Source organism: Cupriavidus sp. 207A1 (assembly GCF_057798955.1).
The window spans coordinates 111,984-167,443 of sequence record NZ_JBYOJO010000007.1 but is presented as its reverse complement, the minus strand read 5'-3'; the positions used below and the strand labels follow the sequence as shown (position 1 = coordinate 167,443).

Sequence of the window (55,460 nt, the reverse complement as noted above, 5' to 3'; positions counted from 1 at the left end):
CCCCGAGGTCCACACGATCTCGCGCGGGTCGGCGCCGACCAGTGCGGCCACCTGCTCGCGCGCCTCTTCCACCGCGCGCTCCGCGTCCCAGCCGTACGCATGGCTGCGCGAGGCGGGATTGCCGAACTGCTCGCGCAGGTACGGAATCATCTTGTCCGCCACGCGCGGGTCCACCGGCGTGGTGGCCGAGTAATCCATGTAGATGGGGAAATGTGGGGTGCTCATCGTTATGACTGCCTTGTAAGGGACCGCTGATCGCTGTGTTGCTGTCTTGCCGGCGCGCTCAGGACTGCGCCAGGCTGAAAACTGAATTCACCATTCTGGCCCGGACCGGCTTTTCCTGCTTGTCGGCCTTGCCGCGCGCTGCGGCGACCGGCTGCGCGGCGTCTTCGCGCATGTCGTGCAGCACGGCGGGCTGGCGCTCGCGCTGCTGGTCCACCAGGTTCTTGAGGGAAACGGAATCGAGGTACTCGACCATCTTCTGGTTCAGCGTGGCCCACAGTTCGTGGGTCATGCAGCGCCCCGAGCCGTCATCTCCGTTACAATTGCCCTTGCCGCCGCACTGGGTGGCATCCAGCGGCTCGTCCACGGCGATGATGATGTCCGCCACGGTGACGTCCTCGGCCTTGCGCGCCAGGCTGTAGCCGCCGCCCGGGCCGCGCACGCTTTCGACGATCTCGTGCCGGCGCAGCTTGCCGAACAGCTGCTCCAGGTACGACAGCGAGATCTTCTGCCGCTGGCTGATGCCGGCGAGCGTGACCGGTCCCTGGTCCTGGCGCATGGCCAGGTCGATCATCGCAGTGACCGCGAAGCGGCCTTTGGTGGTCAGTCTCATGGTGCAGGGCTCTGGGGTGAAGCGTGGGGGTGAAGCGAATACTTGATCGTTTCCGTCAAGTATAAAGGTACCCGACTAATTCAGTCAACTACCCCTGCCGCACCGCACCACCGCCCTCCTCAGGCCTGGCGCCCGCCTGCGGCCGCGTGCGCGGGTGCCGCGCGCGGCGGCACCAGCAGCGACAACGGCTGCTTCAGGATGCGCCGCCGCACGGCCGCGCTCAGCTCGGCGCGATCGATGCGCCGCAAATTGCGTGACCGCAGCGCCATATTGAATGCGAGCGCAAAGCTGACCGCCACGTTCAGCATGCCCATCAGCGCAATGCCCGCCACCGCCAGCCACAGCGCGGGCATGCGCAGCGCATCCCACCCCAGCACGCCGATCGCCGCGCCCACCGACCCGGTCGACAGCGTCACATGGCGCACTTCCATATGCGGGCCGAAGAAACTCAGGATCTCCGGCCCCAGCCCCAGCAGCAGCCCCAGCGACACGTTGGCGACGATGCCCGACAGGTTGCGTTTCCAGAAGTCCGCCACCCGGGTGGCGCCGCGTGCGCCCAGCACATACTGCAAGCGCCGGTGGTAAGCCATCACGTCGTGCACGCGGTGCAGCGCGAACCAGTTGTCCGCCCAGCCCGCGAACAGGCTCGACAGCCACAGCAGCACGCCGGTGAAGGCCGCATACAGCGGCGTCGGTCCCAGGATCGAAAAGGACTCGATGGTGGCGATCGCCTTGGCCGGCGTGATCAGGTTGGCACCCAGCAACCTGTGCGCCAGCCACTGCACGCCCAGCGCCACCGGGAACACCACCGCCAGGTTGCCGGCAATGGCCGCCGCGTTGGAGCGGATCATGGCGACGGTGTCGTCGACAAAGATCTCGCGCCCCTCCGGCCGCCCCGCGTTATCGAGCCGGTGCGCCAGCGCGGGCCCGGTCATGGCCGGCTGCTTGGTCGCCAGCGTGAAGTGGGCGAAATGGATGGCGAGGAAGCTGCCGGCATAGTTGAGCGAGGCCAGCACGCCTTCGCTGAACTTGTCCAGGTGCAGCCCGTAGATCAGGAACTTGAGGTACACCGTGGCCACCGAAACCAGGCCGCCGCCCGCCGCGGCGCGCACCAGCTCGGCATATTCGCGGCGGTCGCGCGTGATGTAGTGTTCGCCGGTCTCGGCCGAGCGCTCCACCACCTTGCGCGCCAGCTGCGCGAACGAGGTCCCCGCCAGATGCGCAATGCTGCGCCGCGCCTGGGTCGAGCGGATCAGCTCGGCCACCAGGTGCGCCGGCATGCCGGGACGGCCGGGCTCGACCCACGCCGCCAGCAGCAGCTCGATGCGGCTGAGCTGCACCTTCATGCGCTCGATCTGGAACACCACCTCGACCGACACGCCGTTTTCCTCCAGGTCCTCGTACACCTGGCGCGCGGCGGCGTGGCAGCCGTCGAGCAGCGCGCGGAAGTAGTTCAGGCGATGGCCGAAGCTGTTGTCGTCGCGGCGCAGGCCGTCCTCGCGCAAGGCCTGGATGGCCTCGTCCAGGCGAAAAAACGGGGTGTCCTCGACACGCCCCGCCAGCCGCGAGCGTATCGCCTGGCTCAGCCCGGTGGCGCGCACCTGGCTGACCAGCACCGCGATGCTGGTGGCCAGGGTCTGGCCCAACGCCTCGCGATAGCGCGCCAGGCCCGCTTCCTCGCCGTCGGCGCGGCCGCTTTCGAGCACGCGCGCCAGCCGCGCCATCAGCGCATCGTCGATGGCCTCGACCCAGTCTGCGTCCTCGTCGCCGACGAACACCAGCGCAAACAGCGCCGCCATGTCGCTGCGGTTCGGCGGCGGCGGCAAGAAGCGGCTCTGGAGCCGGCTCACCATTTCGCTGACGAAGCCGGGATGCTGTGCCACGCCGGTATCGCAGAACAGGCCGGTGGGGTCGTTCTCGCGCAGCAGGCTGCGCACCGTCCGCGCAAAGCGCGCGGCCCAGTCCGGGTGCCGCTCCAGCACCTGCAGCAGGTAGCGCAGGCGCACGTGCTCCGGATGGCGGCGCGGCGCGCCGTCTTCCTGGCTGTCGGCATCGGCGCCAAGGCCGCCGTCGCGACGGATCCAGAAGGCCAGTTCGATCAGCCAGCCGTTGCGCTCGGCCAGCGGCGCCTGCGGATCGGCCGCACTCAGGATGGCGTCGAGCTGCAGGCTGGCATTGCGCGACTCGCGCCATTTGCGGAACAGTTTGCGAAGCATGGATTCTCGTCGGGAGCGGGCCGCCGGCCGCGGGCGCAGGACGCCGCGGCGGGGCCGGGAAAGACTGCGCAGCGGCCCGGCTCAGCCGGCCGGCTGCAGACGCTGGCGCAGCTCGGCCACCAGGCCGTCGCAGGCATCTTCGATATAGTCGAGCACGCGCTCGAAGCCATCGCCTTCGCCGTAATACGGGTCCGGCACCTCGTCGGCATCGTGGCGGGTGGCGAAGCTCATCAGCAGCCGCACCTTGTCGCCGGCATCCGGGCGCAGCCGCAGCAGGCCGGCCAGGTTCTCGCGGTCCATCGCCAGGATCAGGTCGAAGCGGTCGAAGTCCGGCACGCCGACCTTGCGCGCGCGCAGCGCCGACAGGTCATAGCCGCGCTGCAGCGCATGGCGCTGGGTGCGTGGATCGGGGGCGCGGCCGAGGTGGTATTCATGCGTGCCCGCCGAATCCAGCTCCACCAGCGGCGCGAGCCCGGCGGCGTCGAGCTTGGCGCGCAGCACGCCCTCCGCCGTGGGGGAACGGCAGATATTCCCCATGCAACACATCAGGATGGCATATGGCTTCATCGGATCAAGGCTTGGCAAGATGGCATGGAGGCGCGATTCTACCTGCCGCCCTTGCCGCCGGCCCGGCGTGTCGCAGCGCTGGGCGGCGCGCGGCGCTAGGCGAGCTGCTTGGCCAGCCGTTCGCCGTGCGCAAACCCGGCCACTTGCGCGGCCTCGGCCGACTTGTAGTGGTCGGTGATGCGCGAGCTGTCGGTCAGCGTGCCGGCGGCCCGGATGTTGGTGCCGGGGCGGCAGACGCGCACCGTGTACGACCATTCGCTCTGTGAACGCTGCCTGACCTGCACTTGCACTTCGTGGGTCTCATAGACCTTCTTCTTCCATTCGCCGATGTCGGTCATTGTGGTTTCTCCACGGGAAATGGGGGTACCCGCCGGCGCGCTAGCTGACCTCGCCCGCGTCGATCGCACGCATGGCGCCGGCCTCCGCCATGGCGATGGCGGCCTCAGGGGTGGGCGCGTCGCCGGCGATTGCCTCGAAGCTCGGGCCGGTCGGTTCGCCGAACGCGTCGGCGATGCGCATCTGCGCGGCAAAGCCGCCGGCGGCATTCGGGACCGCCGTGACCACCACCGCGTAGCCGCCGTATTCAAACTGGCGTTCCATCGTGCCTCCTTCGCAGCGGTCAGTGGCCCTGCCCCGCGCTGGCGCCGCCGAGGATTTCACTATAGGCGACGCGCGCCCGGCGTTGCGGCGTATCAGGCAGGCGGCAGCGCGCCCTCGCCGCTCGCGCCGAACACCTGCGCCTTGAGCTTGGCCAGCTGGTCGCGCACCTGCGCCGCCTGTTCGAACTCCAGGTTGCGCGCATGCTCGAGCATGAGCTTCTCCAGCCGCTTGATCTCCTTGGAGACCTGTTTTTCGCTCATCTCCTCATAGCGCGCCTGCTCCTGCGCCGCCTGCAGCTCGGCCCGGGCGTCGCTGACGTTGTAGACGCCGTCGATAATGTCCTTGATGCGCTTGACCACGCCGCGCGGCGTGATGCCGTTGGCTTCGTTGAAGGCGATCTGCTTGGCACGGCGGCGCTCGGTCTCGTCGATGGCCTTCTTCATCGAGTCGGTCATGCGGTCCGCGTACAGGATGGCGGTGCCGTTGACGTTGCGCGCAGCGCGGCCGATGGTCTGGATCAGCGAGCGCTCGGCGCGCAGGAAGCCTTCCTTGTCCGCGTCGAGGATCGCCACCAGCGAGACCTCGGGGATGTCCAGCCCCTCGCGCAGCAGGTTGATGCCGACCAGCACGTCGAAGGTGCCCAGGCGCAGGTCGCGGATGATCTCGACGCGCTCGACGGTGTCGATATCCGAGTGCAGGTAGCGCACCTTGACGCCGTTCTCGGTCAGGAACTCGGTCAGCTGCTCGGCCATGCGCTTGGTCAGCGTGGTCACCAGCACGCGTTCGCCGGCGCCGACGCGTGCGTGGATCTCGGACAGCAGGTCATCCACCTGCGTGGTCGCGGGGCGCACCATGATGACCGGGTCGACCAGGCCGGTCGGGCGAACCACCTGCTCCACCACCTGGCCGGCGTGCTCCCGCTCGAACTGCGCCGGCGTGGCCGTGACGAACATCACCTGGCGCATCTTGCGCTCGAACTCGTCGAACTTGAGCGGCCGGTTGTCCAGCGCCGACGGCAGCCGGAAGCCGTACTCCACCAGCGTGGTCTTGCGCGCGCGGTCGCCGTTGTACATGCCGTTGAGCTGGCCGATCAGCACGTGCGATTCGTCCAGGAACATCAGGGCGTCGGGCGGCAGGTAGTCGACCAGCGTCGGCGGCGGGTCGCCGGGACGCGCGCCGGAGAGGTGCCGCGAATAGTTCTCGATGCCCTTGCAGAAGCCCAGCTCGGACAGCATCTCGAGGTCGAAGCGGGTGCGCTGCTCGAGCCGCTGCGCTTCCACCAGGCGGTTTTCCTTGTGGAAGAACTCGAGCCGCTCGCGCAGTTCGTCCTTGATCGCCTCGATCGCGCGCAGCACGGTCTCGCGCGGGGTCACGTAGTGGCTCGACGGGTAGACCGTGAAGCGCGGGATCTTCTGCCGCACCCGCCCCGTCAGCGGATCGAAGAAATGCAGCGACTCGACTTCGTCGTCGAACATCTCCAGCCGCACCGCCATTTCGGCATGCTCCGCCGGGAAGATGTCGATGGTGTCGCCGCGCACGCGGAAGGTGCCGCGCTGGAAGTCGGTCTCGTTGCGGGTGTACTGCATCGCGATCAGGCGCGCGATCACGTCGCGCTGGCTGATCTTGTCGCCGGCCCGCAGCGTCAGGATCATCTGGTGGTATTCGGTCGGGTTGCCGATCCCGTAGATCGCCGACACGGTCGCGACGATGACGGTGTCGCGGCGCTCCAGCAGGCTCTTGGTCGCCGACAGCCGCATCTGCTCGATATGCTCGTTGATCGACGAGTCCTTCTCGATAAACAGGTCGCGCTGCGGGACGTAGGCCTCGGGCTGGTAGTAGTCGTAGTAGCTGACGAAGTACTCGACGGCATTGCGCGGGAAGAACTCGCGGAATTCCGCGTAGAGCTGCGCCGCCAGCGTCTTGTTGGGCGCGAACACGATGGCCGGCCGTCCCATGCGCGCGATCACGTTCGCCATGGTGAAGGTCTTGCCCGAACCGGTGACGCCCAGCAGGGTCTGGAACGACAGGCCGTCTTCCACCCCCTCCACCAGCTGCCGGATTGCCTCGGGCTGGTCGCCGGCGGGCGGGAACGGCTGGTACAGCTGGAACGGGGAACCGGGAAATGTGACGAATTTGTCTTCGTCCAGGGCCGGCGCGGCTTCGGCAAGGTTCGTCATAGGGGCGTGACTAGGGAAATACCTGAGGAAAACGGGCGGATTACGCTAGAATCTTGGGGTTGTCAGCCCCCGCTTCAAGCCAAGAAGAGCGCGGCCGGGCCTGCCAGCCTCCAGCGCAGTACGGAGCATTCTACGCCTTCCGTTTTTCACATAGCCGACCACGAGATTCCAAATGAGTTTGTTTTCTGCCGTCGAGATGGCCCCGCGCGACCCGATCCTGGGCCTCAACGAAGCCTTCAATGCCGACACCCGCGCGACCAAGGTCAACCTGGGCGTTGGCGTGTACTTCACCGACGAAGGGAAAATCCCCCTGCTGCGCGCCGTCCAGGAGGCAGAAAAAGCCCGTCTGACCACCGCCACCCCGCGCGGCTACCTGCCGATCGAAGGCATCGCGGCCTATGACCAGGCGGTGCAGACGCTGCTGTTCGGCAAGGAATCGCCGCTGATCACGGAAGGCCGCGTGGTGACGGCCCAGGCACTTGGCGGCACCGGCGCGCTGAAGATCGGCGCCGACTTCCTGAAACGCCTGTACCCGGACGCCAAGGTCGCCATCAGCGACCCGAGCTGGGAAAACCACCGCGCGCTGTTCGAATCCGCCGGCTTCCCGGTGGTCAACTATGCCTACTACGACGCCCCGAGCCACGGCCTGAACTTCGCCGGCATGGTGGAATCGCTGAAGTCGTTCCCCGCCAACACCATCGTCGTGCTGCACGCCTGCTGCCACAACCCGACCGGCGTCGACCTGTCGCCCGAGCAGTGGCAGCAGGTGGTGGAACTGGTCAAGGAACGCAACCTGATCCCCTTCCTGGACATGGCCTACCAGGGCTTTGCCGACGGCATCGATGCCGACGGTGCCGCGGTGCGCCTGTTTGCCGATTCCGGCCTGCCGTTCTTCGTGTCGAGCTCGTTCTCGAAGAGCTTCTCGCTGTACGGCGAGCGCGTCGGCGCACTGTCGATCGTCACCACCGGCAAGGAAGAAGCGCAGCGCGTGATGTCGCAGGTCAAGCGCGTGATCCGCACCAACTATTCCAACCCGCCGACCCACGGCGGCACCGTGGTCGCGACCGTGCTGAACAGCCCGGAACTGCGCGCCATGTGGGAAGAAGAACTGGCCGAAATGCGCGACCGCATCAAGCTGATGCGCCATGCGCTGGTCGACAAGCTGGCCGCCAAGGGCGTGCCGGGCGACTTCTCCTTCGTCAAGGCCCAGCGCGGCATGTTCTCGTACTCGGGACTGACCTCGGCCCAGGTGGACCGCCTGCGCAACGAGCACGGCATCTACGCCGTCAGCACCGGCCGCATCTGCGTTGCGGCGCTGAACAGCCGCAACATCGATGCGGTGGTCGACGCGATCGCGGCCGTGATGTAACACCGTTGCCAGTTGCCGCGCCGCAACGGACGGCAACTGGCGTGGGCATCACAAAACCGTAGAAAAAAAGCGGCTTCGGCCGCTTTTTGCATTTGTTTGCGATGTTGTAGGAGGTTGTCATCGAAAAATCAGGCCAATGCCTTATTGTGTTCCGCGCATAGGGAAGTACTTTAAGGTATATGCTGCAAAGCAAGATCGTTAGCACGGTCGTTCGATTCAGGCATAATCGGCGCCACACGATCCCAGGTGTATTGTCAGTACATTGTTACTTGGTGGTACGCATCCTCAGTAAGACCAGGCAGAAACGGCATGCTCTATCAATTGCATGAGTTCCAGCGCTCGATCCTGCACCCGCTGACCGCGTGGGCCCAGGCGACCGCCAAGACCTTCACCAACCCCCTCAGCCCGATGTCGCTGGTACCTGGCGCGCCCCGCCTGGCCGCCGGCTACGAACTGCTGTACCGGCTTGGCAAGGAATACGAAAAACCGGCGTTCGATATCAAGTCGGTGCGCTCCAACGGGCGCGACATCCCCATCGTCGAACAGACCGTGCTGGAAAAGCCCTTCTGCAAGCTGCTGCGCTTCAAGCGCTATGCCGACGATCCGGAAACCATCAAGCTGCTCAAGGACGAGCCGGTGGTGCTGGTGGCCGCGCCGCTGTCGGGCCACCACGCCACGCTGCTGCGCGACACGGTGCGCACGCTGCTGCAGGACCACAAGGTCTACGTCACCGACTGGATCGATGCGCGCATGGTGCCGGTCGAGGACGGCGCCTTCCACCTGTCGGACTACATCTACTACATCCAGGAATTCATCCGCCATATCGGCGCCGAGAACCTGCACGTGATCTCGGTATGCCAGCCCACGGTACCGGTGCTGGCGGCGATTTCGCTGATGGCGTCCGCCGGCGAGAAGACGCCGCGCACCATGACCATGATGGGCGGCCCGATCGACGCCCGCAAAAGCCCGACCGCGGTCAACTCGCTGGCGACCAACAAGTCCTACGAGTGGTTCGAGAACAACGTCATCTACACCGTGCCGGCCAACTACCCCGGCCACGGCCGCCGCGTCTACCCGGGCTTCCTGCAGCATGCCGGCTTTGTCGCGATGAACCCGGACCGGCACCTGTCCTCGCACTATGACTACTACCTGAGCCTGGTCGAGGGCGATGCCGACGACGCCGAGGCGCACGTGCGCTTCTACGACGAATACAACGCGGTGCTCGACATGGCCGCCGAGTATTACCTCGACACCATCCGCGAGGTGTTCCAGGAATTCCGCCTGGCCAACGGCACCTGGGCCATCGACGGCAAGCCCGTGCGCCCGCAGGACATCAAGAGCACGGCGCTGATGACCATCGAGGGCGAGCTCGACGACATCTCCGGCGCAGGCCAGACCGCCGCCGCGCACGACCTGTGCGCCGGCATCCCGAAAAACCGCAAGCAGCACCTGAACGCCGAGCGTTGCGGCCACTACGGGATCTTCTCGGGCCGGCGCTGGCGCGAGGACATCTACCCGCAGCTGCGCGACTTTATCCGCAAGTACCACCAGGCCCCGGTGGCCGTGGCCAGCAAGTAAAAAACGCCCGCGCAAGCGGGCGTTACTGTCTGGGCGGCGCCGCCGGCGCCTCAGGGCTTCTTCAGGTAGCTCAGCAGCATGTCCGTGTGCAGTTCGGCAAAGCGCTCGTGCTCCTGCTGCGATGCCACGTCGCGGCCGATCACGGCGCTGATGGTGTAGCGGTTCGACAGCACGTAGTAGCCCAGCGCGGAAATCGTCAGGTAGAACTGCGGCACGTCGATATGGTCGCGGAACAATCCCTGCTGCTGGCCGCGCCGGATCACGTCGGCAAGCACGTCGACCACCGGGTTGATCAGCTGCTGCAGCTGCGCGGACTTCTTCAGGTGGCGCGCCTCGTGCAGGTTCTCGCTGTTGACCAGGCGGATGAATTCGGGGTGCTCGTAGTACCAGTCCCAGACGAAGCGGGCCAGCGTGCGCACGCCCTCGACGGGGTCTTCGTCGACCAGGTGCAGTTGCTCTTCGGCGGCGCGGAAGTTTGCGTATTGCTTCTCGAGCACCGCCAGGAACAGGCCCTCCTTGCTGCCGTAGTAGTAATACAGCATGCGCTCGTTGGTCTCCGCGCGCCGGGCAATCTGGTCGACGCGGGCGCCGGCCAGACCACCCTTGGCGAATTCCTCGGTGGCCGCAGCGAGGATGCGTCGGCGCGTCCCTTCCGGGTCGCGTTTGGTCTTGGGCTCTGTTGACATGGGGTGTGGTCGATCGTTGCGCGGATTATGGCACAGGCCGGAATGCGGCAATCCGGCCGCGCGACGCGCATCATCGCCGTTTCTGTCCGCCGGCGAAATCGGGGATAATCCTTGCGGCGCGAAAACCGCAGGGTCCGCAGAGACCCCGGTGCCGCAGGGGCCGCCAGCACATTGTCCGCCCCCGCAAGGCCGCCGTTATGTCGCCAACCGCTCACAGCATTGCGCAAATATCGTGCTTTGCCCGTGGCCGCGCCGCGCTGGTGTGGCTGCTGGCGCGCTATTTTGACCCTGCTCTTGTCCCCTGAATTGCTGTCCGTTGTCGTGAATCCCGCCGTCAAGTCCCTCGCCGACCGTCTCGAGGCGCTGCTGCCGCAGACCCAGTGCACCAAGTGCGGCTTCAGCGGCTGCCGCCCCTACGCCGAGGCCATGGCCAGCGGCGAGGCTGCCTGCAACCGTTGCCCGCCGGGCGGCGCACAGGGGATCGCGCGCCTGGCCGCGCTGCTGGGCACCGAGCCCCTGCCGCTCGATCCCGAACGCGGCACCGAGCAGCCGCGCGCCGTCGCCCGCATCGACGAGAGCCTTTGCATCGGCTGCACCCTTTGCATCCAGGCCTGCCCGGTCGACGCCATCGCCGGCGCCGCCAAGCAGATGCATACCGTGATCCCCGAGCTGTGCACCGGTTGCGACCTGTGCGTGCCGCCCTGCCCGGTCGACTGCATCGACATGGTCCCCGTCACCGGCACGCGCACCGGCTGGGACGCGTGGTCGCAGGCGCAGGCCGATGCCGCGCAGGCGCGCTACCTGGCGCGCAACGCGCGGCTGGTGCGCGAGCGCGAGGAAAACGATGCGCGCCTGGCCGCCAAGGCCGCCGCCAAGCTCGCCGCGGTGCAGGCCGAAGCGCCCGAGAACGACGCCGAGCGCGCCGCGCAGGAACGCAAGCGCGCCATCATCCAGGCCGCGATCGAACGCGCGCGGCAGAAGCAGCAGGCCGCGCGGCCGCGCAATACCGACAACGTGTCGGCCGCGGTGCAGGCGCAGATCGATGCCGCCGAAGCGCGGCGCGCGCGCGCCGGGCTGACACCGCGGCAGGAAGATCCCCATCCCGCGCACGACCCGGCCAACGACCCGAAGAAAGAATCATGAACGCTGCCAAGTGCCGTGCCATCTTCGAGACGCTGCGCGAAGTCAATCCGGCTCCGACCACGGAACTGGAGTACAGCTCGCCATTCGAGCTGCTGATCGCCGTGCTGCTGTCGGCGCAGGCCACCGACGTTGGCGTGAACAAGGCCACGCGCCGCCTGTTCCCGGTCGCGCATACGCCGCGGCAGATGCTGGAGCTGGGCGAAGCCGGCCTGAGCGAATACATCAAGACCATCGGCCTGTACAAGACCAAGGCCAGGCATGTGATCGAGACCTGCCGCATCCTGGTCGAACGCCATGGCGGCAAGGTGCCGGCAGAGCGTGAAGCGCTGGAAGCGCTGCCGGGCGTGGGCCGCAAGACCGCCAACGTGGTGCTCAACACCGCGTTCGGCCAGCCCACCATCGCGGTCGACACGCATATCTTCCGCGTCTCCAACCGCACCGGCCTGGCGCCGGGCAAGAACGTCGACATCGTCGAGCAGAAGCTGCTCAAGTGCGTGCCGCATGAATTCCTGCACGACGCCCATCACTGGCTGATCCTGCACGGCCGCTACGTGTGCAAGGCGCGCAAGCCGGAATGCTGGCACTGCGCGATCGAAACGCTGTGCGAGTTCAGGGAGAAAACCCCGGCGCCGCAGCTGTAGCCGCGGCCGGCTCGGGCGCTGGCTCGGGCTCGTGCGCCAGCACCAGCGCCAGCTGCAGCGCGGTGCGCGCGACCACGTCGACATCGGGGCTGTAGCCGTGGCGGATCCAGCGCACGGCAAGGTGGACCACGCCGCCCGCCACGCCCGCCGTCAGCAGTGGATCACGCTCGCGTCCCGGCGGCAGCAGCGCCTGCGCCAGCAGCCCGCCAAATTCATCCAGCGAATCGGCCAGCGCGCCGTCGACCAGCTTGCTGACGCCACGGATTTCCACCAGGAACACCCGCGCCGAGCGCGGTTCGCGCTGCAGCGCGCCGAAATAGGCGCGCAACATCGCCAGCGCCCGTTGCGCGCCGTCGTGGCCGGCGGCCTCGCCCGCCTGCACCAGGGTGTGCAGCAAGCGATGGGTCACCGTTTGAAACGATGCCAGCAGCAAGGCCTCGCTGTTGGCGAATGACTCGTAGAAATAGCGCTCGGTCAGGCCCGCGGCCTCGCACACGGCCTTGACCGTGGCGTTCTGGTAACCGCGCTCGCCGTAGACCTGCACGGCCGCGGCAATCAGTTGCGCGCGGCGCTGGGCACGGCGCTCTTCGGCTTCGGCGCCACGATAGCGGCGCGTGGGAGTCAGCTCGGGGGTCATGCGCGCCATTATGGCATTCCCTATGGTCAGAAAACTTGCCTGGTCGCTTCTGACAATCTATGTTGTCAGAAGTGTCACTGACCGGATGCCTGCCATGCGCGATGCCAGTTCCGATGACGCAGTTCTCGATGTGCTGATCGTGGGCGCCGGCCTGTCCGGCATCGGCGCGGCGCGCCAGCTGCAACGGCGCTGCCCCGGCAAGCGCTACGCCATCCTCGAGGCGCGCGACGCCATCGGCGGCACCTGGGACCTGTTCCGCTACCCCGGCATCCGCTCGGACTCGGACATGTACACCCTGGGCTACCGCTTCAAGCCTTGGCGCGGCGCCAGGGCCATCGCCGACGGCCCGTCGATCCGCGCCTATATCCGCGAGACCGCCGCGGAAGCCGGCATCACGCGCCAGATCCGCTTCGGCCACCGCGTGGTCGGCGCGGCATGGGACAGCGCCGACGCGTGCTGGACCGTCGAAGCCGAACGCGGCGCCGACGGCAGCCGGGTGCGCGTGCGTGCGCGCCTGCTCTATGTCTGCGCCGGCTACTACAGCTATGCCGAGGGGCATCGTCCCGCGTTCGACGGCGAGGACCGTTTTCGCGGCCGCATCGTGCACCCGCAGTTCTGGGACGAGTCGCTCGACTACGCCGGCAAGCGCGTGGTGGTGATCGGCAGCGGCGCCACCGCGGTCACGCTGGTGCCGGCGATGGCCGCCCGCGCGGCGCACGTGACCATGCTGCAGCGCTCGCCCACTTATATCGTGACGCGCCCCGGGGAGGACGCCATTGCGCGCACCCTGCGGCGCGTGCTGCCGGAGCGGCTGGCCTACACCGCCACACGCTGGAAGAACGTGCTGCTCGGCATGACCTTCTTCCAGCTGGCACGGCGCCGGCCGGAACGCGTCAAGGCGCGCCTGGTCGGCATGGCCGCGGCGCAGTTGCCGGCGGACTTCGACGTGGCGACGCATTTCACGCCGCGCTACAAGCCCTGGGACCAGCGCCTGTGCCTGGTACCCGACGGCGACCTGTTCCGCGCCCTGCGCGAGGGCCGCGCCTCGGTGCTGACCGACACCATCAAGCGCTTCACCGAACATGGCATCGAGCTGGCCAGCGGCAAGTCGCTCGACGCCGATATCGTGGTGACGGCCACCGGGCTGAAGCTGAACATGCTGGGCGACATTGCGCTCACGGTCGACGGCCAGCCGCGCCGCCCCGCCGAATGCCTGGCCTACAAGGGCATGATGCTCAGCGACGTGCCCAACCTGGTGCTGGCATTCGGCTACACCAATGCCTCGTGGACGCTCAAGGCCGACCTGACCGCCGAGTACGTCTGCCGCCTGCTGCGCCACATGGACCGCCATGGCCACCGCATTGCCGTGCCGCGCGCGCCCGCGGCGGTGCAGCCGACGCCGTTCCTGGACTTCACCTCGGGCTATGTGCAGCGCGCCGCCGGCGTGCTGCCGCGCCAGGGCGACCGCAAGCCGTGGCGTGTGCACCAGAACTACCTGAAAGACCTGCTGACGATACGGTATGGACGCATCGCCGATGGCGTGCTGCAGTTCGGCGCGCCACCGGCGCTGCGCGAGCCGCGCAACGCGCCGGAGGCAACGGGCGCCAGCACGGTTGCTGCCGTCGCCGCGCGCGAGGTGCAGCCATGACTGTTGCGCTGATCGTCCTGGCCGTGCTGCTGGCGCTGATTCTGCTGTCCGGCGCCGCGCTATGGCTGTACACCTGGCGTACCGCACGCCGCATCGAAGCCGCGATGCCGCCGCCGGGCCGCTTTGTCGACGTGCCCGGCGCGCGGCTGCATGTGGTGGAGCGCGGGCAAGGCCCGGCGCTGCTGCTGGTGCATGGCCTGTCGGGCCAGCTCGAGAACTTCGGCTACGGCATGATCGCGCCGCTGGCCGAGAGCTTCCGCGTCATCGCTGTCGACCGCCCCGGCGCCGGCCATTCCACCCGTACGCCCGGCAGCGCCGCCGACCTGCCCGCGCAGGCCGACGCGCTGGCCGCGCTGTGCGACAAGCTGGGCCTGGAACGTCCGCTGGTGGTAGGCCATTCGCTGGGCGGCGCGATTGCGCTGGCGCTGGCGATCCGGCACCCGGAACGCGTCGGCGGCCTGGCCCTGATCGCGCCGCTGACACATCCGCCCAGGGAGATCTCGCCGGTGTTCCGGGCCATGACCGTGCCGCGCGCATGGCAACGCCGGCTGCTGGCGTGGACCCTGGTGGTGCCGATGTCGATCCGCCATCGCGCCGAGGTCATGGACATCGTGTTCGGCCCCGACCCGGTGCCGGACGACTTCCCGACCCGCGGCGGCGGCCTGCTGGCCCTGCGCCCGCGCCATTTCCTGGCGGCGTCGGAAGACTTGCTCGGCGCCGCGCAGAGCCTGCCAGCGCTGCTGCGCCACTACGGCACGCTGCGCGTGCCGGTCAGCGTGCTGCACGGCCGCGACGACCGCATCCTCGACTTCGCCGAACACGGCGAGGCGCTGGTGGCCAAGGTGCCGGGCGCCACGCTGACCCTGGTCAGCGGCGGGCATATGCTGCCGGTGACCGCCATCGACACCAGCGTCGATTTCGTGCGCGCCGCCGCGGCGCGGATGCAGGGCACCGCGCCGCGGCCGGCACAGTTCGCTTGATCCCAGGAGAGCGCCCATGGCTACCACGACGGCTTCCAACCCCTACAAGCAAGATGCCTTCGCCGCGTTGCGCGCGGTGCGCAAGCTGATGGCGGACGGCAACGACACCGAGCAGGTATTCCGCATCATGCGCGCGCTCAACGGCCCGTCGATGCCGCGCAACTTCAGCCGCCTGCTGGCCACGCACGACGGGCGCCGCATGGTCTACCAGCGCATCGAACTGGCCGAGCGCCTGTCCGATCCCGCCTACGTGGCCGGCTTCGCGCCGGGCACGGTCGGCGCGGCCTATCGCGCCTTCCTCGAACAGACCGGATACAGCGCGAACGGCCTGGCCAAAGTGTCGAACCTCGACCAGGAACCGGTGCTCGAAGACGCCTACCTGTGGTTCGGCCGGCGCACGCGCGACATCCACGACATCTGGCATGTGCTGACCGGCTACCGCGCCGACGAAAGCCTGGGCGAAGCCGCGCTGGTGGCGTTCAGCTATGCGCAGACCGGCGGCAAGGGCTGGGCCTTCATCGCCATCGCGGCGTCGCTCAAGAGCTTGCGCGTCACCGGCAGCCTCGCCTTTGCGCGCGCCGTGCTGGAGGGCTACCGGCTGGGCCGCCGCGCCGGCTGGCTGCTGGGCGAGGATTACGAGAAGCTGCTGCACGAACCGATCGACGCGGCGCGCGCACGGCTTGGGATCGGCCAGGCGCGCCGCTACCTGGCCTGCAATCCGATGCAGCAATGGACCGCCTGATCCACGCGCCAGGCAAGGCCTGAAAAAAAAGCGACCACGCGGGTCGCTTTTTTGTTTGCCGGTAACGGGCGGGTTCAGACGATGCGGCAGGCTTCGTCGAACGACAGGCGCGGGCCGCGCGGATACAGCTTGTCGGCGACGCCATAGCCCAGGTTGCACAGGAAGTTGACCTGCCACTTGCCGTCCGGGAAGAACGCCGCGTTGACCTTGTCGGCGTCAAAGCCGCCCATCGGGCCGCAGTCCAGGCCCAGCGCGCGCGCCGCGAGAATGAAGTAGCCGCCCTGCAGCGAGCTGTTCATCAGCGCGTCGCGGGCGATCTTGGCATCGTTGCCGGCGTACCAGGAGCGGGCGTCGGCATGCGGGAACAGCTTGGGCAACTGGTCGTGGAAGGCGGTGTCGAAGGCGACGATGGCGGTCACCGGCGCCGAGCGCGTCTTGTCGACGTTGCCGGCCGAGACGCAGTCGACCAGGCGCGCCTTCTCGGCGGCGCTCTTGACGAACACGATGCGCGCGGGGCTGCTGTTGGCAGCGGTCGGGCCGAACTTCATCGCTTCATAGACCTGGTGCAGCACGGCGTCGTCCACATGGCGGTCCTGCCACACGTTGTGCGTGCGGGCTTCGGTGAACAGTTGCGCCAGGGCGGCGTGGTCGATCTGGGACATGCGCGTCCTTTCTGTACGGGAGGTAAGAGAAGGCGCGATTGTACCCAAGCGCCGGCGCGCCTCACGACAGCGCCTTTGAGCAACCCGTTCAATTCCCTTGGATGTCGGCGCGCGCCGGGGCGGGTGCGCTGCCGCGGCGGGTCAGCCACAGCACGCCCGCCAGGATCAGGCCCCCGCCCAGCGCCTGCGCCGCGCCGATCTGCTCGCCCAGCAGCAGGGCCGCCAGCACCACGGTGACCACCGGCTCCAGCGTCGACAGCATCGACGCCTGCGCCGCGCCCAGCCGCTGCAGCCCGGCAAAGAAGGTCAGGATCGCCAGCACGGTCGACAGCAGCGCGATCCCCGCCAGCGCCAGCCAGCCGCCGGCATCGGCCGGAAACTGCGGCGGCGTCCCCGCGCCGGCGCGCAGCACGCCGACAGCGCCGTAGACCAGCGCCGCCGCGGTGCAGATCACGGTAGTGGTGGCGATCGGGTTGACGCCGGCGGTCAGGCGCGCGCCGACGATGATGTAGACGGAGTAGATCACCGCCGCCGCCAGCCCCAGCGCGATTCCGAGCGGCGAGCCCGCGCCGCCGCCGACGGTCAGCCCGGCGCCCACCGAGCACAGCACCAGCGCCACCACCGCGGCGGTGGTCAGCCGCTCCTTCAGGAAGATGGCCGCGAGGATGGTCACGAACAGCGGATACAGGTACAGCAGCAGCGCCACCAGGCTGGCCTGCGCATGGTTGAGCGCGCTGAAGAAGCAGAACGACTGGCCGACATAGCCGATGCCCCCCATCGCCGCCAGCGCCAGCACGCGCCGCCACGGCGGCAGCGCGATGCCGCGCGTGCGCATCACCCACGCCAGCGCCGCCGCGGCCAGCAGGAAGCGCACCAGCAGCAGGCCGTACACGTCCGCGCCCGCGGCGTAGGCAAAGCGCGCGAAGATGGCCATGGCGCCGAAGGCGCTGGCCGAGACCGCGATCAGCAGCACGCCGGCCAGCTTGTCGCGGGCAGCGGTCGGGGCGGTGGGGGCGGAAGCGCTCATCGGGCAGGCAGGAAGTCGGCGATCCCGCAATTCTACTTGGGACCATCGCCGCCATTTCGACCACCGTCGGGCCGCCGGCAAGGGTCGCCCCCGTCGTCTACAATGGCGCCACCATGTTCAATCCCTCACGAGAAGAAGTCCGCCGGTTCTTCTGCGATGCCTGGCAGAAGCAGATCGCAGGCGGCGTGCTGACCCCGCTGGAAGCCATTGCCGTCGACTGGATCGGCGAGCACCCGGAATACCAGGACCTGCTGCGCGACACCGAAGGCGCGCTGGCGCAGGACTACACCCCCGAGCAAGGCCAGACCAATCCCTTCCTGCACCTGGCGATGCACCTGTCGATTTCGGAGCAGGTCTCGGTCGACCAGCCGCGCGGCATCCGCCAGGCCTACGAGGCGCTCGCGCGCCGGCTCGATTCCCCGCACCAAGCCCAGCACCAGGTGATGGAATGCCTGGGCGAGATGCTGTGGCAGGCCCAGCGCACCGGCCAGCCGCCGGACGGCGACCACTACGTCGACTGCGTCAGGCGCCGCGCCAACCGCTGACAGCGCGCGCCGGTACGCGCAAAAAGTGCAGCGTACAATTCCTCACAAGCCGTTGCGGGCGGCCGTGGTAGGCTTTGGGCTCCGTATTTCCCCTAGTTACGTTGCCATCACCCGGCAACGTCGCGCATCTTCATGCCCCCTACTGCCCTTTTCTCGCGGCAGCGTCTGGCGCCAGCCAGCCGTGCCGTCGCCCCCCTCTGCCTGTCGCTGATGCTGGCCTGGCCGTTGGCCGGCCATGCCGGCGTGGCGCTGCTGCAGCCGCCGCGCGTGATCGACGGCAACCAGCCGCTGACGCTGACCCTGGTGGTGTCGGCCGACAACACCACGCGCCGCTACCGTATTCCCGACACACTCGAAGTGACCGCCTCCGGCGAGATGCAGGCGCCGGTGCGGCTGGTGCTGTGGCGCGAAGTCTCCGGCCCCGCCGTGGTCAACCTGCGCCGTGGCGAGCATCGCGCCATCCACTACACGGTGGCGCTGCCGCCGGTGCTGCGCGGCCAGGTGCGGCTGGATGCCACCGGCATCGACGCCGCGCCGGTGCTGGTCACGCTGAACCGGCTGCCGCAGCCGGGCGAGGCGGCCACGTCGACGCCGCCGGTGGCCAGCCAGGCGCCGGCCGCGGTTGCCGACAGCCCCGACTCCGCGGACGGCGCGCCCGTGCCGGTGACCGGAGTCACCACGGCCCAGGCCGCGGCCCCCGCCCCGGCCGACCTGCGCGACAGCGCCCGGCTGTCGTTTCACGACCCGATGTACTTCATGGTCGGGGCGAACGATGGCGCCAACGCCAAGTTCCAGTTCAGCTTCAAGTACCGCATTTTCGAGGGCGAGGATCCGGCCTCGAAGCGCCTGTTCGACAACCTCTACTTCAGCTACACCCAGTTCTCGCTGTGGGACCTGAGCGAAGATTCGGCGCCGTTCCGCGACACCAACTACCGGCCCAGCCTGTTCTACTACCTGTCGGATACCGGCGTGCGCAACAACGTGATCAGCCGGCTGTCGCTGGCCGCCGGCCTGGAGCATGAATCCAACGGCCGCAACGGCGCGGACTCGCGCAGCATCAACACGGTGTTCGTCAAGCCCACCTTCTATTTCGGCGACCAGAACGACTGGCACTGGCGCGTGGCGCCCAAGCTCTACGCTTATGTGGAAAAGGCCGACAACCCGGACATCGCCCACTACCGCGGCTACATGGACCTCGGCATCGCCTACGGGCGGCCGGACTCATGGGAGTTCTCGGCGACGCTGCGCAAGGGCACGCGCAAGTGGTACGGCAGCGTCGACGCGCAGCTGACCTACCCGATGGCGCGGCTGATCCCCGGCACGGCCGGCTACCTGATGGCGGGATATTTCGTCGGCTATGGCGAGAGCCTGCTGGACTACAACCACAAGCTGCCGTGGCAGTTCCGCATCGGCTATGCGCTGACGCGCTGAAGCCGGGACCGTCGCTAGCCCGCCAGCGGCTTGCCGCTGGCCTTCAGGCGCGCATTGGCCACGGCCGCGGCAAACTGCCCGTGGCCGTGCCAGCCGGTGGCCCGGCCCAGCTTCTTGCCGTTCTGGAAGAACATGAACACCGGGATGCCGTGCAGGCCGAAGCGCCGCCCCAGTTCCGGGTGCGCATAGACGTTGGCGTGCAGCCAGTGCAGTTCCAGCGCGCGCACCGGCCCGGGATTGGCCAGCATCGCCTTCTTGGCCATTTCGCAGTTGAAGCAGTCCACGCCCCAGAAGAACACGCACACCAGCGCGTCGCCGGCCGCGGCGATGGCGCCGTCGATGGTGGCATCGTCGACCTCGCGCATGGCAAAGGCGTCAAAGGCGCGGTGGTCCAGATGCGGGGCCGCGGACGGATCCGGCGCGCCGGCTTGCGGTTCGGTGCTCATGGTTCGCTCCTGATGCGGCTTCTGCCAATGACGAACGCCCGGGCCGGGTGGCACCGGGCGTCGGGCCGTGACAGGACGGCAGGGGCGGCGGCTTACTTCGGCGCCGCCACCGTGACCAGCGCCGGGCGCAGCACGCGGTCGGCAATGGTGTAGCCGCGCTGGAGCACGGTCACCACGGTATTGGGCTCCTGCTCCGCCGGCACCATCGAGATAGCCTGGTGGCGGTGCGGGTCGAACTTCTCGCCCACCGGGTTGAGCTCGACGATCTTGCCGCGCTCGAAGGCGGCGGCCAGCTGGCGCGCGGTCAGTTCCACGCCTTCGCGCAGCTTGGCGATGTCGCCGGAGCCGTCGGCCAGCGCGGCCTGCAGGCTGTCCATGACCGGCAGCAGGTTGTCGGCAAAGTTCTCGATGGCGAACTTGTGCGCCTTGGCGACATCTTCCTGGGCCCGGCGGCGGATGTTCTCGCCTTCGGCCACGGCGCGCATGTACAGGTCGTAATTCTCGCTGGCCTTGGCTTCCAGGGCGGCCAGCTGGGCCGCCACGTCGTCCGCGGCGGCAGCCGCAGTGTCGGGCGCGCCGGTCTCCGGGCTGGCGGTGGCGGTGCTGGCCGCCTCTTCGCCCGCAGGCGTCGCAGTCTGGTTGGATGGCGTCTGCTTCTGGTCTTCCATGTCGATCCGTATCAATGCAGTGTCGCGGCCCGCCGTGGGGCTGGCCGCGGGTGGTAAATCGGCGTGTGTCCGATGCAGGTGGTGGCAGCTCGCCGCATTTCAAGAGTGGCGCCGACGCGACGCCGAAACACACGGTTACAAAGCCCGGCCCGTTGCAATCGACGCCTTATTGCTTTGCGCCAATGCCCTCACTAAGATTCCTAGTAAGAAAAATGACAAAAATGTCGAGGGCCCAGGAGATGGTTCATTTTTGTGCCGCTTCCGAAAGGTTGGCCATGCATAAGCTCCCAGTCGTGACGGTGTGCCTCGTGGCCGCACTGGCGGTCATGACCGCCTTTATCTGCCTGTCCGGCGCCTTTACTCCGCGCGATACGGAGTATGGCAGCGGCAAGGCGGTGTTCAAGCACTACATCGTTCCCTTCGTCAGCCAGGAAGTCGCGCAGGAATAACCCGCCCCACCTGGCGATCCATCGCGCGGCGGCACCGGCAACGATGCCGCCGCGCTGCCATCTCAGCCGTTGAAGTCGTCGATGCGGCGGCGGTCGCGCTTGGTCGGGCGCCCCTGGATCTGCGCGGACGGTTCGGGCTGCAGGCGCCGGCGCTCGGCGTCGGCGGCCCGGCGCGACTGGCTCTCGGCACTTTCCTGGTACAGCGTCTGCGCCACCGGCGCCGGCCCGCGCGCCGCGGCGATGCCCTTCACTTCGAGCTCCCAGCGCTGCTGGTGTGCCTCCAGCGCAACCTTGTCGCCGGGCTTGACCTCGCGTGAGTTCTTGCACAGCTGGCCGTTGACCGTCACCTTGCCGCGCTCCACCGCTTCTGCCGCGAGCGAGCGGGTCTTGAAGAAACGCGCGCACCACAGCCATTTGTCGATGCGCTGGCGCGCATCCGCCTCGAAATCCACGTTCATGCCGCCGCTCCCCGCGCCTGCGCACGCGTGCGCCGCGCCTCCAGTTCATGCGCACGCGGCGTGGCCAGCGGCCAGCCCTGCAGGTGCTGCAGCGCGATCTCCGCCATCGCCGCGACCCACGGCGCGGCATCGTTCATGCATGGAATGAAATGGAAATCCTTGCCGCCCGCGACCTTGAACTCAGTCTGGCCTTCCATGGCGATTTCTTCCAGCGTTTCGATGCAGTCCGCCGGAAAACCCGGGCAGAACACGTCGACGCGCCCGGCGCCGACCTTGCCCAGCTCCGCCAGCGTCGGCGCCGTATAGGGCTGCAGCCACTCGGCCTTGCCGAAGCGCGACTGGAACGTCACCTGGTACTGCCCCGCTTGCAGGCCCAGCGCCTCGCCCAGCAGGCGGCCGGTCTTCAGGCACTCGCAGTGGTACGGATCGCCCAGTTCCAGCGTGCGCCGCGGCACGCCGTGGAACGACAGGATCAGCTTGTCGCCCTGGCCGAAATCCGGCATGCCGTGCCGGCTCCAGTAGGCGGCGACCTGCTGCTGCAGCGCGGAGATATACGCGGGATGGTCATGGAAATGCTTGATCAGCCGCAGTTCCGGCTGGTTGCGCCACTGGCCCAGCACCCGGAACACCTCGTCGAAGGCGGTGGCCGTAGTGGTGCCCGAGTACTGCGGATACATCGGCAGCACCAGCACCTGCTCGCAGCCCTGGCGGCGCAGCGCTTCCATCACCGAGGCGATCGACGGGTTGCCGTAGCGCATCGCGCACGCCACCGTCACGTCGTGGCCGTTCTGGTGCAGCAGCCGCTGCAGCGCGTGCGCCTGGCGCTCGCTGTAGACCAGCAGCGGCGAGCCCGTCATATGGGCCTCGCGCAGCCAGATCGATTCGTACTTGAGCGCCGACGCGCGCGAGCGCAGCGGCAGGATCACGCCGTACAGCAGCGGCAGCCAGGCCGCGCGCGGGATCTCGACCACGCGCGGATCGGACAGGAATTGCTTCAGGTAGCGCCCCACCGCCTTGGGCGTGGGGGCATCGGGGGTGCCCAGGTTGACCAGCAGGATCGCCGTGCGCGGCGCCTGGCCGTGCTGGTAGGCCGGTTCGGGAGAAAACGTCATGTCGCTTGCGGGTTGGCGCGATGCCGGGATGGGGCGGGGGCGGCGCGCCGGCGCCGGGCCCGCGCGGCGGGAATGGGAGAGCCGCGGGTCAGACCGGAACGCCGGACCACTAGTTCTGGCTCAGCGCGCTCGACAGCAACCGCGCGGTAATGTCGACGATCGGGATCACGCGCTCGTAGGCCATGCGCGTGGGGCCGATCACCCCCAAGGTGCCGACGATCTGCCCGTCGACCTCGTACGGCGCGGTGATGACCGCCATGTCTTCGATCGGCACCAGCTGGCTTTCGCCGCCGATGAAGATCTGCACGCCCTGCGCATGGCTGGACACGTCCAGCAGCTGCAGCAGGCTGGTCTTGTGCTCGAACACGTCGAACAGGCGCCGCAGCTTGTCCATGCTCGAGGCCAGGTCGTCGACTTCGAGCAGCTTGCGCTCGCCGCTGATATAGACGTGGTCGTCGTCCTCGTCCTCGGCGGCGCTGCCGGCCTCGACCGCGGCCTGCATCAGCTGCGACATGTCGCGGCGCAGGTCCTGCAGCTCGAGCCGCAGGTGGCTGCGCACGGTGTCGAAGCTCATGCCGGCATAGTGCGAGTTGAAGAAATTGGCCGCCTCGATCAATTGCGCCGGCGTGTAGGGGAGTTCGGTCTGGATGATGCGGTTCTGCACGTCGCCCTCGGGGCTGACGATGATCAGCAGGATGCGCTTGTCCGACAGCCGCATGAACTCGATCTGCCGGAACGCCTGCGCGCGGCGCGGCGTCATCACCACGCCGGCAAAGTGCGACAGGTTGGACAGCGTGCGCGCCGCCGCCGTGATCATGCGCTGCGGCCCCAGTTGCTGGCCGCCCAGCTGGTCCTGGATCTGCCCGGTCAGCTCGGCCAGGTCCGCGTTGCGCTCGAGCGGCTTGGCGGTCAGCATCGAATCGACGAACAGCCGGTAGCCGCGCGGCGTCGGGATGCGGCCGGCCGAGGTGTGCGGGCTGGCGATAAAACCCATTTCCTCGAGATCGGACATCACATTGCGTATCGTCGCCGGCGACAGGTCCAGCCCCGAGTACTTGGACAGGGTGCGGGAACCGACCGGCTGGCCTTCGGCAATGTAGCGCTCGATCAGGGTCTTGAGCAGCGTTTTGGAACGTTCATCCATGATGCCCCGATTTTACGCAAGTTTTGGACCTTCTGGCGGACCGGCCCGATGTGCCGCGGGATGGGCCGCCAGCGCCTGCTGACAACCGTCACGGCGGTATGGTCTAATCCCGGCATGTCCGCCCCACCCAAAGCCAGCGCCGTGCGCACTCCATTCAAGACCGTCGCCCTGGTGGGCAGGTACTCCACCGCCGGCATCGAAGGGCCGCTGGAAGAGATCGCCTCCTATATCCTGCGCAACGGCCAGGATGTGGTGTTCGAGCGCGAGACCGCGCTGGCCACCGGGCTGACCGCCTACCCCGCCCTGTCCGCCGAAGAGATCGGCACGCAGGCCGACGTCGCCGTGGTGCTGGGTGGCGACGGCACGCTGCTGGGCATTGCGCGCCAGCTCGCCGGCTATGACGTGCCCCTGATCGGCGTGAACCACGGGCGGCTCGGCTTCATGACCGATATTGCGCTGGAAGACGCGCACACCGTGCTGCCCGACATGCTCGACGGCCGCTACGAGTCCGAGACCCGGCTGCTGCTGGCCTCGCGCGTGGTGCGCGACGACATGGACATCTTCTCGGCGCTGGCGCTGAACGATGTGGTGGTGAACCGCTCCGGCATCTCCGGCATGGTCGAGCTGGCGGTTTCGGTCGACGGCCACTTCATGTACAACCAGCGTTCCGACGGCCTGATCGTGTCGACCGCCACCGGCTCCACCGCCTACGCGCTGTCGGCCGGCGGCCCGATCCTGCATCCCACGCTGTCGGGCGTGGTGCTGGTACCGATCGCCCCGCACGCGCTGTCGAACCGGCCGATCGTGTTGCCGCACGACGCCGAGGTCACGATCGAGGTGGCGAGCGCGCGCGACGCCAGCGTCAACTTCGACATGCAGTCGCTGACCTCGCTGCTGCCGGGCGACCGCATCGTGGTGCGGCGCTCGCAGAAGACCATCAACCTGCTGCACCCGGTGGGCTACAACTACTACGCCACACTGCGCAAGAAGCTGCACTGGCACGAATACCCGTCCGAAGACAACCGCCTCTGAGCGCCATCCAGCCGCCCCTCAGCCCGAGCCCGACCCGTCATCGGACCGACCACCCTTCCCCGCCACGATGCTGCGCAGCCTGTCCATCCGTGATTTCGTCATCGTCGACACCCTCGACCTGGACTTCGCCTCCGGCTTTACCGTGTTCACCGGCGAGACCGGCGCCGGCAAGTCGATCCTGATCGATGCCCTGGCGCTGGTGCTGGGCGAGCGCGCCGATGCCGGCGTGGTGCGCGAAGGCGCGCCGCGCGCCAGCGTCAGCGCCACCTTCTCGACCCATCCCGCGCTCGATGCGTGGCTGGCCGAGCGCGAGCTCAACAGCGAAGAAGACGGCGGCGTGCCGACCGTGCTGCTGCGCCGCACCGTCGATGCCGGCGGCCGCAGCAAGGCCTTTATCAACGGCGCCGCCGCGACCCTGGCACAGCTGCGCGAAGTGGGCGACCAGCTGGTCGACATCCATGGCCAGCACGCGCATCAGCAACTGCTGCGCCCGGATGCGCAGCGGCTGCTGTTCGACGCCCACGCCGGCCTGACGCAGCAGGCCGCCGCGGTGGCCGAGGCCTGGCGCGCCTGGCGTGCCTGCGTGCGCCAGCGCGAAGCGGTCGAGCACCAGTCGCGCGAGATGCAGCTCGAGCGCGAACGGCTCGAATGGCAGGTGGGGGAACTGGACAAGCTCAACCCGCAGCCGGGCGAATGGGACGAGATCCAGTCGGAGTACAACCGGCTCTCGCACGCCGCCGGCCTGATCGACGGCAGCCGCGCCGCGCTCGACGCACTGTCCGAGGCCGACGGCTCGGTGCTGTCGGCGCTCAACGGCATCGTGCACCGGCTGCAGCAGCTGGCCGATGTCGACGCCGCGCTGCGCGACGTGCTGGCCGCGCTGGAGCCGGCGCAGCTGCAGGCCGAGGAAGCCGCGCATTCGCTGACGCGCTATGTCGACCGGCTCGAGCTCGATCCCGAGCGGCTGCAGGCGGTGGAAGAGCGCATGCAGGCGCTGCACGCCACCGCGCGCAAGTACCGCCTGCCGCCCGAGCAGCTCGCCGATGAACTGGTCGCGCGCCGCCAGCAGCTCGACGACCTGCAGGCCGCGCAGGACCTGAACAAGGTGATGGCGCGCGAGGCCGCGGCCAAGGCCGCCTACCTGACGCTGGCGCAGCATCTCAGCCATGCCCGCAAGCAAGCCGCGCAGGCGCTGTCCGGCGCGGTCACCGACGCCATGCAGGGCCTGTCGATGGCCGGCGGCAGCTTTGTCGCGGCGCTCAATGCGCTTGACGAAGGCCAGAGCTACGGCCTGGAGCAGGTCGAGTTCCTGGTGGCCGGCCACGCCGGCGTCAGCGCGCGCCCGCTCGCCCGGGTCGCCTCAGGCGGCGAACTCGCGCGCATCAGCCTGGCGATCTCGGTGATCACCAGCGAAGCCTCGCCCACGCCCACGCTGATCTTCGACGAGGTCGACACCGGCATCGGCGGCGCGGTCGCCGAGGTGGTCGGCCGGCGCCTGCAGGAACTCGGCCGCGCGCGCCAGGTGCTGTGCGTGACCCACCTGCCGCAAGTGGCGGCGCAGGCCGGCACCCATCTGCTGGTCAGCAAGGAAACCACGGCCGAAGCCGACGCGTCGGTGACGCGCTCGCGCATCCGCGTGCTCGACCCGGCCGGACGCGTGGTCGAGACCGCGCGCATGCTGGGCGGCGCCACCGTCACCGCCACGACGCTGCAACATGCCGAGGAGATGCTGGCGCAGGGCATGACCGACAGCGGCGCCGGCCAGCCCGCGCGCGCGGGCAAGGACGGCAAGCGCGGCCGCCGCGCCGCCGCCGCCGGCTAAGGTTCGCGCCACATTGAGCGGCCTTGCGTGGCACCGCGCCAATTTATTTATCGACAGGAGCTTTCCCCATGACCCGCCCAGCGCCGCCCACCGACCACCGCCCGCGCGCCTCGCGGCGCGCGGTGCTGGCCCTTGCCACCGCCGCCTCGGCCGCACTGCTGGCACTGTCCGCCTGCCAGGCCCAGCACAAGGCTTCGGCGCCGCCGCCGGGCAGCATCAGCGACGACCGTGCGCTTGGCGACATCATGGTCCGCTTCAAGCCGCCCGCGGTGGACCTGTCCGAAGACGCCGGCAAGCTGCTGGCCGAGATCAAGGGCCCGATCCGCTACGTGGTCAAGCGGCCGATGTCGGGCGGAGTGTGGCTGGTCACGGCGATCTCGCCGTCGGCGGACGCCACCCTCGACCAGGCCGTCGACACGCTGCGCGCCACGCCGCGCATCGAGACCGCCGAACCGGACCGGCTGCTCAAGCCCAGCCGCAGCATGCCCACCAGCCGCGACATGCCGGCGCGCTAGCACGTGCCGAATCTGTACGGAACGCCGCATTAACGAACGCGGACGATCCCAAAGCCGGCCTTGCACAACCCGGCGGGATCGTATTCGCTACATAACATGCCCACGCGCCGGCCCGGCCCGAGCGCGCTACGCCCCAGGGAGGAGAAATCCATGCCGCATTCCGCGCTGTCCGTGTTCCGCCGCAGCTTCGCGGCCCGCCGCTGGCGGGCCATCGCCCTGGCCACCGCCGCAGCATGCGGCGCGCTCCCGACCGGCACGGCGCTGGCCGCCGGCGCGCAGTCCGCGCCGGCCTACACCGGCCAGATCATCGTGCGCTGGCGCGACGGCACTACCGCGGTCGATGGCAGCGGCGCCGTCAAGTCGCCGGCTGCTGCCGAAGCCCTCAAGCAGCTGAGCGAACGCACCGGCATCGCGCTGTCGGCACGCCGGGCCATGGGCGGCAACCTGCAGCTGCTGCAGGTGGCCGACGCCGATGCCGCCGATCCCGAAGCGGCGGCGGCGCGACTGCGCCAGGACCCGCGCGTGGCCGATGCCGTGCCCGACCGCTGGCTGCGGCTGCACGACACCCTGCCCGACGATCCCGAGTTCCAGGTCAACCAGCCGTACCTGAAGGGCACCGGCACCGCAGTCGGCGGCGTCAACCTGCCGCGCGCGTGGGACCGCACCGGCGGCAGCAGCGGCATGGTGGTGGCGGTGGTGGACACCGGCATCCTGCCCCATCCCGACCTGCAGGGACGGCTGCTGTCCGGCTTCGACTTCATCAGCACCACCACGGTTTCCAATGACGGCGACGGCCGCGACGGCGACCCGACCGATGCCGGCGACAACCTGCCAGCCGGCTTCACCTGCCCGGGCAGCAGCACGCCCACGCCCGCTCCTACCAACAACAGCTGGCATGGCACGCGCGTGGCCGGCGTGCTGGGGGCACTGACCAATAACTCGCGCGATATCGCGGGCGTCGACTGGAATGCGCGCATCCTGCCGGTGCGGGTGTCGGGACGCTGCGGCGCGCTGCTGTCCGACACCGTCGACGGCATGCGCTGGGCCGGCGGCCTGCCGGTGCCGAACGTGCCGGACAACCCGAACCCGGCGCGCGTGGTCAATATCAGCCTGGGCGGCGGCACCTGCAGCGGCATCGAGCAGCAGGCCGTCAACGACCTGAATGCGCGCGGCGTGGTGGTGGTGGCCGCGGCCGGCAACAACCGCGGTGCGGTCGAGGCGCCGGCCGACTGCAGCGGCGTGATCGCGGTCACCGCGCACGCCAACGGCGGCGAGAACGCCAGCTATGCCAACGTCGGCCCGCAGGTGGCGATCAGCGCGCCGGGCGGCGGCTGCGGCAACTCGCAGGTGGTCGACGGTCGCTGCACGGTCACGCCTTCGGTGATCCGCACGCTCAGCAACGACGGCAAGACGACGCTGGGCAACTACGTGGTGGCGTCGTCGGCGGGCACCAGTTTCGCCGTGCCGATGGTCTCGGGCGTGGTGTCGATGATGTTCACGCTCAATGGCTCGCTGACGCCGGCGCAGGTCACCGCGGCGCTGAAGAGTTCGGCGCGCCCGCATCCCTCCGGCACGTTCTGCACCACCAACCCGGGTGTGTGCGGCGCGGGGCTGCTCGATGCCGACGGCGCGCTGCTGGCCGCGCTGGGCATGCCGCCGGCGCAGGCCGCGCCGGCACCGGCCGCGGATGGCGGCGGTGGCGGCGCGGTGCCGCTGTGGAGCGCGCTGCTGCTCGCCCTGGCGGGACTGACCGGCTTCGCACTGCGCCGCCGCGGCTAGCGGCAGCGGTGGGGCTCAGGCGGCGGCGCCGCTATCGCCCGCCGGCCGCCGCGCCAGCCACCACTCCTGCAACGCCCAGCACAGCAGGCCGGCCACGGCGCCGGCCGCGTGCGCCACTCGCACCACGCCGAAGCCCCACGCCGGATCGAACACCACCGGCGCCAGCCACGACTGTTCCACCCAGACCTTGGCCAGCACGCCCAGGCACAGCAGCACGCCGGTGATGCGCGCCAGGCCCGGCGCGCGCAGCAGCCCCAGCGCGCCCCACAGCGCCAGCCCGTGCAGCGCGCCCGAGAGCCCGCCGTACCAGGCAATCGCCGGCACGCGCAGCAGCACCAGCTGCACCGCGATGCCGCACGCCACCAGCACCAGCAACAGGCTGCGCACCCGCGCCACGCGCGCGCAGATCGCCAGCACGCCGGTGGCGGCGAGCATGTCGGCCAGCCAGTGATGGCCGTCCAGGTGCACCCACATCGCCGTGGCCAGGCGCCACCACTGCCCGTCCACCCGCACCGCATCGCGCAGGTACAGGCCATGCGCATGCCACCACGGCAGGAAGGTGAACGCCGCCGACAGCGCCCATACCAGCGCCACTCCCGCCAGCAGCCCCGGCCATGATGCGCCGGGCGGCGCCGGCGGCCCCGCGGCCTCAGCCCTCACCGAACACGGCCCGCCACAACGTGCCCACCGCCGCGACCTGCGCGGCCATCGACGCCGGCGCCACGCGCGCATGGACCTGGCCGTCGAGGCGCAGCTGGTGCTGGCGCGCGCGGAACAGCCGGTAGGCGTCGCCCACCGCCAGCGCCAGCTTGGCATCGATCAGGCCCAGCTCGCCGGCTTCGCGCAGCAGCGCGATGTTGCCGGCATTGCGCGTCAGCTGCGGATGGGCGCGGCTATGCAGCAGCACCAGGTACTGCACCGTGAATTCGATATCGACCATGCCGCCGCGATCGTGCTTCAGGTCGAACAGGTCGGTGGGGTTGGGATGGCCTTCGGCAACCTTGCGGCGCATCTGCGCGATCTCGCCGCGCAGCACCGCGGCGTCGCGCTCCTGGCACAGCACCTCGTCGCGCAACGCCTCGAAGCGCGCGCCGATGGCGGCGTCGCCGGCGCAGAAGCGTGCGCGCGTCAGCGCCTGGTGTTCCCACACCCAGGCGGTGTTGTCGCCCTCGCGCAGCTGGTAGCGGCGAAACGCGTCGAAGCTGGTCACCAGCAGGCCGGCCGCGCCATTGGGGCGCAGCCGCGTGTCGACGTCGAACAGCGCGCCGGCCGCGGTATGGCTGGTGAGCCAGGTGATCAGGCGGCGCGCATAGGCGGCATAGACCTCGGGCGCGCGCTCGTGCTCGTCGTCGTACAGGAAGATGATGTCCAGGTCCGAGGCATAGCCCAGTTCCTTGCCGCCCAGCCGTCCATACGCGATCACGGCGAAGCGCGGCACCTCGCGATGGCGCGTGGCGAGCTGGCGCCACACCGTTTCCAGGGTCGCGTCGAGCATGGCATCGGCCAGGTCCGACAGGCGGTCGGCCACCTGCTCGACCGTCAGCATGCCCTGCAGGTCCTGCAGCAGCACGCGGAAGGTCTCCGCATGGTGCTCGCGGCGCAGGATGTCCATCTGCTGCTCGACCTGCCCCTCCGCGGCCAGCAGCCGTTCATGCAGGCGCTTGCGGAACGCGGCCCAGTCGGGCGCGCCGGCCAGCGCGTCGCTGTCGAGCAGTTCGTCCAGCAGTTGCGGATGGCGCGTCAGGTAGGCCGCGGCCCAGCGCGAGGCGTGCAGCGTCTGCGCGACGCGGTCCATCGCCGGCGGATATTCGGACAGCAGCGACAGGTAGGAGGCGCGCCGGCTGATCGCCTCGAGGAAGTCGATAAAGCGTCCGATGGTGCTGTCGGGATCGTCCTGGCGCGCGGCCAGGTCGAGCGCGCGGTTGACCAGCTGGTCGAAGCGCGCGCGGCTGGCTTCGGACAGCGCGCGATAGCGCAGCGACGCAGCAGTCGCGCGCAGCCGGTCCAGCAGCGCATTGCAGTCGGTAAAGCCGGCAGCCTGCAGCCGCTGGCACGGCACCGCGCTGTCGGCTTCGGCCTGCGACGCATCCTGGCGCGGGGTGTCCTGCGCGCGCGCGGCGCTGTCTTCCATCACGATGTCCGGCCACAGCGCCTCGCACGGGCCGGCGTCGGGGTCGGAAAAGGTGGCCTCGAACTGCTGCGCGACCGGTTCCTGCAGCTCGGCCAGCCGCGACAGCAACGCCGGCCAGTCGGCGCAGCCCATCATCCGCGCCACGGCCTGCTGCTCGTCCGGTGAAGTGGGCAGGTGGTGGGTCTGCGCGTCGTCGCGGTATTGCAGCCGGTGTTCGAGCTGGCGCAGGAAGCGATAGGCATCGCCCAGCTGTGCGGCCTGCCCGGCGGGCAGCAGGCCGCGCTCGACCGCCACCGCCAGCACCTCCAGCGTCGGCCGGATCCGCAGCGCGGGATCCTGGCCGCCGCGGATCAGCTGGAACACCTGCGCCATGAATTCGATCTCGCGGATACCGCCGCGGCCCAGCTTGATATTGAACGAGCGCTGGTTGACACCGTGCCCGGGCAGGCCGCCGCTGCGCTTGGCGGCCTCGCTGCGGATCTGCGCATGCAGCGAGCGGATCGCCGCGATCACGCCGTAGTCGAGGTAGCGCCGGAACACGAACGGCGACGTCAGCCGCGCCAGCAGGCCGGCGGTACGCTGCGCATGGGGCGAGTCCAGCGCCGACACCACGCGGCCCTTGATCCAGGCGTAGCGCTCCCACTCGCGCCCCTGCACCACCAGGTATTCCTCGAGCATGCCCAGGCTGCAGGCCAGCGGCCCGGCATCGCCATTGGGACGCAGCCGCATGTCGACACGGAAGACGTAGCCGTCGGCGGTCACGTCGGCAAGCAGGTTGATCAGCCGGCGGCCCAGGCGGATGAAGTACTCGTGGTTGGACAGTGTGCGCGGGCCGCCCTGGGTCTCGCCGTCCTCGTCGTAGAGGAAGATCAGGTCGATATCGGACGAGACATTGAGCTCGCGCCCGCCCAGCTTGCCCATGCCCACCACCACCAGTTCCTGCACCTCGCCGCTGTGCGCGCCGACCGGGCGGCCGAAGGTGGCGGCAAGATCGTCGCCCAGCACCGCCAGGCCGTGCTGGATCGCCAGTTCGGCCAGGTCGGTCATGGCGCCGGTGACCTCGCCCAGCGTCGCCAGGCCGCGCAGGTCGCGCTCGATCACCGCGCACATGACCTCGGCACGCAGCCGGCGCAGCGCGCGCTTGGCGGCATCTTCGGCATCGGCTGAGGGCGTGTGCAACGCCTGCAGCCGCGCTGCCATCCAGGCGCGCGTGAGCGGCTGCGCCACCGCGGCGGCGAGGATTTCCGGCAGGTCCGGGCGGGCCTGCAGCACGCGCCGCGCGTAGTGCGAGTACGCGGCCGAGTACAATACGTCGCCGCCTGCCCGGGCGCCTTCGCCATCCGGCTGCAGCGCCTGCGCCGCGGTGACGGCAAAGGCGCCGGCGGCCATGGTGCCGGGGCCCTGCCCCGGTGCGACGGACGCCGCATGGGCGGGTTCCGGTGTGGCGCGCGCGCCATGTTGGTCAGCAGCGTCGCCAGCGGCGGAACTCGTCGGATCAGAGGCAGTCATTCCAGTATTTGAAATGCAAGCAAAGGTGCGAAAGGTGCGGCCAGGGGTACCCGCCGCGGTGCGCGCAGCTTGCGCATTTCTTGTTTTAGCCGGCCGGGCACCAGATTGGAGAGCGGCTAGTATTGTCGGATAATCTGCGCATGTCCAGCCGCGCCCCACAACCCGCTGACGGTTCTCCCCCCAATGGCGGCGCGGGCGGGCACGAGGCCGCCACCACGCTGCCCGCTACGCCCACCGGTTCCCTTGTCATTGACGCCCCCGACGCCCCCCGGCGGAGTTCCACGTGGGCGCGCGCCGGGGCACTGGCCCGCGCCAGTGCGCGAGCGGTCGCGGCGGCCGTGCGCCATCCGTTCTGGCGCGCCCTGGGCCGCGGCCTGGTACGCGTGGCGCTGGTGCTGGCCGTGCTGGCGCTGGCGGCCGGGCTGCTGATCCGCTTCGTGCTGTGGCCGCAGGCCTCGGCCGCGCGCGAGTGGCTGGAACAGCGCGGCTCGCAGGCGCTGTCGGCGCAGGTCAGGATCGGCTCGCTCGATACCTATTGGGACGGCTGGCACCCCGCCTTCCGCGCGCGCGGCCTGAGCGCGGTGGACGGCCAGCAGCGCGCGCTGCTGTCGGCGGCCACGCTCGACGGCAAGCTGGCGTGGCGTTCGCTCATCAGCATGAACCTGCAGTTCGTCAGCCTGAGCGCCAGCGGCACCGACATCCTGGTGCGCCGCACGCCCGAGGGCCGGCTGCTGGTCGCCGGCATGGTGGTCGACGCCACCGGCGGCCAGCAGGACGACGACCGCTTCCTTGGCTGGCTGATGTCGCAAGGGCGCGTGGCGCTGTCCGACGGCAAGCTGCGCTGGCTCGACGAGAAGGCGCGCCTGCCCCGGCTCGACATCGGCGAGATCCGCCTCGACACCCGCCGCGACGGCGCGCGCCACACCTTCCACCTGGAAGCGCGCTCGCCGGCGCTGGGCCCGCGCCCGCTCGAGGTGCGCTCGACCTTCCGCGACGACTACCTGCACAGCGCCGGCAACTGGCGCCACTGGACCGGCCAGGCCACCTGGGACCTCGGCCAGCTGCAGCTGCCGGTGCTGCAGCGCTACCTGGCGATGTTCGAGCGCGTCGCCAGCGGCACCTTCAGCACCGACGGCAGCATCGAATTTCGCCAGGGGCGCATCGTGCGCAGCCAGACCCGGCTGCGCGCCAGCGGCGTCGACCTGCAGCTGGCCGGCGCCGCCGCGCCGCTGCGACTGGCCAACGCGCAGGCCCTGCTGCTGCACCGGACCGAGCGCGACGGCAGCAACCTGCTGACGGTCGACACGCTGCTATGGCAGCCGCAGGCCCAGCAGCCGGCAGTGCCCGATGCCAGCAACGCGCCCGCGGTGGCCGACGGCAGCTGGCGCGAAGGCATGCGCAAGGTCGCCATCGGCTGGGCCCGGGCCAGGGACGGCACCCTGAACAAGTTCTCGCTGAAGGCGCCCTCGCTGGACCTGAACACGGTGCGCGCGCTGGCCACCTCGATGCCGATCGATACCGCGGTGCTGCGCCAGTTGCGCGCGCTGCAGCCGGCGGGGCACATCGACAACCTCAACGTCAGCTGGACCCGCGCGCGCACCGGCATGCTCGAGCGCGGCGGCCGCAAGCCCCACTACAGCATCCAGGGCACGCTGCGCGAGGTCTCGATCAACGGGCAGCCCGCGGTGCCGGCGCTCGACGCCGCCGGGCATCCGCGGCTGGGCACGCCGGGCTTCTCGCGCCTGTCCGGCACCTTCACCCTCGACGACCAGCAAGGCACGGCGCGCTTCGAGGGCAATGACGCGGCGCTGGTGCTGCCGGGGCTGTTCGAAGACCCGCGCCTGCCGTTCGACCAGATCGGCGGCGACGTGCGCTGGCAGCGCCGCGACGGCAAGCTCGCGGTGACGCTGGAGAGCGTGCGCTTTGCCAATGCCGACGCCGCCGGCTCGGTGCGCGGCACCTGGCGCGAGGGCGGCGATGGCGTCTCGGGCATCGCCGACCTGGCCGGCGAGATGACCCGCGCAAGAGTCGCGCGGGTGCCGCGCTACCTGCCGCTGAGCATCCCCGCCGCGACCCGCCACTACCTGTCCGGCGCGCTCACCGGCGGGGAGGCTGCCGGGGTCAGCTTCGTGCTGCGCGGCGACCTCGCGCACTTCCCGTTCCAGGCACCGCACGAGCAGGCGGGCGAGTTCCGCGTCGAGGTCCCGATCGAACACGTCAGCTACCAGATCGCACCGCATGACGCGAGCCACGAGCCCGCGCACGGCACCCCCGGCGCATCGTCATGGCCGGTGTTCACCGACATCGCCGGGCGCGTGGTGTTCGACCGCGGCGGCATGACCTTCCTGGCGCGCCGGGCCACGGTGCAGGACATTGCCGGCGTCACGCTGCACGATGTCAGCGGCCGCATCGACGACCTGAGCCCGCGCGGCAAGCTCGCCATCGACGGCAGCGCCACCGGGCCAGTGCAAGGCTTCGTACGCTACATCAACGCCTCGCCGGTGCGCGAGTGGACCGGACACGTGGCCGATGCGGCCCGGGCCGGCGGCAACGGCGAGCTGAAGCTCAAGCTCGAGATGCCGCTGGAACACGCCGACGCGGCCAGGGTCGATGGCCGCTTCCGCTTTCCCGGCAACGATGTCGCGCTCAGCCCGCAACTGCCGCTGCTGGGCAATGCCAGCGGCGTCATTACCTTCAACGAGCATGGCTTTGGGCTGGAAAACATTCGCGCGCGCTTTCTTGGCGGCGAGCTGCGCCTTGCCGGCGGCACCCAGCCGGACGGCGCCACGCGCGTGAACGCCAGCGGCCAGGCCTCGGCCGCCGGACTGCGCGAGGCCGCCGCGGGCACGGCGCTGGCGCCGCTGGCGGCGCGGCTGGAAGGCGCCACCGGCTACAGCGCAGTGATCGGCGTGCGCGAACGGCAGATGCAGGTCCAGCTGAACTCCGAGCTCAACGGCATGGCGCTGCAGCTGCCGGCGCCGCTGGCAAAGGCCGCCGCGCCCGCATTGCCGCTGCGCGTCGAGCTGCGCCCGGCCGCGCAGGCGGCCAATGCCGCGCGCGCCGGCACCGACGAACTGTCGCTGCAGCTGGGCAATGTGCTCAACGCCCGCTACCTGCTGCGCCGCGATGGCGGCAGCGGCTTCGAGGTGCTGGCGGGCGGCATCGGCGTGCAGCAGGCGGCGCCGCTGCCGGCCGCCGGCGTCAGCGCCGCCGCCACCTTCGACCAGCTCGATATCGATGCCTGGCGCGCTGCCTTCGGCGGAGGCGCCGACGGGGCGGGTGCCGGCGAGCCGCCCTCGCCGTTCCTGCCGCACCGCATCGCGCTGCGCGCGCGCACGCTGCACGGCATGGGCCGCACGCTGGACGAGGTCGCCCTCGACGCGAGCCGCGAAGCCGAGGGCTGGAACGCGCGGATCGATTCCCGCCAGATTGCCGGCGCGGTGCAGTGGCGCCCGGGCGGATCGCCTGCCGCCGGCTCGCTGCGCTTGCGCCTGGCACGCCTGAACGTGCCCGATGCCAGCGACGAGCACAACGTGGTCGATGCACTGGCCAGCAGCATCGACACCTTGCCCGCGATCGACCTGGTCGCCGACCAGTTCATGCTGCGCGGCCACGACTTCGGCAAGCTCGAGGTCAAGGCGCATACCGAGACCAGTACCGGCGGCACCGATCCGGTCTGGACCCTGGACAAGCTGCAGATCGAACAGCCCGGCGCCACCCTGACCGGCAACGGCAGCTGGCGCGTGCCGCGCCGCCTGCGCGCCGACGCCAGCGCCGAGCGCCGCACGCTGCTGTCGTTCGCCATCGACGTGCGCGATGCCGGCGCGACGCTGGACCGGCTGGGGCTGCCGCATACCCTCAGCGACGGCAAGGGCAAGCTCGAGGGCCGCGTGGCGTGGCGCGGCTCGCCGCTGTCGATCGACTATCCGACGCTGACCGGCAAGTTGTCGCTGGACCTGGAGAACGGCCAGATCCTCAGCGTCGAGCCGGGCGCGGCCCGCCTGCTGGGCGTGCTCAGCCTGCAGGGCCTGCTGCGCTTTGCCACGCTGGACTTCCGCACGCTCTCGGGGCGCGGGCTGCTGTTCGACCGCATCACCGGCAGCGGCACCATCGAGAACGGCGTCGGCACCATCCAGGACTTCCGTCTGCGCAGCCCGCAGATCATCGCCAGCATGAGCGGCACCGCCAACCTGCTGCGCGAGACCCAGGACCTGCGCGTGGAGGTAGTGCCGCGCATCAACGCCACCACCACATCGATCGCGGCGGCCTTTATCAACCCGGCGCTGGGCATCGGCACGCTCGCCGCGCAGTTGCTGTTCGCCGACGAGTTCTCCAAGATGTTCACCCAGCACTACCGGATCTCGGGCAGCTGGGCCAACCCACAGGTCGGCAAAGTGGAGGACAATAAGGCGCAAGGCCCGACCTTCGACAACCGCGCGGACCCGGCCTTCCCGCGCTAGAAGAAGATGCCGCCCCCATGAGCCCAGCCAATCCAGCCAGCCCTGCCCCGTTCCGCGTTGCCGCCGTCCAGACCGTGACCGGCACCTCGCTCGACGCCAACCTGGCGCGCGCCGAGGCGCGCATCGCCGAGGCCGCCGCCGGCGGTGCCGAGCTGGTGCTGCTGCCCGAGTATTTCTGCATCATGGGCCGCGCCGAATCCGACAAGGTGGCCGTGCGCGAGCACGACGGCGACGGCCCGGTGCAGCAGTTCCTGGCCGACGCGGCGCGCCGCCATGGCATCTGGCTGGTCGGCGGCACGCTGCCGATGTGGTGCGACGACCCGCAGCGCGTGTACAACACCTCGCTCGCCTTCAATCCGCGCGGCGAGCGCGTGGCGCGCTACGACAAGATCCACCTGTTCGGTTTCACCCGCGGCACCGAGAGCTATGACGAATCGCGCACCATCCTGGCCGGGCGCACGCCGGTCAGCTTCGATGCGCCCTGCGGCCGGGTGGCGATGTCGGTGTGCTATGACCTGCGCTTCCCGGAGCTGTACCGCGGCCTGGCCGCCGACGGCGGCACCAGCCTGATCCTGATGCCGGCCGCCTTCACCTACACCACCGGGCAGGCGCACTGGGAAATCCTGCTGCGCGCCCGCGCCATCGAGAACCAGTGCTATGTGCTGGCGGCGGCGCAGGGCGGCAAGCACGAGAACGGCCGGCGCACCTGGGGCCATTCGATGCTGGTCGACCCGTGGGGCGAAGTCCTGGCGATGCTGCCCGAGGGCGAAGGCGTGGTCGGTGGCGTGATCGACCCGGCGCGGCTGGAGGAAGTCCGGCAGAACCTGCCGGCATTGCGGCACCGGGTGCTGTAGCATGTACGCAACTGCGGGGGCCGATGGCGCCCTCGCCCACAGGATTGTCTGCCGCGCCGGCCAGCCCGCGCGGCCCAAGGAAAAAAAGGACCTCTCATGAACGCCGGCGATCTCGGAATCCGCAACCTGGCCACCGCGCAGCAACTGCTGCTGGCGCCGTACGGCCTGGACGAAGCCAGGCTCCAGCGCGTGCTGGCCGATATCTTCACGCACAAGGTCGACTACGCCGACCTGTACTTCCAGTACACCCGCAACGAGGCCTGGAGCCTGGAGGAAGGCATCGTCAAGTCGGGCAGCTTCAGCATCGACCAGGGCGTGGGCGTACGCGCCGTCTCGGGCGACCGCACCGCCTTCGCCTACTCGGATGACATCAGCCTGCCCGCGCTGTCGCAGGCGGCAGCCGCCACGCGCACCATCGGCAAGGCCGGCAGCGGCCGCGTCAAGGTCGCCGGGGAGCTGGCCACGCACGCGGGGCGCAACCTGTACACCCCCAACGATCCGCTCGACTCCATGAGCGCGGCGGAAAAGGTGGCGCTGCTGGAGCGCATCGAGCGCATGGCACGCGCCAAGGACCCGCGCGTGGTGCAGGTCATGGCAGGGCTGGCCGGCGAATACGACGTGGTGCTGGTGGCGCGCAGCGACGGCGTGATTGCCGCCGACGTGCGCCCGCTGGTGCGGGTCTCGGTCACGGTGATCGCCGAACAGGGCGGGCGCCGCGAGATCGGCTCGTCCGGCGGCGGCGGCCGCTATGCCTACGGCTATTTCACCGACGACCTGCTGCAGCAGTACGTGGACGAAGCGGTGTCGTCGGCGCTGGTCAACCTGGACGCGCGCCCGGCACCGGCCGGCGCCATGACCGTGGTGCTGGGCCCGGGCTGGCCCGGCGTGCTGCTGCACGAGGCGGTCGGCCACGGCCTCGAAGGCGACTTCAACCGCAAGGGCTCGTCGGCGTTCGCCGGCCGCATGGGCGAACGCGTCGCGGCCAGGGGCGTGACCGTGGTCGACGACGGCACGCTGGCCAACCGCCGCGGCTCGCTCAACCTCGACGACGAAGGCAATCCGACCCAGTGCACCACGCTGATCGAGGACGGCATCCTGCGCGGCTATATCCAGGACACGCTCAACGCGCGCCTGATGAAGATGCCGGTCACCGGCAACGCGCGCCGCGAAAGCTATGCCGCGCTGCCGATGCCGCGCATGACCAACACCTACATGCTCAACGGCGACAAGGACCCGCAGGAGATCATCGCGAGCGTCAAGCGCGGCCTGTATGCGGTCAATTTCGGCGGCGGCCAGGTCGACATCACCAACGGCAAGTTCGTGTTCTCGGCCAGCGAGGCCTACATGATCGAGGACGGCAAGATCACCTACCCGGTCAAGGGCGCCACCCTGGTCGGCAACGGCCCGGAATCGCTCAAGGACGTGACCATGATCGGCAACGACATGCGGCTGGATTCGGGCGTGGGCGTGTGCGGCAAGGAAGGCCAGAGCGTTCCGGTGGGCGTGGGCCAGCCGACGCTGCGCATCGAGAACATGACGGTGGGTGGGACCGCCTGAGGCCGCTGGTTTGCTCCCTCTCCCGCTTGCGGGAGAGGAGTACCCAATCAGCTAGCCAGACGGCCCTCTCACGGCCGCACCTCATACACCAGATTGAACGGCGTCTGCGCCGCCCGCCGGAAGCTGCGGAAGCCCGCCTGCTCCGCCACCGCGCGCATGCGCGTCTCGCCCGCCTGCGCGCCCAGGCACAGGCCGACTTCCTGCGAGCGCGATGCCGGCGTGCAGATGAAGGTCGACGCGGAATAGAACACCCGGCCCACCGGGTTCAGGTTCTGCTCCAGCGCGTCGTTGGCAAAGGGTTCGACGATCATCCAGGCGCCGTCGGCGCGCAGGGTCTCGCGCACGTGGCGCGCCGCGCCGACCGGGTCGCCCATGTCGTGCAGGCAGTCGAACACCGCCACCAGGTCATAGTCCTTGCCGTCGTAGTCCTTGGCGCTGGCCACTTCGAAGCGCACGCGCTCGGACACGCCGGCGCGGCGCGCGGCCTCGGCCGCATGGCGCACCGAAGGCTCGTGGTAGTCGAAGCCGACGAAGCGCGACGCCGGAAACGCCTGCGCCATGATGATGGTCGACGCCCCATGGCCGCAGCCCACGTCGGCCACCATGGCCCCGGCCTTGAGCCGCGCCGCGATGCCGTCGAGCGCCGGGATCCATTCCGACACCAGGTGCGCCGCATAGCCGGGCCGGAAGAAGCGTTCAGTGCCGTGGAACAGCGCGGGGTCGTGCTCGTGCCAGCCCAGCCCGCGGCCATTGCGGAAGATGTCGATCATCTTCGGAATCGCGCGGAACTGCGCCACCGCGATCTGGAACGCGCCCGGGATAAAGGCCGGGCTGCCTTCCTGCGCCAGCGCATAGGCCTGTTCCTCGTTCAGGCTGAACTGCCCCGAACCCGCGTCATAGTCGACATAGCCGCTGGCCGCCTGCGCCGACAGCCATTCGCGCAGGTAGCGCTCGTCGGTATGGGTCTTGGCCGCCAGCATGGCGACGGTCATCGGTTTTTCCGCCAGCGCCTTGTACAGCCCGAGTTCATCGCCGACGACCACGGTCGCGGCATGCATCACCGCGCCGATATCGCCGACGAATTTTTCCATGAAGGCATTCAGCCTCGCTTCATCGACGCTCATGATGCACCTCCCCGTGCCCACTGCTCCCCGCTTCCAATATAGCCATCGGCTATGCCCGGAAAAGCCGAAAAGCGACGGCAACAGCAACCTCGCAAGGCATCGCCGAAATGCAAGGCGGGTGGGTGCGCCAGCGCACGGCATGGCTGCGGCGACACTTGCCAACCCCGGCAAAAGGCGCTATAAAGATGCTTCGTCGCGCGGCCAGCAGCCAATGCGCAACGAAAATTATCGAAGCGGCGCGCAATTTCCTGCCTTTCTGCCACGCAGTGCAGCATAAATCCAGCGCCCGCGAAGAAAATCGTTTCAAGCTGACCCAAGCCAACGCCTTTTCCCGCCATGTCCGCTAAGTTTTACTTTTACTTTTTTGGCGATCTCACACCGCTGGCGGATAGGGAGGGATGGCTGTAAGCAGCGCCCCGAATACAAAAAAACCGCCAGCGACCCTGGCGGTTTTTTTATACCCCTTTGTTTTCCCACTCACTCACGACCTCACAAGAATCCTGGAGCCATCATGCTGAAGAACACCGACGACCTGCGCATCCGCGAACTCAAGGAGCTGCTGCCGCCCGCGCACCTGATCCGCGAGTTCGGCTGCTCCGAACAGGCTTCGGACGTGATCTACGGCGCGCGCCAGGCCATGCACCGCATCCTGCACGGCATGGATGACCGGCTGATCGTCATCATCGGCCCGTGCTCGATCCACGATACCCGCGCCGCGCTGGAATACGCCAAGCTGCTCAAGGTGCAGCGCGAGCGCTTCGCCGGCGAGCTCGAGGTGGTGATGCGGGTGTATTTCGAGAAGCCGCGCACCACGGTGGGCTGGAAGGGCCTGATCAACGACCCGCACATGGACGGCAGCTTCAAGATCAACGACGGCCTGCGCACCGCGCGCGAGCTGCTGCTGACCATCAGCGAAATGGGCGTGCCGACCGGCACCGAGTACCTCGACATGATCAGCCCGCAATACATCGCCGACCTGGTCAGCTGGGGCGCGATCGGCGCGCGCACCACCGAGTCGCAGGTGCACCGCGAGCTGGCGTCGGGACTGTCGTGCCCGGTCGGCTTCAAGAACGGCACCGACGGCAACGTCAAGATCGCGGTCGACGCGATCAAGGCCGCATCGCAGCCGCACCATTTCCTGTCGGTGACCAAGGGCGGACATTCGGCGATCGTGTCGACCTCGGGCAACGAGGACTGCCACGTGATCCTGCGCGGCGGCAAGGCGCCCAACTACGACGCCGCCAGCGTGCAGGAAGCCTGCGACGCCATCGCCAAGGCCGGCCTGGCCTCGCGCCTGATGATCGACGCCTCGCATGCCAACAGCAGCAAGAAGCACGAGAACCAGATCCCGGTGTGCGCCGAGATCGGCCGCCAGATTGCCGCCGGCGATCAGCGCATCATTGGCGTGATGGTCGAATCGCACCTGGTGGCCGGCCGCCAGGACCACGTCCAGGGCCAGCCGGTCGACGAGCTGACCTATGGCCAGTCCGTCACCGATGCCTGCATCGGCTGGGACGACTCGGTCAAGGTGCTCGAGGGCCTCGCCGAGTCGGTGCGCCAGCGCCGGCTGGTGTCGGGCAGCGGCAACTGAAGCGCAGACGCAAGCAACGACTGAAGCAACACGGCGGGCACTCAGCCCGCCGTGCTACATCCGGCTGTCGTGCATGGCGCCGCCGCTGAGGTCGGCCAGGTCCGGCGTCACCTCGGCGTAGCGCAGCAGTTTCCCACCATGACGGGCAGCGAAGGCGGCCGCATCGCGTTCCGTGCTGAAGCTTGCCAGCGTCGGCCCCATCGATCCGTGGCGCCGGCTGCCGGCCACGTAGACGCCGGTGGTGGCATCGAACCAGTGGCCGCGCGGCCGCTCCCAGTCGGCGCGGGCCATGTCCTGCACGAAGGCCGCCTGCACCGGCCGCACCTGTTCCGGCCGCAGCAGCGCGTGGAACATCTCCACCGTATCGCAGAACCAGTGCGGGCGCGCCTCGCCCACATAGAACACCTGCGCCTTGGGCCCGGCGTAATCGGCCAGCAGCATGCCGTCCAGCGCGCAGGCGGTGGCGGCGTCGAACTCTTGCGGCCGAGCCGGGGCTTGCGGCTTGCGGCCGCAGCCGGCGAGCAGCACGGCGCTGCCGGCAAGCGTCAGCAACAGGTGGCGGCGAGGCCATGAGAACGGGGTACACAGCGGGGTACACATCAGCGGAAACTCCTGGCGGCAAGGGCCAGCGGCACGGCGATCCACGCCAGCAGCGCCGCGCCGGTCGGCCAGGGGCTGGCCAGCGCGGGCGGCACGATGCTGGCAACGCCCCCGGCGCTGCGCAGCTGGTCCAGTGAAAAGGCATTGACGATGCGAAACAGGTCGGCGGGGTTGAGCAACAGCAGCCACGCAATCCAGTCGATGGCGGCATGCTGTGCGTCCGCGCCGCTGCCGGCGACCAGCATGCCGAGCAGCAGCAGGTCGAACACCAGCACGAAGAAGAACCACAGCCCGATCGCCAGCCCCGACGCCTGCGCGCGGTCGCGGCTCAGCACCGACAGCCACAGCGCCAGGCTAAGGAACGCCAGCCCCAACAGCACCGCACTGGCGACGAAGCCGAGGGTGTGATACAGCCCCGCCCAGCCGAACTGGCGCGCCAGCAGCAGCGCCATCAGCGCAAAGCCGCCGGCCGTGGCCAGCACCAGCGCGGCGGCCAGGCCGAGGTACTTGCCCAGCAGCAGCTCGCCGCGCGTCAGCGGCAGCGACAGCAGCAGGTCCAGCGAGCCGCGCTCGCGCTCGCCCACCACCGCGTCGAAGCCGAGCAGCAGCGCGATCATCGGCACCAGGTAGATCACCAGGCTGGCCAGGCTGGTGATGACGAGCTCCAGCGAGCGCGGGCCCAGCACGCCCTGCTCCGCGCCACCGAAGTAGCCGATCGCCAGCGACAGCGCCGTGAACACCGCCGCCACCGCAAGCACCCAGCGATTGCGCATGCGGTCGCGGAATTCCCTGCCGGCCAGCGTGGCCACCTGCCGGGCGTCGAACCACTCGCTCATGCTTGCCCCTTCATTCCGAGAAAAAGATCCTCGAGCGACGGCTCGCGGATCTGCAGGTCCAGCAGCCGGCCGGCGAGCGGTTGCAGCGCCGCCAGCACCGTCATCTTGGCGGCGGGCGCACAACGCACCGTCAGTGCGTCGGGCAGCGCACTGTCGATCTCCAGCGCAGGCAGCGCGCTTAGCCGCCGCAGCGCCTCGTCGCGCGCGCCCGCCTCGACCCGCAGCACCAGCGTCAGCGGCAGTCCGGCCCGGGCGCGCAGCGCCTCGAGGCTGCCCGCGGCCTGCAGCCGGCCCCCGGACAGGATGGCGAAGCGGTCGATGCGCTGCTGCAGCTCGGCCAGGATGTGCGAGGTGATGACGATGGTCACCCCGCGCGCGCGCAGCGCGTTCAGCATGGCGTAGCAGTCGCGGATCGCGGCGGGGTCCAGGCCGTTGGTCGGCTCGTCCAGGAACAGCACGCGCGGCGCGCCCAGCAGCGCCTGCGCAAAGCCCAGGCGCTGGCGCATGCCCTTCGAGTATTCGCGCACCGGACGCGCGGCGGCACAGGACAGGCCCACCTGCCCGAGCATCGGCGCGCAGGCTTCCGCCTTCACGCCCTTCAGCCGCGCGAAGAAGCGCAGGGTCTCAAGGCCGCTCAGGTTGTCATGGAGCACCAGATGTTCGGGCAGGTAGCCGATGCCGCGGCGTGCCGCACGAAATGCGCGGCTGCCCACGTTGGCACCGGCCACGCGCAAGGTGCCGTGCGTCGGCGGCAACAAGCCCAGCATCATCCGGAACAGCGTGCTCTTGCCCGCGCCGTTATGGCCGATCAGCCCGAGCAGCTCGCCCTGCCCCACGCTCAGGCTGACATCGTCGACGGCGCGCAGCGCGCCGAAGTGCTTGCTGACGTTGGACAACACGATGGCATCCATGGCCGGTTCAGCGGCTGGCGTCGGCCGGCTCATGCCATTGCCTCCAGTCGGCGCGGGCCGGACGCATGCGCGGATATTGATCGACCACTCCCGGCGCACGGATCACCGGAAACTGGCGCCCCGCCAGCCGCAGCGCCTGCAGCGCCGGACTGCCCAACAGCAGCGCCACGCCCGGATAACGCCAGCTGAGCCGGTCGACCACGTCATTGGCCCGGTACGGGATATCGCCCACGCCATCGGCATCGCGGTCCCAGCCCAGGTAGTTGCTCCAGTAGTTGCCTTGCGCGCGCTCGGACCGGTCGCGTCCGCCCCAGGCCTCGTCGCGCGCGCCGACATAGCGCACCGGCTCGCGGTTGCCGATGAAGTCGTTGCCCTGCACCACGTTGCGCGTCGATCCCGCCGACAGGTGCACGCCGATGGCGTTGCCGAGCACCAGGTTGCCGCGTAGCTGCGCATACTCGACATCGTAGATAAAGAACCCGCGCTGGTTGTGCGCGACCACGTTGCCTTCGATCACCGAGTCCTGCAGCGTGCGCAGCATGATGCCGTGGTCGGCATTGGCCCAGGTGCGGTTGTTGCGCACCACCTGGTCGCGTACTTCCATCAGCGCCAGTCCGCCGCGGTTGCGGTAGCTGTCGTTGTTCTCCCACAGGTTGTGGTACGAGTTCATGTAATGGGTGCCGTAGCGGCTATGGTGCAGCCGGTTGCCGCGAAACACGGCATGGTGCGAGACGTCAACGTAGAGCGCGTCGCGCACAAAGCTGATGTGGTTGTCGAGAATGCGCGCGCCGCGCGTGTTGTAGAGCTGCACGCCGTTGCCGCGCTGCGCCGAGTTGTAGTCGCGCTTGCCGGTGATGGTGTTGGCCTCGACGCGGACCTCGTCGGCCTTTTCGATCCACAGGCCGAACAGGTTGTAGGTCAGCTCGCAGTGCCGCACTACCGCGCGGTGCGCGCCCGGCTGGATGTAGATGCCGGCGTTCTGGTCCTTCAGGCTGTCGCCGGAGTCGCGCACGATCAGCCCCTCGACCGTCACGTCGGGCGCGGCGATGCGCAGCGTATCGCCGCGCAGCGCGCCGCTGAGCGTCGGCCGCGCGATGCCGCGCAGCACCAGCGGCCTGGCGACGGTGAAGTTGCCGGTGTAGTGGCCGCGCGCGATCTCGATGGTATCGCCGGCAACAGCGGCATCGATCGCCGCCTGCAGCGACTGGCCGGGCTGCACGCGCCAGGTCGCTGACTGCACGCAGCCTGCCTCGCACGCAAGCCATAGGAGTGCGATACCGGACAGCAGCTTCATGCGGCCAGCATCCCCATCGCCTTCAGCGCCAGGAACATCATGGCGCCCACCAGCAGGTTCTTGAAGCCGACATAGCTGAGCATGTCCATCACGGTGGCGCGACGATGGCGGCCGCGCCACCACGGGCCATCCTTGACATAGCGCTTTGCCGACAGGCGGATCAGCACCTCGTAGAGGCTCCAGCCCAGCCACCAGCCGATCACCGCGCCGGCGCGCAGTTGTCCGCTGGCCGCCAGCGCCCACGCCACGGTTGCCGCCAGCGCGACCGCCACGCCCGCCAGCTGCAACGCCGCGGCGGAGCGCCAGCCCTGCCCGCTCCAGGGCAACAGGTGGTCCCACAGCTCGGCGAAGAGGCGCGCGGCGCCCTTGGTGGCGGCGTAGTGCGGCGCTACGGGCTCGGTCGGCATGCGCGGATCGGGGTCCGACGGTTGTGCCGCGGCGGCCGTTACCGGCACCAGCGGAATGAAATACCCGTCGCGGCCCACCGGCGTCAGCGGCAGCCCGTCGCGCTCGCGCCGCTTGCGCTCGCGCGCCAGCGGCGGGCAGCCATGCGTATCGGTATAGAGCACCATGCAGTCGAGGCAATGCAGGCACTCGCGCTGGTCGATGCGGCCATCGGCATCGATCGCCTGTGCGCCGCAGCCCGCCGCACACGCCTTGCAATGGTTGCAGTCCGGCTTGCGCCGCAGGCCGAACCAGCGGAACGTGCTCGGCATTGCCAGCGCCGCGCCGAGCGGGCACAGGTACTTGCAGTAGGGACGTTCGATCAACAGCGACAGCGCCAGCAGCGCGCACGCGAACAGTCCGTAGGGCCACGCGCGATTGGCGATGCCGACCAGGAAGATGGTCTTGAACGGCTCGATCTCCGCCAGCCGCTCGGCCAGTCCCATCGAGAACACCGACACCGCCAGCAGCGCGAAGAACACGCCGTACTTGACCCACTTGAGCCGGTCGTGCCAGCGCCGTGGCAGCTGCCGCTGCCATCGCTTCAGCCCGAGCAAACGGCCGAGCTTGTAGAGCGCCTCGGACAGCGAGCCGAACGGGCACAGCCAGCCGCAGAACAGCCCGCGCCCGAACAGCAGCACCGTGACGATGATGAAGATCCAGAAGCAGAAGATAAAGGGATCGCTCAGGAACAAGGCCCAGTCCCAGCGCAGCAGCAGCGCATGGAACCACGTCAGCACCTGCGTCACCGAAGGCTGCGCCATCGCGCCAAACCCCACGAAGACGATGCTGATGGCCCACGCCGTGTACTTGAACGCATTCACCGGCCACTTGTGCTTGTGGGTGGCGCGCCGCGTCAGGCGGTCGCGCAGTGCGTAGACCAGCGTGACCGCGCCCAGCAGCGCCACGAACAGCGCGATGGCGCCGGCCTGCCGCCGCCAGACCTTGCGCCACGGCGCCTGCGGCACGTCGATGCGAGGGCGCCCGCCCTGCAGCAGCGCCGCTGGCAACCAGTACGGCGCGTCGAAGCTGGCAAAGCTGCGCGTGCCGGTGGCGCGATCGACCCGGTTGCCGAGGAACGACAGCTTCCAGGGATACGCCGCCGAGAACGCCGGCGAACGGATCAAGAAGATTGCCGACTCGGTCGGCGCCGGCGCCCCCGGCGCGGCCACGCCATAGAGGTTCAGGTAGTCGAGGTCGCGGAAGGTGAAGGCGTCGGCGTCCTGGCGCACCTGCACCCGGTCATAGATGCCGCCACGCACGAAGCCGGAACCCTTGAACGACTCGGTGCCCGCGGTGCGGATCACGAAGATGGCGTGTTCGCCCGGCCGCAGCTGCGCGCGCAGCCCCTGCCAGCCGGCATCACCCAGCACGCTGCGCGCGAGATCGGGATGGTTGAGGTCGCCGAACCACAGCTCGATAAACGGGCCCCCGCCGCCCGGCAGCCCGACCTGCGCGGGCTGCACCAGCAGGCGCTGCACCGCCCCCATCGCCACCAGCTGCGGCCAGCTGTAGTGCGTGCCGCTTTCAACGAAGCGCGCCGTGGCGCGTTGTGTCGGCGACAGGATGCCGACCTGCCGCGCCACCGCCGCGCCCGCCGTGGTCAGCACCTGGTTCTGCGCGATCACCGTCACCGTGGCGCCCGAAATCGCATCGACACCGACCACGCCTTCGTCGGGACGCGACTGCCCCACTTCGATCTTGTCGGCGACCGACTTGCCGACGTACTGCCGGTTGAAATCCAGCAGCGCCGATTCCGGGATGCCCAGCAGCAGGATCGGCTCCGAATGCTTCAGCACCTTGACGCCGGCATAGCGGCCCTGCGTGTCCATGCCGATCAGCGTCACCACCGGCTTGCCCGAGTACGCCGGGGTATCGGTGATGTCGGTGGACAGCATGACGTAGCCGAGCCGCTCGCGCGTGCCGCCGGGGCCGGTGCGATAGCCTTCGACATAGGGCGGCTGGCCCATGCGCTGCGAGAACTCGGTGGCGCCGGGCAGCACCTGCGCGCACGGCACCAGTGCGCACAGGTCGGCAGCCGTGGCCAGCTGCGGCGGCAGCTCGGCCTCGTAGGCGCCCGCATGCGCCGGCGAGAGCAGGCCAAGCGAGAGCAGCCACGCGGCCAGGGCCGCGACCAGTCCTTTGAAGATTGCGTGCATCATGGAAAAGGGGCGCTACGCCAGGCCGGCTCAGGCCTCGACGATCATGCGGCTGCGCATCTCGAGATGCAGCGCGTGGCAGAAGTGGGTGCAATAGCACCAGAACACACCGGGCTTGTCGGCGACGAAGGTCACCGACGCCGTCTCCTGCGGATTGACGATGAAGTTGATGTTGTACTTCGGGATGGCAAAGCCGTGCGTCAGGTCCTCGATCTTGTCGAGGTTGGTCAGGATCAGCGTGACCTCGTCGCCCCGCTTCAGCCTGATCTCGCGCAGGCTGAACACCGGCGCCTGCGAGGTGAGCTTCACCGTGACCTTGCGGCCGTTGCGGAACACGCCGGACTGTTGCGCATCCTTGATTGCCAGCGGGAAATCGTCGAGCGCGTAGACCTGCTTCGGCCGCAGCAGCTCGCGCCGGAAGATGATGAAATCGTGCGGCTCGCTGTGCACGGGGTGGTCCGCCAGCAGCACCATCTTGTCGCCGGAGATGTCGATCAGCTGCTCGTTCTCGGCGTGCAGCGGACCCACCGGCAGGAAGCGGTCCTTGGAGAACTTGCAACCCACCGCCAGGAATTTGCCGTCGGCGGCGACGGTCTCGGATTGCGAGGCATTGAGGTGGCCGGGCTGGTATTGCACGTCGAGCCGGTCGACCACGTATTTGGCGCTCTTGTCGCCCCGGTGGAAGCGGATCGCCGCATCGAGGTTCCACTTGACCACCTGGCTGTCCAGGAACAGCGTGGTGTAGGCGTTGCCGCGGCCGTCGAAGGCGGTATGCAGCGGCCCCAGCCCCAGCTCGACTTCAGCAACGATGGCGTCGTCCAGCTTGGCCAGCTTGCCGTCGAACCAATCCAGCACCCGGGCCAGCTCGATCACCGTGCCGGTCGGCGACAGCTTGCCGGCGCAGATAAAGTACTTCTGGTCGGGGCTGGCGTTGACACCGTGCGGGTTCTTGGGCACCGACACATAGGCGGTCAGCGCCGTGGCCGGGTCCTGGTTGGCGGCATGCGTGCCGTCGACCACCGGCACCCGGGAATCGCCGATGGTCCTGAACTTGCCGGCCTTCACCGCGGCTTCGATGCGGGCAATGTTGAAGAACAGGCAGGCATCGCGCTCGGCCGACATCATGTCCTCGAAGCGCACGCCCATTTCCACGTTGTACTGGTTGGTCGCGGCCAGCTTGCCGTCGTACGAGGTCGCCACCAGGTCGCAGTTGCCGTCGATCAGCACCTGCCAGCGCACCGCCATCGATTCGGCGTCGACGCAGGTAAACAGCGAGCGGTACTTGCTGCCGTCCTCGGTCGGCGCATTGGGCAGCGGCACGCCGAACTCGGCGCCGCAGAACACGCGCGTGGTGTAGTTGATGCTGGCGTCGACGGGATCGCGCTTGTCCGGGAAGATGCCGTGGAAGCCCTGCACATTGGGCAGCTCGGTGATCTTGTCGCAGATGAAGTAGTCGAGCCGGATGCGTGCCAGCCGCGCATTGATCTTGTCGTTGATCCAGGCATAGCGGCCGTCGTAGTTGCCGTCCTTGTACGAGGCATGCACGTGATGGGTATCGCCGACGGTGTACTGCAGGCTGCCGTCGGCGCGCGTGCCCATCACGCGCTTCGACTCATTGGTGATGCCCCACCCCGTCAGCGCGTCCGGCACGAAGCACGGAATCCGGTGCAGCTCGCGCCCGGAGGGCAGGCCCAGCACGCGCATGTCGCCGGCATGGCCGCCGCTCCACAGCCCGTAATAGGTGTCCAGCTCGCCGGGCTTCAGGTGCACCGCGGTAGCGGTGTTGCCGGCATGGCCGGCATGGGCACCGGCGCCGCTCGCGGGCGTGGTCGCGACCGGCGCACCGCCGTTGTCGGTGCACGCGGCCACGCCGGCAAGGCCGGCGAGCGCCGCGGTATTGATGAAGCGCCGCCGTCCGGGCGCAGCCGGTGCATCGTGGGTCGGCAGGGGATGCTGCGTATGCCTGGTCATCTTCGTTCCTCGAACCGTCATGGCAAAGGCGGAGTCCGCTCCGCCGGCTTGCTGCTTGTGTTGTCTTGTGGTGGCTTGCTGCTGCCGGCTACAGATGGTCGAAGCAGTTGGCGCGATCGAGCTTGATGATCGTCATGGTTCTCTTGAATATTCATTATCGATGCATGTTTTTCTCCGGCGACGCGGACAGAATGGCGGTACGGCAAGGCTCGCCGCCGCTTTCGCGATCGATACCACCTCGTCATGCGCTTCAAGACCCTACTGCCAGCACAGCCTTCCCTCCCCCACTTTGACCACGCTGACCACATCGACCGCCGGCGCCGCGCCCTCGTCCGCGGCGCCGCGAGCGTGCCGCTGCTCGCCACCGCGATGTTCGTGCGGCCGGCGCTGGCCGATCCCTCGGTCACGCGTGCATCACGCCGCTTGCTGGGCACGCGTGTCGACATCGTGGTGCAGGACAACTGCCACGGCGCGGTGCAGGCCGCCCTCGCCGCGGCCTTTGGCGAGATGGCGCGGCTGGAGCAGTTGATGAGCCGCTATCGCCCTGACAGCCAGGTCAACGCACTGCAGCGCGCGGCCGGGCGCCACTCAGTGCACGTCTCGCCGGAATTGATGACGGTGCTGCAGGCCGCCGCGGCCGTTTCGGCACGATCGCGTGGTGCCTTCGATATCACCGTCGGAGCGTTCGCCGGCTGGCGCTTCGGCGCGGATGGCAACCGCTTGCCCGATGCCGCCGAACTGGCGCGCGAGCGCCCGCTGGTGGACTACCGGCAAGTGCGGCTCGACGCCCGCCGCGGCAAGGCCATGCTGGCCCGCCCCGGCATGCGCCTGGACCTGGGCGGCATCGCCAAGCTGCCGATACTCGATGCGGGCATGCAGGTGCTGAGGCGCCACGGGCTGGCCAATGCGATGATCAACGGCGGCGGCGATGTGCTGGCCATGGGCCAGTTGCAGGGACGGGACTGGCGCATCGGCCTGCGCGACCCGCTCGCGCCGGCACGGCTGATGGGCGTACTGCAGGTGAGCGACGCCGTGGTGGCGTCGTCGGGCGACTACGAGCGCTGCTTTGTCGCCGGCGGCCGGCGCTATCACCATGTACTCGATCCCGCCACCGGCCTGCCGTCGGCCGGGCCGCACGGGGTGACGATGGTGGCGCCGACCGTGGCGGCGGTCAACGGGCTCGGCGCCGCGCTGATGGTGGCCGGCCGGGCGGCCTGGGCACGGCTTACTGGCGACAACGCCGCCGTCGACGGGCTGATCGTGGGCGACGGCGGCCGATGGATGTCCGCCGGCATGGCGCAAAGGTTGCGGCTGGCCTGAACCCGTGGCGGCGGACGAAAAAAAAGCCGCTTCCAGCGAAGCGGCTTGCTTGCCTGCGGCCAGCGCCGCCGGCCGTTACTTCTTCAGCACCAGGTCGCCCGGCAGCGACTCGATGTAGGCGGCCATGTCCTTCAGTTCCTTGCGCGTGAACGGGCGCGGCTTGCCGTCCTTGTCGGTGACTGCCGGGTTGGCATTGACCTGGCCGGCCATGATCGCGTTGGAACGGCCCACCAGCGCATTGCCCGACACCTGGTAGGACATCAGCGCGTGATACAGGTAGTCGGCATGCTGGCCGGCCAGCTTGGGGTAGTCGGGCGAGATCGGCTTGTTCATGCCGGCGCCATGGCAGGCCACGCAGTTGCCTTTTTCGACCAGGGTCTTGCCGTTGGCAAGGTCGGCGGCCGAGGCCGGCATGGCGGCAGCACCCAGCACGAGTGCGCCGAGCGCGAACGAAAGCGTCTTGAGCGTCTTCATGTGGGGGTCTCTTACTTGAGGGAATTGTTCTGCGTGCCGGCGTTCTGCTGCGAATAGTACGCCGCCACGTTGGCGATGTCCTGCTCGGTCAGCGTCGCGGCGATGCTGCGCATGGTGGGGTGCTTGCGCTCGCCCTTCTGGTAGGCCTTCAGCGCGTTCTCGATGTACTTGGCGCTCTGGCCGCCCAGCAGCGGGACTTCATAGATCTCGGGGAAGGACGCACGGTAGCCCGGGATGCCGTGGCATCCGATGCACATTGCAACCTTGTCCTTGGCAGCGTCTCCATTGCCCTTGACTTCCTGTGCCTGCACGGCCGTTGCAGCCGCGCCCAGCACCACCATCGTGAGGAGCTTTTTCATTGTCTTTGCGGATTGGAAGTTAAACCGTGTGACCTGCCCTGCCGGGCGGAGACGGTTTCAGAATGCTTCTGCGGAGCAACCAGGGCAGCCAGTCGGTTGGCCGGGGTGCAACCCGCCAGAGATGTCGCATCCGGTCGGTTTGCCGGGGAGTGGAACACCATTCTGGAACCACCTCGCGCAATCGCCGCGACCCGGAAGGGCCGCAGGGACTTCTGAACGCGGACTGCCGGATACTGGAGAACTGGACGTGGGGGCGCGTCAAACCGCCGCATTGTACCGCAGCCGGCACCTGCCAGTCCAGCCAGCGGCCGGCGCCGGCGGAACCCTGTCGGCGCGCCCCAACACGAACCGCAAAGGTCTTTTATACTGGCCCATCCCGGGGATCCGCACGACCGTTCGCAGACACTGCGCCAGCGGCACGCGGGCGCCCGCCACAGACCCTTGTTTCCATAACGAAAGCGCGCATCACAGCGCGAAGAGACCGCGCCCAGCACGCCAACCCGGCCCTCGCCCGCGAGCGGCCGCCACCTCAGGTTGCCTCATGTCAAACACCGCCAACGCTTCCGCCCAAGCCTCCTCCCAGCCGGTCCGCTTCGAAGGCAGCGACCAGTACGTTGCCACCGACGACCTCAAGCTCGCCGTCAATGCCGCGCGCACGCTGCAGCGCCCGCTGCTGATCAAGGGCGAGCCCGGCACCGGCAAGACCATGCTGGCCGAGGAAGTCGCCGCCGCGCTGGGCATGCCGCTGCTGCAATGGCATATCAAGTCGACCACCAAGGCACAGCAGGGCCTGTACGAGTACGACGCCGTGTCGCGCCTGCGCGACTCGCAGCTGGGCGACGACCGCGTCCACGACATCCGCAACTACATCGTCAAGGGCGTGCTGTGGCAGGCCTTCGAGGCCGACCAGCAGGTGGTGCTGCTGATCGACGAGATCGACAAGGCCGACATCGAATTCCCCAACGACCTGCTGCGCGAACTCGACCGCATGGAGTTCTATGTCTACGAGACGCGCGAGCTGGTCAAGGCCAAGCACCGCCCTCTGGTGATCATCACCTCGAACAACGAGAAGGAGCTGCCCGACGCCTTCCTGCGCCGCTGCTTCTTCCACTACATCAAGTTCCCCGATGCCGAGACGATGCAGCAGATCGTCGACGTGCACTACCCCGGCATCAAGCGCGAGCTGGTCGCCGCGGCGCTGGAATCGTTCTACGAGATGCGCAACCTGCCGGGCCTGAAGAAGAAGCCGTCGACGTCCGAGCTGATCGACTGGCTCAAGCTGCTGATGGCCGAGGACATCCCGCCCGAGGCACTGAAGAGCCCCGACAAGAAGGCCGCGATCCCGCCGCTGCATGGCGCGCTGCTGAAGAACGAGCAGGACGTGCACCTGTTCGAGCGCCTGGTGTTCATGAACCGCGCCAACCGCTGAGGCACCGCCCGCCATGACTGCGTTCGTCAAACCCGTCACGCTGGTGGGCCGGCACGTCACGCTGGAGCCGCTGCGCGCCGAGCATGCCGAGGGCCTGCGCGCCGCCTGTGCCGACGGCGAGCTGTGGAAGCTCTGGTACACCAGCGTGCCCGCGCCCGAGCGCATGGAGGCCGAGATCGCGCGGCGCCTGAGCCTGCAGGAACAGGGCTCGATGCTGCCGTTCGCGGTGCGCGACGCGGCCGGCGCGCTGGCCGGCATGACCACCTACATGAATATCGACGCGGCCAACCGGCGCGTGGAGATCGGCTCGACCTGGTATGCGCGCCGGGTCCAGCGCACGCCGCTCAATACCGAGTGCAAGTTGATGCTGCTGGGCCATGCCTTCGACCATCTCGACTGCATCGCGGTGGAATTCCGCACGCACTGGATGAACCAGCAAAGCCGCGCCGCGATTGCCCGCCTGGGCGCCAGGCAGGACGGCGTGCTGCGCAACCACATGCGCATGCCGGACGGCACGCTGCGCGACACCGTGGTGTTCTCGATCATCGCCAGCGAATGGCCGGCGGTGCGGCAACACCTGCAATTCCAGCTCGAGCGCCCGCGCTGACGCGCCGCGCCGACTGAAAGCGAGGCACCATGCTGATCGATTTCTTCTTCTCGCTGCGCCACGCCAAGCTGCCGGTTTCGGTCAAGGAATACCTGACCATGCTGGAAGCGCTCAAGGCGCAGGTCATCACGCCCTCCATCGACGAGTTCTACTACCTGTCGCGGATGACGCTGGTGAAGGACGAGAAGCACTTCGACAAGTTCGACCAGGCCTTCGCCGCCTACTTCAAGGGCGTGGACAGCCTGGTCGACTGGAAGTCCGACATCCCGCTCGACTGGCTGCAGAAGACGCTGGAGCGCGAGCTGTCGCCCGAGGAAAAGGCCAAGATCGAGGCCATGGGCGGCCTCGACAAGCTGATGGAGCGCCTCAAGCAGCTGCTCGAGGAGCAGAAGGAAAAGCACGAAGGCGGCAACAAGTGGATCGGCACCGGCGGCACCTCGCCGTTCGGCCATGGCGGCTACAACCCGGAGGGCATCCGCATCGGCGGCCCGTCCAAGGGCAACCGCACCGCGATCAAGGTGTGGGAGGCGCGCAGCTACAAGGACTATGACGACCAGGTCGAGCTGGGCACGCGCAACATCAAGGTCGCGCTGCGCCGGCTGCGCCGCTTCGCCCGCGAAGGCGCCGACACCGAGCTGGACCTCGACGACACCATCCACTCCACCGCGGCCAATGCCGGGCTGCTCGACATCAAGCTGCGGCCCGAGCGCCACAACAAGGTCAAGGTGCTGATGCTGATGGACGTGGGCGGCTCGATGGACGACCACATCAAGCGCGTCGAGGAGTTGTTCTCGGCCACGAAGACCGAGTTCAAGCACCTCGAGTACTACTACTTCCACAACTGCCTGTACGACTACGTGTGGAAGAACAACCGTCGCCGCCACGCCGAGAAGCTGGCGACCTGGGACCTGCTGCACAAGT

At 69.0% G+C, this 55,460-nt stretch carries 50 protein-coding genes (2 of these 50 cut by a window edge); 23 read left to right on the top strand and 27 right to left on the bottom strand.

Features of this window, described 5'->3' with window-relative positions; translation table 11 throughout:
* From AC3FMM_RS14960 to uvrB, 7 genes are all read right to left on the bottom strand, one after another.
* Positions 1-231: the 5' portion of an IscS subfamily cysteine desulfurase gene (locus AC3FMM_RS14960; protein WP_269462417.1), read on the bottom strand. 993 nt of this gene lie to the left of the window's left edge; the window shows 231 of its 1,224 coding nt (coding positions 1-231); its start codon is at positions 229-231; its stop codon lies off the left edge, out of view.
* Between the two features lie 52 nt (positions 232-283).
* A complete protein-coding gene (gene iscR, locus AC3FMM_RS14955; protein ID WP_012352431.1) occupies positions 284-835 on the bottom strand; it encodes a Fe-S cluster assembly transcriptional regulator IscR in 552 nt (183 codons plus the stop codon).
* 119 nt (positions 836-954) lie between these two features.
* Complete coding sequence (locus AC3FMM_RS14950) at positions 955-3,051, bottom strand: site-specific recombinase (protein ID WP_488686880.1); 2,097 nt, start codon at positions 3,049-3,051, stop codon at positions 955-957.
* 81 nt (positions 3,052-3,132) lie between these two features.
* Positions 3,133-3,618 carry a low molecular weight protein-tyrosine-phosphatase gene (locus tag AC3FMM_RS14945; protein ID WP_115679901.1) on the bottom strand — a complete coding sequence of 162 codons (486 nt, stop codon included), beginning with the start codon at positions 3,616-3,618 and terminating at the stop codon, positions 3,133-3,135.
* Between the two features lie 95 nt (positions 3,619-3,713).
* The gene (locus AC3FMM_RS14940; protein WP_062797958.1) at positions 3,714-3,956 is read right to left on the bottom strand and encodes a hypothetical protein; all 243 of its coding nucleotides are present in this window, start codon (positions 3,954-3,956) and stop codon (positions 3,714-3,716) included.
* Between the two features lie 40 nt (positions 3,957-3,996).
* Positions 3,997-4,218, bottom strand: a complete 222-nt coding sequence (locus AC3FMM_RS14935; RefSeq protein ID WP_115679900.1) for a hypothetical protein — start codon at positions 4,216-4,218, stop codon at positions 3,997-3,999.
* A gap of 92 nt (positions 4,219-4,310) precedes the next feature.
* On the bottom strand, positions 4,311-6,395 hold the full coding sequence (gene uvrB, locus AC3FMM_RS14930; RefSeq protein ID WP_115708899.1) for an excinuclease ABC subunit UvrB: 2,085 nt from the start codon (positions 6,393-6,395) through the stop codon (positions 4,311-4,313).
* Between the two features lie 172 nt (positions 6,396-6,567).
* Between uvrB and AC3FMM_RS14925 the strand changes: the two genes are divergently transcribed.
* Together AC3FMM_RS14925 and AC3FMM_RS14920 are read left to right on the top strand one after the other, a co-directional pair.
* The gene (locus tag AC3FMM_RS14925; RefSeq protein WP_111519640.1) at positions 6,568-7,764 is read left to right on the top strand and encodes an amino acid aminotransferase; all 1,197 of its coding nucleotides are present in this window, start codon (positions 6,568-6,570) and stop codon (positions 7,762-7,764) included.
* Between the two features lie 309 nt (positions 7,765-8,073).
* Complete coding sequence (locus AC3FMM_RS14920; RefSeq protein WP_115708897.1) at positions 8,074-9,342, top strand: polyhydroxyalkanoate depolymerase; 1,269 nt, start codon at positions 8,074-8,076, stop codon at positions 9,340-9,342.
* A 50-nt stretch (positions 9,343-9,392) separates the two neighbouring features.
* On the opposite strand, the gene AC3FMM_RS14915 is transcribed toward AC3FMM_RS14920, so the two are convergent.
* Positions 9,393-10,028 (bottom strand): TetR/AcrR family transcriptional regulator, encoded by a 636-nt coding sequence (locus AC3FMM_RS14915; protein ID WP_018006923.1) that lies wholly within the window; start codon positions 10,026-10,028, stop codon positions 9,393-9,395.
* A 321-nt stretch (positions 10,029-10,349) separates the two neighbouring features.
* Between AC3FMM_RS14915 and rsxB the strand changes: the two genes are divergently transcribed.
* Both rsxB and nth read left to right on the top strand, forming a co-directional pair.
* Positions 10,350-11,171 (top strand): electron transport complex subunit RsxB, encoded by an 822-nt coding sequence (gene rsxB, locus AC3FMM_RS14910; RefSeq protein ID WP_115679897.1) that lies wholly within the window; start codon positions 10,350-10,352, stop codon positions 11,169-11,171.
* Entirely contained in the window at positions 11,168-11,812 is a 645-nt protein-coding gene (nth, locus tag AC3FMM_RS14905; protein WP_092313897.1) for an endonuclease III, read from the top strand. The genes rsxB and nth overlap by 4 nt, the downstream gene beginning before the upstream one ends.
* Here the strand turns inward: nth and AC3FMM_RS14900 are convergent.
* Positions 11,781-12,458 carry a TetR/AcrR family transcriptional regulator gene (locus tag AC3FMM_RS14900; protein WP_116312364.1) on the bottom strand — a complete coding sequence of 226 codons (678 nt, stop codon included), beginning with the start codon at positions 12,456-12,458 and terminating at the stop codon, positions 11,781-11,783. The two genes, nth and AC3FMM_RS14900, sit on opposite strands and share 32 nt — an antisense overlap.
* An 85-nt stretch (positions 12,459-12,543) precedes the next feature.
* Here AC3FMM_RS14900 and AC3FMM_RS14895 point away from each other — a divergent pair, with 85 nt between their 5' ends.
* The 3 genes from AC3FMM_RS14895 to AC3FMM_RS14885 are packed head-to-tail and all read left to right on the top strand — an operon-like array spanning position 12,544 to position 15,819.
* Positions 12,544-14,097, top strand: a complete 1,554-nt coding sequence (locus tag AC3FMM_RS14895) for a flavin-containing monooxygenase (RefSeq protein WP_488686879.1) — start codon at positions 12,544-12,546, stop codon at positions 14,095-14,097.
* The gene (locus tag AC3FMM_RS14890) at positions 14,094-15,077 is read left to right on the top strand and encodes an alpha/beta fold hydrolase (RefSeq protein WP_488686878.1); all 984 of its coding nucleotides are present in this window, start codon (positions 14,094-14,096) and stop codon (positions 15,075-15,077) included. Before AC3FMM_RS14895 ends, AC3FMM_RS14890 begins: the two co-directional genes overlap by 4 nt.
* Before the next feature lie 16 nt (positions 15,078-15,093).
* Positions 15,094-15,819: a Coq4 family protein gene (locus AC3FMM_RS14885; RefSeq protein ID WP_488686877.1), complete on the top strand. Its 726-nt coding sequence runs from the start codon at positions 15,094-15,096 to the stop codon at positions 15,817-15,819.
* Positions 15,820-15,893: 74 nt separating this feature from the next.
* Here the strand turns inward: AC3FMM_RS14885 and AC3FMM_RS14880 are convergent, their stop codons facing one another.
* Complete coding sequence (locus AC3FMM_RS14880) at positions 15,894-16,481, bottom strand: malonic semialdehyde reductase (RefSeq protein ID WP_115708887.1); 588 nt, start codon at positions 16,479-16,481, stop codon at positions 15,894-15,896.
* A gap of 88 nt (positions 16,482-16,569) precedes the next feature.
* Positions 16,570-17,508, bottom strand: coding sequence for a DMT family transporter (locus tag AC3FMM_RS14875; RefSeq protein ID WP_115708885.1), 939 nt, complete (start codon positions 17,506-17,508; stop codon positions 16,570-16,572).
* A 113-nt stretch (positions 17,509-17,621) separates the two neighbouring features.
* Here AC3FMM_RS14875 and AC3FMM_RS14870 point away from each other — a divergent pair, with 113 nt between their 5' ends.
* A complete protein-coding gene (locus tag AC3FMM_RS14870; protein ID WP_116312360.1) occupies positions 17,622-18,053 on the top strand; it encodes a DUF1841 family protein in 432 nt (143 codons plus the stop codon).
* 132 nt (positions 18,054-18,185) lie between these two features.
* Complete coding sequence (locus AC3FMM_RS14865; RefSeq protein WP_115708882.1) at positions 18,186-19,484, top strand: phospholipase A; 1,299 nt, start codon at positions 18,186-18,188, stop codon at positions 19,482-19,484.
* 14 nt (positions 19,485-19,498) lie between these two features.
* On the opposite strand, the gene AC3FMM_RS14860 is transcribed toward AC3FMM_RS14865, so the two are convergent.
* Together AC3FMM_RS14860 and grpE are read right to left on the bottom strand one after the other, a co-directional pair.
* Positions 19,499-19,930 carry a thioredoxin family protein gene (locus AC3FMM_RS14860; RefSeq protein ID WP_116312359.1) on the bottom strand — a complete coding sequence of 144 codons (432 nt, stop codon included), beginning with the start codon at positions 19,928-19,930 and terminating at the stop codon, positions 19,499-19,501.
* 92 nt (positions 19,931-20,022) lie between these two features.
* The gene (gene grpE, locus AC3FMM_RS14855) at positions 20,023-20,598 is read right to left on the bottom strand and encodes a nucleotide exchange factor GrpE (protein WP_115708880.1); all 576 of its coding nucleotides are present in this window, start codon (positions 20,596-20,598) and stop codon (positions 20,023-20,025) included.
* A gap of 275 nt (positions 20,599-20,873) precedes the next feature.
* Here grpE and AC3FMM_RS14850 point away from each other — a divergent pair, with 275 nt between their 5' ends.
* On the top strand, positions 20,874-21,047 hold the full coding sequence (locus tag AC3FMM_RS14850) for a hypothetical protein (protein ID WP_172581729.1): 174 nt from the start codon (positions 20,874-20,876) through the stop codon (positions 21,045-21,047).
* Positions 21,048-21,109: 62 nt separating this feature from the next.
* On the opposite strand, the gene AC3FMM_RS14845 is transcribed toward AC3FMM_RS14850, so the two are convergent.
* From AC3FMM_RS14845 to hrcA, 3 genes are all read right to left on the bottom strand, one after another.
* A complete protein-coding gene (locus AC3FMM_RS14845; RefSeq protein WP_018006937.1) occupies positions 21,110-21,505 on the bottom strand; it encodes an RNA-binding S4 domain-containing protein in 396 nt (131 codons plus the stop codon).
* A complete protein-coding gene (gene hemH / locus AC3FMM_RS14840) occupies positions 21,502-22,617 on the bottom strand; it encodes a ferrochelatase (protein WP_488686876.1) in 1,116 nt (371 codons plus the stop codon). The genes AC3FMM_RS14845 and hemH overlap by 4 nt, the downstream gene beginning before the upstream one ends.
* 109 nt (positions 22,618-22,726) lie before the next feature.
* Positions 22,727-23,761, bottom strand: coding sequence for a heat-inducible transcriptional repressor HrcA (gene hrcA, locus AC3FMM_RS14835; RefSeq protein WP_018006939.1), 1,035 nt, complete (start codon positions 23,759-23,761; stop codon positions 22,727-22,729).
* 114 nt (positions 23,762-23,875) lie between these two features.
* Here hrcA and AC3FMM_RS14830 point away from each other — a divergent pair, with 114 nt between their 5' ends.
* From AC3FMM_RS14830 to mprA, 4 genes are all read left to right on the top strand, one after another.
* Positions 23,876-24,793: an NAD kinase gene (locus AC3FMM_RS14830; protein ID WP_115681429.1), complete on the top strand. Its 918-nt coding sequence runs from the start codon at positions 23,876-23,878 to the stop codon at positions 24,791-24,793.
* 67 nt (positions 24,794-24,860) lie between these two features.
* On the top strand, positions 24,861-26,615 hold the full coding sequence (gene recN / locus AC3FMM_RS14825; RefSeq protein WP_414247996.1) for a DNA repair protein RecN: 1,755 nt from the start codon (positions 24,861-24,863) through the stop codon (positions 26,613-26,615).
* A gap of 68 nt (positions 26,616-26,683) precedes the next feature.
* Positions 26,684-27,130 carry a hypothetical protein gene (locus AC3FMM_RS14820; RefSeq protein ID WP_115708874.1) on the top strand — a complete coding sequence of 149 codons (447 nt, stop codon included), beginning with the start codon at positions 26,684-26,686 and terminating at the stop codon, positions 27,128-27,130.
* Positions 27,131-27,280: 150 nt separating this feature from the next.
* A complete protein-coding gene (gene mprA, locus AC3FMM_RS14815) occupies positions 27,281-28,909 on the top strand; it encodes an MprA protease, GlyGly-CTERM protein-sorting domain-containing form (protein ID WP_488686875.1) in 1,629 nt (542 codons plus the stop codon).
* Between the two features lie 15 nt (positions 28,910-28,924).
* Here the strand turns inward: mprA and rrtA are convergent, their stop codons facing one another.
* Both rrtA and glnE read right to left on the bottom strand, forming a co-directional pair.
* A complete protein-coding gene (rrtA, locus tag AC3FMM_RS14810) occupies positions 28,925-29,569 on the bottom strand; it encodes a rhombosortase (protein WP_115708870.1) in 645 nt (214 codons plus the stop codon).
* Positions 29,559-32,429 (bottom strand): bifunctional [glutamate--ammonia ligase]-adenylyl-L-tyrosine phosphorylase/[glutamate--ammonia-ligase] adenylyltransferase, encoded by a 2,871-nt coding sequence (glnE, locus tag AC3FMM_RS14805; RefSeq protein ID WP_488686922.1) that lies wholly within the window; start codon positions 32,427-32,429, stop codon positions 29,559-29,561. Before glnE ends, rrtA begins: the two co-directional genes overlap by 11 nt.
* A gap of 260 nt (positions 32,430-32,689) precedes the next feature.
* Between glnE and AC3FMM_RS14800 the strand changes: the two genes are divergently transcribed.
* From AC3FMM_RS14800 to tldD, 3 genes are all read left to right on the top strand, one after another.
* Entirely contained in the window at positions 32,690-37,009 is a 4,320-nt protein-coding gene (locus AC3FMM_RS14800) for a YhdP family protein (RefSeq protein ID WP_488686874.1), read from the top strand.
* 17 nt (positions 37,010-37,026) lie between these two features.
* Positions 37,027-37,863, top strand: coding sequence for a carbon-nitrogen hydrolase family protein (locus AC3FMM_RS14795; protein ID WP_115708866.1), 837 nt, complete (start codon positions 37,027-37,029; stop codon positions 37,861-37,863).
* A gap of 96 nt (positions 37,864-37,959) precedes the next feature.
* Positions 37,960-39,420 (top strand): metalloprotease TldD, encoded by a 1,461-nt coding sequence (gene tldD, locus AC3FMM_RS14790; RefSeq protein WP_115708864.1) that lies wholly within the window; start codon positions 37,960-37,962, stop codon positions 39,418-39,420.
* A 68-nt stretch (positions 39,421-39,488) separates the two neighbouring features.
* On the opposite strand, the gene AC3FMM_RS14785 is transcribed toward tldD, so the two are convergent.
* Positions 39,489-40,544, bottom strand: coding sequence for a class I SAM-dependent methyltransferase (locus AC3FMM_RS14785; protein WP_115708862.1), 1,056 nt, complete (start codon positions 40,542-40,544; stop codon positions 39,489-39,491).
* Positions 40,545-40,729: 185 nt separating this feature from the next.
* Between AC3FMM_RS14785 and AC3FMM_RS14780 the strand changes: the two genes are divergently transcribed.
* Together AC3FMM_RS14780 and aroG are read left to right on the top strand one after the other, a co-directional pair.
* Complete coding sequence (locus AC3FMM_RS14780; protein ID WP_172581727.1) at positions 40,730-40,891, top strand: hypothetical protein; 162 nt, start codon at positions 40,730-40,732, stop codon at positions 40,889-40,891.
* A gap of 164 nt (positions 40,892-41,055) precedes the next feature.
* Positions 41,056-42,135: a 3-deoxy-7-phosphoheptulonate synthase AroG gene (gene aroG / locus AC3FMM_RS14775; protein ID WP_092313941.1), complete on the top strand. Its 1,080-nt coding sequence runs from the start codon at positions 41,056-41,058 to the stop codon at positions 42,133-42,135.
* A 54-nt stretch (positions 42,136-42,189) separates the two neighbouring features.
* On the opposite strand, the gene AC3FMM_RS14770 is transcribed toward aroG, so the two are convergent.
* Genes AC3FMM_RS14770 through nosZ form a run of 6 tightly spaced genes read right to left on the bottom strand, consistent with a single transcriptional unit; the run spans position 42,190 to position 50,350 of the window.
* Positions 42,190-42,735: a nitrous oxide reductase accessory protein NosL gene (locus AC3FMM_RS14770; RefSeq protein ID WP_115708861.1), complete on the bottom strand. Its 546-nt coding sequence runs from the start codon at positions 42,733-42,735 to the stop codon at positions 42,190-42,192.
* Positions 42,735-43,571, bottom strand: coding sequence for an ABC transporter permease (locus AC3FMM_RS14765; RefSeq protein WP_473703057.1), 837 nt, complete (start codon positions 43,569-43,571; stop codon positions 42,735-42,737). Before AC3FMM_RS14765 ends, AC3FMM_RS14770 begins: the two co-directional genes overlap by 1 nt.
* Complete coding sequence (locus tag AC3FMM_RS14760; protein WP_488686873.1) at positions 43,568-44,482, bottom strand: ABC transporter ATP-binding protein; 915 nt, start codon at positions 44,480-44,482, stop codon at positions 43,568-43,570. Before AC3FMM_RS14760 ends, AC3FMM_RS14765 begins: the two co-directional genes overlap by 4 nt.
* A 7-nt stretch (positions 44,483-44,489) precedes the next feature.
* Positions 44,490-45,776 carry a nitrous oxide reductase family maturation protein NosD gene (locus AC3FMM_RS14755; protein ID WP_326346785.1) on the bottom strand — a complete coding sequence of 429 codons (1,287 nt, stop codon included), beginning with the start codon at positions 45,774-45,776 and terminating at the stop codon, positions 44,490-44,492.
* A complete protein-coding gene (locus tag AC3FMM_RS14750) occupies positions 45,773-48,379 on the bottom strand; it encodes a 4Fe-4S binding protein (RefSeq protein WP_488686921.1) in 2,607 nt (868 codons plus the stop codon). The genes AC3FMM_RS14755 and AC3FMM_RS14750 overlap by 4 nt, the downstream gene beginning before the upstream one ends.
* Positions 48,380-48,409: 30 nt before the next feature.
* Positions 48,410-50,350 carry a TAT-dependent nitrous-oxide reductase gene (gene nosZ / locus AC3FMM_RS14745; RefSeq protein WP_326346784.1) on the bottom strand — a complete coding sequence of 647 codons (1,941 nt, stop codon included), beginning with the start codon at positions 50,348-50,350 and terminating at the stop codon, positions 48,410-48,412.
* Positions 50,351-50,719: 369 nt separating this feature from the next.
* Between nosZ and AC3FMM_RS14740 the strand changes: the two genes are divergently transcribed.
* Positions 50,720-51,670, top strand: a complete 951-nt coding sequence (locus AC3FMM_RS14740; RefSeq protein ID WP_473703081.1) for an FAD:protein FMN transferase — start codon at positions 50,720-50,722, stop codon at positions 51,668-51,670.
* 75 nt (positions 51,671-51,745) lie between these two features.
* Here the strand turns inward: AC3FMM_RS14740 and AC3FMM_RS14735 are convergent, their stop codons facing one another.
* Together AC3FMM_RS14735 and AC3FMM_RS14730 are read right to left on the bottom strand one after the other, a co-directional pair.
* Positions 51,746-52,144, bottom strand: a complete 399-nt coding sequence (locus AC3FMM_RS14735) for a c-type cytochrome (protein ID WP_012352395.1) — start codon at positions 52,142-52,144, stop codon at positions 51,746-51,748.
* Positions 52,145-52,155: 11 nt separating this feature from the next.
* Positions 52,156-52,503, bottom strand: a complete 348-nt coding sequence (locus AC3FMM_RS14730) for a c-type cytochrome (RefSeq protein WP_012352394.1) — start codon at positions 52,501-52,503, stop codon at positions 52,156-52,158.
* Positions 52,504-53,044: 541 nt separating this feature from the next.
* Between AC3FMM_RS14730 and AC3FMM_RS14725 the strand changes: the two genes are divergently transcribed.
* The 3 genes in view from AC3FMM_RS14725 to AC3FMM_RS14715 are tightly spaced (at most 29 nt apart) and all read left to right on the top strand, a layout consistent with a single transcriptional unit that may run on beyond the window.
* Positions 53,045-53,932: an AAA family ATPase gene (locus AC3FMM_RS14725; protein ID WP_012352393.1), complete on the top strand. Its 888-nt coding sequence runs from the start codon at positions 53,045-53,047 to the stop codon at positions 53,930-53,932.
* Between the two features lie 13 nt (positions 53,933-53,945).
* Positions 53,946-54,539: a GNAT family N-acetyltransferase gene (locus AC3FMM_RS14720; protein WP_488686872.1), complete on the top strand. Its 594-nt coding sequence runs from the start codon at positions 53,946-53,948 to the stop codon at positions 54,537-54,539.
* Between the two features lie 29 nt (positions 54,540-54,568).
* Positions 54,569-55,460, top strand: the 5' portion of a protein-coding gene (locus AC3FMM_RS14715) for a vWA domain-containing protein (RefSeq protein WP_115708845.1). Its footprint extends 284 nt past the window's final position; only the first 892 of its 1,176 coding nucleotides appear in the window; the start codon lies at positions 54,569-54,571; the stop codon falls past the right edge of the window.

What these genes read in the sequence shown, in the direction of transcription:
- iscR (WP_012352431.1), bottom strand. Translation starts at nt 835, where the DNA reads ATGAGACTGACCACCAAAGGCCGCTTCGCGGTCACTGCGATGATCGAC.
- AC3FMM_RS14950 (WP_488686880.1), bottom strand. Translation starts at nt 3,051, where the DNA reads ATGCTTCGCAAACTGTTCCGCAAATGGCGCGAGTCGCGCAATGCCAGC.
- AC3FMM_RS14945 (WP_115679901.1), bottom strand. Translation starts at nt 3,618, where the DNA reads ATGAAGCCATATGCCATCCTGATGTGTTGCATGGGGAATATCTGCCGT.
- AC3FMM_RS14940 (WP_062797958.1), bottom strand. Translation starts at nt 3,956, where the DNA reads ATGACCGACATCGGCGAATGGAAGAAGAAGGTCTATGAGACCCACGAA.
- AC3FMM_RS14935 (WP_115679900.1), bottom strand. Translation starts at nt 4,218, where the DNA reads ATGGAACGCCAGTTTGAATACGGCGGCTACGCGGTGGTGGTCACGGCG.
- uvrB (WP_115708899.1), bottom strand. Translation starts at nt 6,395, where the DNA reads ATGACGAACCTTGCCGAAGCCGCGCCGGCCCTGGACGAAGACAAATTC.
- AC3FMM_RS14925 (WP_111519640.1), top strand. Translation starts at nt 6,568, where the DNA reads ATGAGTTTGTTTTCTGCCGTCGAGATGGCCCCGCGCGACCCGATCCTG.
- AC3FMM_RS14920 (WP_115708897.1), top strand. Translation starts at nt 8,074, where the DNA reads ATGCTCTATCAATTGCATGAGTTCCAGCGCTCGATCCTGCACCCGCTG.
- AC3FMM_RS14915 (WP_018006923.1), bottom strand. Translation starts at nt 10,028, where the DNA reads ATGTCAACAGAGCCCAAGACCAAACGCGACCCGGAAGGGACGCGCCGA.
- nth (WP_092313897.1), top strand. Translation starts at nt 11,168, where the DNA reads ATGAACGCTGCCAAGTGCCGTGCCATCTTCGAGACGCTGCGCGAAGTC.
- AC3FMM_RS14900 (WP_116312364.1), bottom strand. Translation starts at nt 12,458, where the DNA reads ATGGCGCGCATGACCCCCGAGCTGACTCCCACGCGCCGCTATCGTGGC.
- AC3FMM_RS14895 (WP_488686879.1), top strand. Translation starts at nt 12,544, where the DNA reads ATGCGCGATGCCAGTTCCGATGACGCAGTTCTCGATGTGCTGATCGTG.
- AC3FMM_RS14890 (WP_488686878.1), top strand. Translation starts at nt 14,094, where the DNA reads ATGACTGTTGCGCTGATCGTCCTGGCCGTGCTGCTGGCGCTGATTCTG.
- AC3FMM_RS14885 (WP_488686877.1), top strand. Translation starts at nt 15,094, where the DNA reads ATGGCTACCACGACGGCTTCCAACCCCTACAAGCAAGATGCCTTCGCC.
- AC3FMM_RS14880 (WP_115708887.1), bottom strand. Translation starts at nt 16,481, where the DNA reads ATGTCCCAGATCGACCACGCCGCCCTGGCGCAACTGTTCACCGAAGCC.
- AC3FMM_RS14875 (WP_115708885.1), bottom strand. Translation starts at nt 17,508, where the DNA reads ATGAGCGCTTCCGCCCCCACCGCCCCGACCGCTGCCCGCGACAAGCTG.
- AC3FMM_RS14870 (WP_116312360.1), top strand. Translation starts at nt 17,622, where the DNA reads ATGTTCAATCCCTCACGAGAAGAAGTCCGCCGGTTCTTCTGCGATGCC.
- AC3FMM_RS14865 (WP_115708882.1), top strand. Translation starts at nt 18,186, where the DNA reads ATGCCCCCTACTGCCCTTTTCTCGCGGCAGCGTCTGGCGCCAGCCAGC.
- AC3FMM_RS14860 (WP_116312359.1), bottom strand. Translation starts at nt 19,930, where the DNA reads ATGAGCACCGAACCGCAAGCCGGCGCGCCGGATCCGTCCGCGGCCCCG.
- grpE (WP_115708880.1), bottom strand. Translation starts at nt 20,598, where the DNA reads ATGGAAGACCAGAAGCAGACGCCATCCAACCAGACTGCGACGCCTGCG.
- AC3FMM_RS14850 (WP_172581729.1), top strand. Translation starts at nt 20,874, where the DNA reads ATGCATAAGCTCCCAGTCGTGACGGTGTGCCTCGTGGCCGCACTGGCG.
- AC3FMM_RS14845 (WP_018006937.1), bottom strand. Translation starts at nt 21,505, where the DNA reads ATGAACGTGGATTTCGAGGCGGATGCGCGCCAGCGCATCGACAAATGG.
- hemH (WP_488686876.1), bottom strand. Translation starts at nt 22,617, where the DNA reads ATGACGTTTTCTCCCGAACCGGCCTACCAGCACGGCCAGGCGCCGCGC.
- hrcA (WP_018006939.1), bottom strand. Translation starts at nt 23,761, where the DNA reads ATGGATGAACGTTCCAAAACGCTGCTCAAGACCCTGATCGAGCGCTAC.
- AC3FMM_RS14830 (WP_115681429.1), top strand. Translation starts at nt 23,876, where the DNA reads ATGTCCGCCCCACCCAAAGCCAGCGCCGTGCGCACTCCATTCAAGACC.
- recN (WP_414247996.1), top strand. Translation starts at nt 24,861, where the DNA reads ATGCTGCGCAGCCTGTCCATCCGTGATTTCGTCATCGTCGACACCCTC.
- AC3FMM_RS14820 (WP_115708874.1), top strand. Translation starts at nt 26,684, where the DNA reads ATGACCCGCCCAGCGCCGCCCACCGACCACCGCCCGCGCGCCTCGCGG.
- mprA (WP_488686875.1), top strand. Translation starts at nt 27,281, where the DNA reads ATGCCGCATTCCGCGCTGTCCGTGTTCCGCCGCAGCTTCGCGGCCCGC.
- glnE (WP_488686922.1), bottom strand. Translation starts at nt 32,429, where the DNA reads ATGGCCGCCGGCGCCTTTGCCGTCACCGCGGCGCAGGCGCTGCAGCCG.
- AC3FMM_RS14800 (WP_488686874.1), top strand. Translation starts at nt 32,690, where the DNA reads ATGTCCAGCCGCGCCCCACAACCCGCTGACGGTTCTCCCCCCAATGGC.
- AC3FMM_RS14795 (WP_115708866.1), top strand. Translation starts at nt 37,027, where the DNA reads ATGAGCCCAGCCAATCCAGCCAGCCCTGCCCCGTTCCGCGTTGCCGCC.
- tldD (WP_115708864.1), top strand. Translation starts at nt 37,960, where the DNA reads ATGAACGCCGGCGATCTCGGAATCCGCAACCTGGCCACCGCGCAGCAA.
- AC3FMM_RS14785 (WP_115708862.1), bottom strand. Translation starts at nt 40,544, where the DNA reads ATGAGCGTCGATGAAGCGAGGCTGAATGCCTTCATGGAAAAATTCGTC.
- AC3FMM_RS14780 (WP_172581727.1), top strand. Translation starts at nt 40,730, where the DNA reads ATGCTTCGTCGCGCGGCCAGCAGCCAATGCGCAACGAAAATTATCGAA.
- aroG (WP_092313941.1), top strand. Translation starts at nt 41,056, where the DNA reads ATGCTGAAGAACACCGACGACCTGCGCATCCGCGAACTCAAGGAGCTG.
- AC3FMM_RS14770 (WP_115708861.1), bottom strand. Translation starts at nt 42,735, where the DNA reads ATGTGTACCCCGCTGTGTACCCCGTTCTCATGGCCTCGCCGCCACCTG.
- AC3FMM_RS14765 (WP_473703057.1), bottom strand. Translation starts at nt 43,571, where the DNA reads ATGAGCGAGTGGTTCGACGCCCGGCAGGTGGCCACGCTGGCCGGCAGG.
- AC3FMM_RS14760 (WP_488686873.1), bottom strand. Translation starts at nt 44,482, where the DNA reads ATGGATGCCATCGTGTTGTCCAACGTCAGCAAGCACTTCGGCGCGCTG.
- AC3FMM_RS14755 (WP_326346785.1), bottom strand. Translation starts at nt 45,776, where the DNA reads ATGAAGCTGCTGTCCGGTATCGCACTCCTATGGCTTGCGTGCGAGGCA.
- AC3FMM_RS14750 (WP_488686921.1), bottom strand. Translation starts at nt 48,379, where the DNA reads ATGCACGCAATCTTCAAAGGACTGGTCGCGGCCCTGGCCGCGTGGCTG.
- nosZ (WP_326346784.1), bottom strand. Translation starts at nt 50,350, where the DNA reads ATGACCAGGCATACGCAGCATCCCCTGCCGACCCACGATGCACCGGCT.
- AC3FMM_RS14740 (WP_473703081.1), top strand. Translation starts at nt 50,720, where the DNA reads ATGTTCGTGCGGCCGGCGCTGGCCGATCCCTCGGTCACGCGTGCATCA.
- AC3FMM_RS14735 (WP_012352395.1), bottom strand. Translation starts at nt 52,144, where the DNA reads ATGAAGACGCTCAAGACGCTTTCGTTCGCGCTCGGCGCACTCGTGCTG.
- AC3FMM_RS14730 (WP_012352394.1), bottom strand. Translation starts at nt 52,503, where the DNA reads ATGAAAAAGCTCCTCACGATGGTGGTGCTGGGCGCGGCTGCAACGGCC.
- AC3FMM_RS14725 (WP_012352393.1), top strand. Translation starts at nt 53,045, where the DNA reads ATGTCAAACACCGCCAACGCTTCCGCCCAAGCCTCCTCCCAGCCGGTC.
- AC3FMM_RS14720 (WP_488686872.1), top strand. Translation starts at nt 53,946, where the DNA reads ATGACTGCGTTCGTCAAACCCGTCACGCTGGTGGGCCGGCACGTCACG.